Source organism: Alteribacter aurantiacus DSM 18675 (assembly GCF_000429705.1).
In the GTDB taxonomy this organism is placed as follows: Bacteria; Bacillota; Bacilli; order Bacillales; family Salisediminibacteriaceae; genus Alteribacter; species Alteribacter aurantiacus.
The window spans coordinates 200,744-258,414 of the sequence record NZ_KE386943.1 but is presented as its reverse complement, the minus strand read 5'-3'; the positions used below and the strand labels follow the sequence as shown (position 1 = coordinate 258,414).

The 57,671-nt window shown below is 45.0% G+C and carries 59 protein-coding genes and 1 pseudogene (1 of these 60 cut by a window edge); 55 read left to right on the top strand and 5 right to left on the bottom strand.

What is annotated here, in order from left to right:
• From prmC to G476_RS22640, 12 genes are all read left to right on the top strand, one after another.
• A protein-coding gene (prmC, locus tag G476_RS0119725; RefSeq protein WP_026691602.1) for a peptide chain release factor N(5)-glutamine methyltransferase crosses the window boundary here: on the top strand, positions 1–398 show its 3' portion. 481 nt of this gene lie to the left of the window's left edge; 398 of the gene's 879 nt are visible here — the last part of the coding sequence; its start codon lies off the left edge, out of view; the stop codon is at positions 396–398.
• A gap of 103 nt (positions 399–501) precedes the next feature.
• On the top strand, positions 502–1,116 hold the full coding sequence (spoIIR, locus tag G476_RS0119720) for a stage II sporulation protein R (RefSeq protein WP_026691601.1): 615 nt from the start codon (positions 502–504) through the stop codon (positions 1,114–1,116).
• 363 nt (positions 1,117–1,479) lie between these two features.
• The gene (locus G476_RS0119715; protein ID WP_156906647.1) at positions 1,480–1,965 is read left to right on the top strand and encodes a GNAT family N-acetyltransferase; all 486 of its coding nucleotides are present in this window, start codon (positions 1,480–1,482) and stop codon (positions 1,963–1,965) included.
• Between the two features lie 392 nt (positions 1,966–2,357).
• The gene (locus G476_RS0119710) at positions 2,358–3,419 is read left to right on the top strand and encodes an L-threonylcarbamoyladenylate synthase (protein ID WP_425387245.1); all 1,062 of its coding nucleotides are present in this window, start codon (positions 2,358–2,360) and stop codon (positions 3,417–3,419) included.
• Positions 3,420–3,509: 90 nt separating this feature from the next.
• On the top strand, positions 3,510–4,022 hold the full coding sequence (locus G476_RS0119705; protein WP_051314976.1) for a manganese efflux pump MntP: 513 nt from the start codon (positions 3,510–3,512) through the stop codon (positions 4,020–4,022).
• A 149-nt stretch (positions 4,023–4,171) separates the two neighbouring features.
• On the top strand, positions 4,172–4,861 hold the full coding sequence (locus G476_RS0119700; RefSeq protein ID WP_084405860.1) for a low molecular weight protein arginine phosphatase: 690 nt from the start codon (positions 4,172–4,174) through the stop codon (positions 4,859–4,861).
• A 52-nt stretch (positions 4,862–4,913) separates the two neighbouring features.
• Positions 4,914–6,209 (top strand): methyl-accepting chemotaxis protein, encoded by a 1,296-nt coding sequence (locus G476_RS0119695; protein WP_026691596.1) that lies wholly within the window; start codon positions 4,914–4,916, stop codon positions 6,207–6,209.
• Between the two features lie 87 nt (positions 6,210–6,296).
• Complete coding sequence (rpiB, locus tag G476_RS0119690; RefSeq protein ID WP_026691595.1) at positions 6,297–6,734, top strand: ribose 5-phosphate isomerase B; 438 nt, start codon at positions 6,297–6,299, stop codon at positions 6,732–6,734.
• A gap of 32 nt (positions 6,735–6,766) precedes the next feature.
• A complete protein-coding gene (locus G476_RS22645; RefSeq protein ID WP_035187586.1) occupies positions 6,767–7,339 on the top strand; it encodes a TIGR01440 family protein in 573 nt (190 codons plus the stop codon).
• A 537-nt stretch (positions 7,340–7,876) separates the two neighbouring features.
• Positions 7,877–9,136: a serine hydroxymethyltransferase gene (locus G476_RS0119675; RefSeq protein WP_425387244.1), complete on the top strand. Its 1,260-nt coding sequence runs from the start codon at positions 7,877–7,879 to the stop codon at positions 9,134–9,136.
• Between the two features lie 345 nt (positions 9,137–9,481).
• On the top strand, positions 9,482–10,111 hold the full coding sequence (gene upp, locus G476_RS0119670; RefSeq protein ID WP_026691593.1) for a uracil phosphoribosyltransferase: 630 nt from the start codon (positions 9,482–9,484) through the stop codon (positions 10,109–10,111).
• A gap of 191 nt (positions 10,112–10,302) precedes the next feature.
• Positions 10,303–12,585 (top strand): S8 family serine peptidase, encoded by a 2,283-nt coding sequence (locus tag G476_RS22640; protein ID WP_035187477.1) that lies wholly within the window; start codon positions 10,303–10,305, stop codon positions 12,583–12,585.
• An 84-nt stretch (positions 12,586–12,669) separates the two neighbouring features.
• Here the strand turns inward: G476_RS22640 and G476_RS0119660 are convergent, their stop codons facing one another.
• Complete coding sequence (locus G476_RS0119660; RefSeq protein WP_035187475.1) at positions 12,670–12,963, bottom strand: RNA polymerase alpha subunit C-terminal domain-containing protein; 294 nt, start codon at positions 12,961–12,963, stop codon at positions 12,670–12,672.
• 552 nt (positions 12,964–13,515) lie between these two features.
• On the opposite strand from G476_RS0119660, the gene G476_RS0119655 reads away from it, so the two are divergent.
• The 11 genes from G476_RS0119655 (at position 13,516) to G476_RS0119600 (ending at position 22,163) form a co-directional block, all read left to right on the top strand.
• A complete protein-coding gene (locus tag G476_RS0119655; RefSeq protein WP_026691591.1) occupies positions 13,516–13,746 on the top strand; it encodes an AtpZ/AtpI family protein in 231 nt (76 codons plus the stop codon).
• Positions 13,746–14,111 carry an ATP synthase subunit I gene (locus G476_RS0119650; protein ID WP_026691590.1) on the top strand — a complete coding sequence of 122 codons (366 nt, stop codon included), beginning with the start codon at positions 13,746–13,748 and terminating at the stop codon, positions 14,109–14,111. Before G476_RS0119655 ends, G476_RS0119650 begins: the two co-directional genes overlap by 1 nt.
• Before the next feature lie 66 nt (positions 14,112–14,177).
• Positions 14,178–14,903 carry a F0F1 ATP synthase subunit A gene (gene atpB / locus G476_RS0119645; RefSeq protein ID WP_026691589.1) on the top strand — a complete coding sequence of 242 codons (726 nt, stop codon included), beginning with the start codon at positions 14,178–14,180 and terminating at the stop codon, positions 14,901–14,903.
• A gap of 82 nt (positions 14,904–14,985) precedes the next feature.
• On the top strand, positions 14,986–15,207 hold the full coding sequence (gene atpE / locus G476_RS0119640) for a F0F1 ATP synthase subunit C (protein WP_026691588.1): 222 nt from the start codon (positions 14,986–14,988) through the stop codon (positions 15,205–15,207).
• Positions 15,208–15,324: 117 nt separating this feature from the next.
• Entirely contained in the window at positions 15,325–15,816 is a 492-nt protein-coding gene (gene atpF / locus G476_RS0119635; RefSeq protein WP_026691587.1) for a F0F1 ATP synthase subunit B, read from the top strand.
• Positions 15,813–16,367: a F0F1 ATP synthase subunit delta gene (locus G476_RS0119630; RefSeq protein ID WP_026691586.1), complete on the top strand. Its 555-nt coding sequence runs from the start codon at positions 15,813–15,815 to the stop codon at positions 16,365–16,367. Before atpF ends, G476_RS0119630 begins: the two co-directional genes overlap by 4 nt.
• 11 nt (positions 16,368–16,378) lie before the next feature.
• Positions 16,379–17,881 carry a F0F1 ATP synthase subunit alpha gene (atpA, locus tag G476_RS0119625; RefSeq protein ID WP_026691585.1) on the top strand — a complete coding sequence of 501 codons (1,503 nt, stop codon included), beginning with the start codon at positions 16,379–16,381 and terminating at the stop codon, positions 17,879–17,881.
• Between the two features lie 161 nt (positions 17,882–18,042).
• The gene (atpG, locus tag G476_RS0119620; protein ID WP_026691584.1) at positions 18,043–18,915 is read left to right on the top strand and encodes an ATP synthase F1 subunit gamma; all 873 of its coding nucleotides are present in this window, start codon (positions 18,043–18,045) and stop codon (positions 18,913–18,915) included.
• 38 nt (positions 18,916–18,953) lie between these two features.
• Positions 18,954–20,366 carry a F0F1 ATP synthase subunit beta gene (gene atpD / locus G476_RS0119615; RefSeq protein ID WP_026691583.1) on the top strand — a complete coding sequence of 471 codons (1,413 nt, stop codon included), beginning with the start codon at positions 18,954–18,956 and terminating at the stop codon, positions 20,364–20,366.
• Positions 20,367–20,511: 145 nt separating this feature from the next.
• Positions 20,512–20,913: a F0F1 ATP synthase subunit epsilon gene (locus tag G476_RS0119610; protein ID WP_026691582.1), complete on the top strand. Its 402-nt coding sequence runs from the start codon at positions 20,512–20,514 to the stop codon at positions 20,911–20,913.
• 266 nt (positions 20,914–21,179) lie between these two features.
• A complete protein-coding gene (locus G476_RS0119600; RefSeq protein WP_026691581.1) occupies positions 21,180–22,163 on the top strand; it encodes a nuclease-related domain-containing protein in 984 nt (327 codons plus the stop codon).
• Between the two features lie 155 nt (positions 22,164–22,318).
• Here the strand turns inward: G476_RS0119600 and G476_RS23740 are convergent, their stop codons facing one another.
• Positions 22,319–22,489 (bottom strand): hypothetical protein, encoded by a 171-nt coding sequence (locus G476_RS23740; RefSeq protein ID WP_156906646.1) that lies wholly within the window; start codon positions 22,487–22,489, stop codon positions 22,319–22,321.
• A gap of 11 nt (positions 22,490–22,500) precedes the next feature.
• Positions 22,501–23,493 (bottom strand): M15 family metallopeptidase, encoded by a 993-nt coding sequence (locus tag G476_RS23070; RefSeq protein WP_051314959.1) that lies wholly within the window; start codon positions 23,491–23,493, stop codon positions 22,501–22,503.
• A 381-nt stretch (positions 23,494–23,874) separates the two neighbouring features.
• Between G476_RS23070 and G476_RS0119585 the strand changes: the two genes are divergently transcribed.
• From G476_RS0119585 to G476_RS24120, 27 genes and pseudogenes are all read left to right on the top strand, one after another.
• A complete protein-coding gene (locus G476_RS0119585) occupies positions 23,875–24,270 on the top strand; it encodes an NADH-quinone oxidoreductase subunit A (RefSeq protein WP_425387243.1) in 396 nt (131 codons plus the stop codon).
• Positions 24,261–24,788, top strand: a complete 528-nt coding sequence (locus tag G476_RS0119580; RefSeq protein WP_026691579.1) for a NuoB/complex I 20 kDa subunit family protein — start codon at positions 24,261–24,263, stop codon at positions 24,786–24,788. The genes G476_RS0119585 and G476_RS0119580 overlap by 10 nt, the downstream gene beginning before the upstream one ends.
• On the top strand, positions 24,785–25,264 hold the full coding sequence (locus G476_RS0119575) for an NADH-quinone oxidoreductase subunit C (RefSeq protein WP_026691578.1): 480 nt from the start codon (positions 24,785–24,787) through the stop codon (positions 25,262–25,264). The genes G476_RS0119580 and G476_RS0119575 overlap by 4 nt, the downstream gene beginning before the upstream one ends.
• A gap of 12 nt (positions 25,265–25,276) precedes the next feature.
• The gene (locus G476_RS0119570; protein WP_026691577.1) at positions 25,277–26,386 is read left to right on the top strand and encodes an NADH-quinone oxidoreductase subunit D; all 1,110 of its coding nucleotides are present in this window, start codon (positions 25,277–25,279) and stop codon (positions 26,384–26,386) included.
• Positions 26,387–26,400: 14 nt separating this feature from the next.
• The gene (gene nuoH / locus G476_RS0119565; protein WP_051314975.1) at positions 26,401–27,345 is read left to right on the top strand and encodes an NADH-quinone oxidoreductase subunit NuoH; all 945 of its coding nucleotides are present in this window, start codon (positions 26,401–26,403) and stop codon (positions 27,343–27,345) included.
• 4 nt (positions 27,346–27,349) lie between these two features.
• Positions 27,350–27,736: pseudogene (locus G476_RS23975) on the top strand (NuoI/complex I 23 kDa subunit family protein); the annotation flags it as partial.
• A 293-nt stretch (positions 27,737–28,029) separates the two neighbouring features.
• Positions 28,030–28,527, top strand: coding sequence for an NADH-quinone oxidoreductase subunit J (locus G476_RS0119555; protein WP_026691575.1), 498 nt, complete (start codon positions 28,030–28,032; stop codon positions 28,525–28,527).
• Positions 28,524–28,838, top strand: a complete 315-nt coding sequence (nuoK, locus tag G476_RS0119550; RefSeq protein ID WP_026691574.1) for an NADH-quinone oxidoreductase subunit NuoK — start codon at positions 28,524–28,526, stop codon at positions 28,836–28,838. The genes G476_RS0119555 and nuoK overlap by 4 nt, the downstream gene beginning before the upstream one ends.
• 34 nt (positions 28,839–28,872) lie before the next feature.
• Entirely contained in the window at positions 28,873–30,738 is a 1,866-nt protein-coding gene (nuoL, locus tag G476_RS0119545; RefSeq protein ID WP_026691573.1) for an NADH-quinone oxidoreductase subunit L, read from the top strand.
• A complete protein-coding gene (locus G476_RS0119540) occupies positions 30,735–32,267 on the top strand; it encodes a complex I subunit 4 family protein (protein WP_026691572.1) in 1,533 nt (510 codons plus the stop codon). The genes nuoL and G476_RS0119540 overlap by 4 nt, the downstream gene beginning before the upstream one ends.
• Positions 32,268–32,272: 5 nt before the next feature.
• Complete coding sequence (locus G476_RS0119535; RefSeq protein WP_026691571.1) at positions 32,273–33,733, top strand: NADH-quinone oxidoreductase subunit N; 1,461 nt, start codon at positions 32,273–32,275, stop codon at positions 33,731–33,733.
• 644 nt (positions 33,734–34,377) lie between these two features.
• A complete protein-coding gene (locus G476_RS0119530) occupies positions 34,378–34,608 on the top strand; it encodes a DUF1146 family protein (protein WP_026691570.1) in 231 nt (76 codons plus the stop codon).
• Positions 34,609–34,768: 160 nt separating this feature from the next.
• Entirely contained in the window at positions 34,769–35,551 is a 783-nt protein-coding gene (locus G476_RS23065) for a YwmB family TATA-box binding protein (protein WP_026691569.1), read from the top strand.
• A 33-nt stretch (positions 35,552–35,584) separates the two neighbouring features.
• Complete coding sequence (gene murA, locus G476_RS0119520) at positions 35,585–36,910, top strand: UDP-N-acetylglucosamine 1-carboxyvinyltransferase (protein ID WP_026691568.1); 1,326 nt, start codon at positions 35,585–35,587, stop codon at positions 36,908–36,910.
• A 595-nt stretch (positions 36,911–37,505) separates the two neighbouring features.
• Positions 37,506–38,531 carry a stage II sporulation protein D gene (spoIID, locus tag G476_RS0119515; protein WP_026691567.1) on the top strand — a complete coding sequence of 342 codons (1,026 nt, stop codon included), beginning with the start codon at positions 37,506–37,508 and terminating at the stop codon, positions 38,529–38,531.
• 197 nt (positions 38,532–38,728) lie between these two features.
• Positions 38,729–39,550: a stage II sporulation protein SpoIIQ gene (spoIIQ, locus tag G476_RS22620; RefSeq protein WP_051314958.1), complete on the top strand. Its 822-nt coding sequence runs from the start codon at positions 38,729–38,731 to the stop codon at positions 39,548–39,550.
• 930 nt (positions 39,551–40,480) lie between these two features.
• Complete coding sequence (spoIIID, locus tag G476_RS0119505; protein WP_026691566.1) at positions 40,481–40,762, top strand: sporulation transcriptional regulator SpoIIID; 282 nt, start codon at positions 40,481–40,483, stop codon at positions 40,760–40,762.
• A gap of 325 nt (positions 40,763–41,087) precedes the next feature.
• Positions 41,088–42,092, top strand: a complete 1,005-nt coding sequence (gene mreB / locus G476_RS0119500) for a rod shape-determining protein (protein WP_026691565.1) — start codon at positions 41,088–41,090, stop codon at positions 42,090–42,092.
• A 42-nt stretch (positions 42,093–42,134) separates the two neighbouring features.
• Entirely contained in the window at positions 42,135–42,962 is an 828-nt protein-coding gene (locus G476_RS0119495) for a flagellar hook-basal body protein (RefSeq protein WP_026691564.1), read from the top strand.
• A 21-nt stretch (positions 42,963–42,983) separates the two neighbouring features.
• The gene (locus G476_RS0119490) at positions 42,984–43,817 is read left to right on the top strand and encodes a flagellar hook-basal body protein (protein WP_026691563.1); all 834 of its coding nucleotides are present in this window, start codon (positions 42,984–42,986) and stop codon (positions 43,815–43,817) included.
• 46 nt (positions 43,818–43,863) lie between these two features.
• Positions 43,864–44,166: a DNA-directed RNA polymerase subunit beta gene (locus G476_RS0119485; protein ID WP_026691562.1), complete on the top strand. Its 303-nt coding sequence runs from the start codon at positions 43,864–43,866 to the stop codon at positions 44,164–44,166.
• Between the two features lie 380 nt (positions 44,167–44,546).
• Complete coding sequence (gene fabZ, locus G476_RS0119480; protein WP_026691561.1) at positions 44,547–44,981, top strand: 3-hydroxyacyl-ACP dehydratase FabZ; 435 nt, start codon at positions 44,547–44,549, stop codon at positions 44,979–44,981.
• Between the two features lie 609 nt (positions 44,982–45,590).
• The gene (locus tag G476_RS0119475) at positions 45,591–45,851 is read left to right on the top strand and encodes a hypothetical protein (RefSeq protein WP_026691560.1); all 261 of its coding nucleotides are present in this window, start codon (positions 45,591–45,593) and stop codon (positions 45,849–45,851) included.
• A 107-nt stretch (positions 45,852–45,958) separates the two neighbouring features.
• On the top strand, positions 45,959–46,114 hold the full coding sequence (locus G476_RS23860; protein WP_169720903.1) for a hypothetical protein: 156 nt from the start codon (positions 45,959–45,961) through the stop codon (positions 46,112–46,114).
• Between the two features lie 95 nt (positions 46,115–46,209).
• A complete protein-coding gene (locus G476_RS23855) occupies positions 46,210–46,356 on the top strand; it encodes a hypothetical protein (RefSeq protein WP_169720902.1) in 147 nt (48 codons plus the stop codon).
• Between the two features lie 269 nt (positions 46,357–46,625).
• A complete protein-coding gene (locus G476_RS22615) occupies positions 46,626–46,901 on the top strand; it encodes a hypothetical protein (protein ID WP_051314957.1) in 276 nt (91 codons plus the stop codon).
• A gap of 726 nt (positions 46,902–47,627) precedes the next feature.
• Positions 47,628–49,154 carry a C40 family peptidase gene (locus G476_RS24120; protein WP_026691559.1) on the top strand — a complete coding sequence of 509 codons (1,527 nt, stop codon included), beginning with the start codon at positions 47,628–47,630 and terminating at the stop codon, positions 49,152–49,154.
• Positions 49,155–49,467: 313 nt separating this feature from the next.
• On the opposite strand, the gene G476_RS0119450 is transcribed toward G476_RS24120, so the two are convergent.
• Positions 49,468–50,451, bottom strand: a complete 984-nt coding sequence (locus G476_RS0119450; RefSeq protein WP_026691558.1) for a C40 family peptidase — start codon at positions 50,449–50,451, stop codon at positions 49,468–49,470.
• 377 nt (positions 50,452–50,828) lie between these two features.
• On the bottom strand, positions 50,829–51,791 hold the full coding sequence (locus G476_RS0119445; protein WP_026691557.1) for a C40 family peptidase: 963 nt from the start codon (positions 51,789–51,791) through the stop codon (positions 50,829–50,831).
• 438 nt (positions 51,792–52,229) lie between these two features.
• On the opposite strand from G476_RS0119445, the gene pgsB reads away from it, so the two are divergent.
• The 5 genes from pgsB to G476_RS0119420 are packed head-to-tail and all read left to right on the top strand — an operon-like array spanning position 52,230 to position 57,142.
• The gene (gene pgsB / locus G476_RS0119440; protein WP_026691556.1) at positions 52,230–53,405 is read left to right on the top strand and encodes a poly-gamma-glutamate synthase PgsB; all 1,176 of its coding nucleotides are present in this window, start codon (positions 52,230–52,232) and stop codon (positions 53,403–53,405) included.
• Between the two features lie 18 nt (positions 53,406–53,423).
• The gene (gene pgsC, locus G476_RS0119435; RefSeq protein ID WP_026691555.1) at positions 53,424–53,873 is read left to right on the top strand and encodes a poly-gamma-glutamate biosynthesis protein PgsC; all 450 of its coding nucleotides are present in this window, start codon (positions 53,424–53,426) and stop codon (positions 53,871–53,873) included.
• Between the two features lie 12 nt (positions 53,874–53,885).
• Positions 53,886–55,085 (top strand): CapA family protein, encoded by a 1,200-nt coding sequence (locus G476_RS0119430; protein WP_026691554.1) that lies wholly within the window; start codon positions 53,886–53,888, stop codon positions 55,083–55,085.
• A 19-nt stretch (positions 55,086–55,104) separates the two neighbouring features.
• Positions 55,105–56,940, top strand: a complete 1,836-nt coding sequence (locus G476_RS22610) for a gamma-glutamyltransferase family protein (RefSeq protein ID WP_051314956.1) — start codon at positions 55,105–55,107, stop codon at positions 56,938–56,940.
• Positions 56,933–57,142, top strand: a complete 210-nt coding sequence (locus G476_RS0119420) for a hypothetical protein (protein ID WP_026691553.1) — start codon at positions 56,933–56,935, stop codon at positions 57,140–57,142. Before G476_RS22610 ends, G476_RS0119420 begins: the two co-directional genes overlap by 8 nt.
• Positions 57,143–57,671 lie beyond the last annotated feature (529 nt).

Sequence of the window (57,671 nt, the reverse complement as noted above, 5' to 3'; positions counted from 1 at the left end):
TGGCCGAAGCCAATGCTAAACGTCTGGAAGCAGACGTGTCGTTTGTTCATGGTGATCTTCTCGAACCACTTGTGACAAATGGAACGAAAGTCGATGTAGTTGTCTCCAATCCTCCTTACATTCCCGAAGGAGAGCGGGTCAATTTGGCCAGAAATGTCCGTGATTTTGATCCGGAACTTGCTCTGTTTGGAGGAGAAGACGGCCTCGTATTGTACAGGGCTTTAGCCAATCAACTGCCTTTGGTACTAAACCAGCCGGCCATCGTTGCCTTTGAAATTGGATACGACCAAGGAAAAACCGTTCCAGCACTATTGGAGCAATCACAAGTGCAGTACGAGACAGTTGAGACCTTAAAAGACATTAACGGTAACGATCGAATCGTGCTTGCTAGAAAATAACCTAAAGCCAATCGCAAGGCATGTCAAAACATGTCGGGCGATTGGCTGTTTATTTTCTTTGACCCCTGCCAAGAATGATTGGTGAAGGGAAGGTGTCAGAAAAATGAAAAAACGAGCACTTATTTATACAATTATTTCTTTTATGGTTCTTATCATGAGTTGGGAAGGTCAACAAGTAAATCCAGCCTATGCAAACGATCCGGATGCGATTCCGGAAGAGTCCATTCGATTACGTATTCTTGCAAATAGCAATGCACCTCTTGATCAATTGGTTAAACGAAACATTCGTGATGCAATTAATCTTCAGATTACAGAATGGGTAGAGGAAATCGATAGCCTTGATGAAGCCCGTTCTACGATCGAATCAAGACTTTCACAGCTCGAAGAAATCGTGGCGAACGAACTACGTGCCGCAGGAAGCAACGAACACTTTAACGTAAGCTATGAAGACGTCCAGTTCCCTACAAAACTTTACGGTAACTTCTTGTATCCGGCAGGAGAATATGAAGCGGTTCTTGTATCGATCGGTGATGGTAAAGGGGATAACTGGTGGTGCGTATTGTTCCCACCACTCTGCTTCCTTGACTTCGCCAACGGAGACGCCGTTGCCCAAGCCGAAACCGTAGACGAAAATGAAGAACAAGAGGAAGAAGAAGTAGAAGTCACATTCTTCTTCGTAGAATTCTTCGGAGGATTAAAAGAGCGGATCTTTGGATAAAAACATATCGCTGTTTTCGGAAGTATTGTTGCTTTTATACAAGAAAAGTTGAAGCAGAAGGGCCCAAGACTCCTGTGGCCGTGGGGGCAATGCAAGACCCCACAGGGCTTAGCGCGAGGAGGCTTACTAGCACCGCCACGGAAAGCGAAGGGCCCGTATGCTTCAATAACAATTCTAAGTGATGAAGAAAATATAAAAAAGCAACAATCTATACGAAAATTGCCAAACATATAGAGTAAGTGGATGTAGTCTGGAACCGTCAAGTCAAAGAGAACTTGGCGGTTCTTTTTCTCCGACTACCCCCTGTATTCACTTAGCTTTATGTTCACATCACAATCATAATCCACAGGTTGTCCACATAGAGTGTACAAACGACAGGTGAAAGGGTGGACGATTGTGGGAATGATTGTGCGAAAAGCGGTGGAAGCAGATACATTACAACTTCAACGGTTGCTATCAAAAGCAGGCGTCATTGAACAAGTGTACGACCAAGAGCCGACCGAATTCCTTGTTGCTGAAAATGAACAGTCAGAGCTCGTTGCCACGGCCGGGCTCACAGAAATCGGGAAAAAAGACGTCATTTTACGCTCGCTCGTAATCGATTCAGAGAAAGTAGGGGCAGTCTTTTTACTCGAATTCCTAGAAACAGCCACAGCATTTGCGGAGAAAAAAGGATATAAAAGCTTGTATCTTCTTACCTCAGGTCAACAAGCCTTTCTTGAGCAAATGGGTTTTTCCCTTATCGAAGCGAATCAAGTTCCGAAGAAAGTAAAGCAATCCTATCATTATAAACAAAACGTCAGTCGAAGCCCGAAAGTGATGCACGCTCGCCTATCTGTGAGTAAATAACGAGCTTACCCACAAGTTATTCACAAAAACAAAGAGTTATCCACCGTCATGTGTGGATAACTCTTTGTTTTTTCGCTGTTTTAGGAGAGAGTATAGCTTTTATACATGAATAGTTGGAGGTTTGGTAGAGGTTATTCTTAACCCGTAAATAGGAGAGCGAAGCCGTTAATTGAAAGGAGTAACCTGTAAATGAGGAATCAGAAGTCGTAAATCCAAGTTACCAACACGTGAATCCTTTCCCAAAAGCCGTTAATCAGACATCGTTTCAAATGAACGCACATGACTACTCAAAGGCGCGGATGCGAACAGTCTGTCTTTATATGTACTTAGGAGCGCAATTGACAATCGTACGGAACATGGGCACAATAGACAACAGCAAGGAGGAACGCCTGATGAAAGAACAACAAATGACGAATTTTTGGTCTGTGGAAAACAATGTGGATAACCTTTTGGAATCCCCTGAGATACTAGAAGCAGCCCAACTTTTAAAACATAATGAAGTAGTGGCTTTCCCTACGGAGACCGTTTACGGTCTTGGAGGAAACGCCCAATCCGATATAGCTATAGAACGTATTTTTAATGCAAAAGGTCGACCGTCTGATAACCCGTTGATTGTTCATGTTTCAAAGCGTGAAGACGTCCTCGACTACGTAAATCAAACAACAGAAGTTAGTGAGCGGTTAATGGATGCCTTTTGGCCAGGGCCTCTCACCTTAATTTTTGAACATAACGAGACGCTTTCAAAAAAAGTAACGGCAGGGCTGAGTACGGTTGGGATTCGAGTACCTGACGACCCTGTGGCGTTGGCTGTCATTGAAGCGTCAGGATGTCCGATAGCTGCGCCTAGTGCCAATACGTCAGGGCGACCGAGCCCAACCACTGCAGCTCATGTAGAAGAAGACCTGTCTGGGAAAATTGCAGGGATTGTGGATGGAGGATCCACCGGAGTAGGACTTGAATCGACGGTCGTTGATTGTACCGGGGTAGTGCCGATGATCTTGAGACCGGGCGGCATTACGAAAGAACAGTTAGAAGAGGTCGTTGGAGAAGTGGCTGTGGATCCTTCTTTAATGGAGGAAAAAGAAGCGCCCCGCTCACCAGGGATGAAGTATACACACTACGCACCTAAAGCTGAGATGACGTTGGTCCACGGATCGGACGCTTTTTTTCAACAACAAATCGACCAAGCGGTGGAAGAGGGGCTTACTGTTGGCATTCTCGTTCCGAAAGAAAAGGATGAGAGGTTTACGGGGGCTGTTCGAACAGAAGTTTGTGGAGAAGCGGGTCAGATCGAGAGTGTAGCAAGGGAGCTGTACGGTGCCCTTCGAAGGTTCGATTCGGGCGAGTCAATCGACGTCATTTTTGCCCAAACGGTCGGAGAGGCGTCACTTGGACAAGCGGTTATGAATCGACTTCGGAAAGCGGCTGGAAATCGAGTGATTGTAGAGGAATAAGAAGATATAAAACCCCTTGGACGTGCATACGGTAGAGTAGCACGTCCAAGGGGTGATTTTGTGATTGGAGAAGCATTAACGATCGGAGTAATGGCTTTTGCTCTAAGTATGGATGCATTTTCGATCTCGGTGGGGATGGGGATGCTTGGTCTAAGACTTCGTCAAATCGGCTTTATCGGATCGACGGTAGGGCTGTTTCATGTGGCGATGCCCTTATTCGGGATGGTTTTGGGTAAGTTGGTTTCGCAGTACGTTGGCGTGTTTGCGTACTTGATCGGTGCCATCGTGCTGATTATATTGGGTCTTCAAATGATTTACTCCTCTTTCTCAAAGGATACAAAAAGCTTTTTGCAACCGGTTGGATGGGGATTGATCTTATTTGCAATCGGTGTGAGTATAGATAGCTTTTCGGTGGGGCTTAGTCTTGGTATGCTTGGTGCCAAAACGATGGTGACCCTTGTGTGCTTTGGGGTCATGAGTGCGGTTCTTACCTGGGGAGGGCTCTTGCTTGGTAAAAAAATTCAGGGGCTGGTCGGAGGATACAGCGAAATGCTGGGCGGTCTTATTTTAGTCGGCTTCGGGATTAAGATTATGTTTGCGTGAATGTGGCGAGAGAGGGTACTCTCTTGTCTTTTTTTGCTTCTAGGACTATTCTCTGAATTCGAGTGCATGTATCCGGTTACAAAGATCCGATGTGGTAAAATATAAGTGTGAAAACGAGACAAATCGGTAACCAATAGAAGTATGTATGAATGATTACTCATAAGGAGGAAGTGGCAGCAATGAAAAAAGTACTGTTTGTCTGTACAGGCAATACGTGCCGTAGCCCGCTGGCCGAAAAGGTGTTTTTAGAGAAAACAAAACCTCTTTCAACAGAATACGAAGCCCGCTCGGCAGGCATTCACGCCATGAACGGAATGCCGATTTCTGAAGGATCCCGCGCCGTCTTGGAAGATAGAGGATTTGATTACACTCATCAGTCCAGCAGTTTAGACGCTGAGCTTTTGGAATGGGCAGACGTGATTTTGACAATGACGCAAGAGCACAAGCGCAGAATTATGGAGCAGTTCCATAAGAGTCACAATCATATCTTTACCTTAAATGAATTCGCCCACGATTCAAAAGAACAGAGGGAAAAGAAAGAAAAGATCGATCATGAAGCGGCTCAGCTTGAGATTAAGAGAGCAGCGTTCATTTCAAAAAACAAAAGCAAAGTTGACGAGATGTTGGAAAGTCAAGATGTAACGAAACAACAAGAGCTTGAAGAAGAGCTACTAGCCGAGATTAAACCCCATCAAGAAGCGATCGATGAATTGTTACAAGGGTATCCTTCCATGGATATCGCCGACCCGTTCGGTGGAGATAAGGGAAATTATAAACAAACGTTGACTGAAATTGAAGCAGCAATCGATAAGCTCATTGAAAAGTTGGAACGCCAATAAAAAGAGAGAAAGTCGTTCTTTTATTTAGGGGGAGAAAAGGTTGTCAAAACGTATGCAGCAATCATCGTCGTACCGGTTTAGTATTCGAAAGAAAATGGTTCTTGGTATTTGTGCCGTCGCCCTTATTACGTATGTGACGAGTGGATTTTTTATTTTCGTTTTAAGTGATTATCTTAGTGGCCTAATCGGTGTTAACGAAAACGTCTTTACCATTTTGACGTTGCTCTTAGGGGTCATGTGGTGTGGGGTTCTTGGCTTTATCGGTGCAACATGGATCGTAAAGCCGTTGCACCGTCTTGAGAAGGCGGCGGGAAAAGTAGCCTCAGGTGATATTTCCGAACACGTGCCTGTACCAAAATCGAACGACGAGCTTAAAGGTCTTGCCATGGCGTATAATAATATGGTGGACAATCTGCGTACGATGATTCAAGATATCGACCGTAATTTTACAAGTACGAATGAAAAAGTAGCCGAAATAAACGGAGCGTCCATTTCAGCAGCGGAGCAAGCGGACAATATCAGTCGCACGGTCGATGAGATCTCTCTAGGGGCTGAAAGTTCAGCGGCTTCGATCCAAGAAACAGCGGAATCTGTTGAAGAAGTGATGCAAATTGCGACTCAAGTACAAAACCATGCCCAAACCTCCAACCGTTTGAGCGAAGATATGGTTGAGAGATTATCGGAGAGTAAGAATGTAATCACCTCTCTTGTAGAAGGCATTCAGCAACTGGCAAAAGACCATGAATCTTCTCTTACTGCGGTCCATCGACTAGAACAGAATGCAAAAAAAGTAGAAAACATTATTTCTCTTGTAGGCGATATCGCTGGGCAGACCAACCTTCTCGCTTTAAACGCATCCATTGAAGCAGCGCGTGCGGGAGAGCACGGTCGAGGGTTTGCGGTAGTTGCCGAGGAAGTACGAAAGCTCGCTGACGAGAGTGGGAAGGCCGTTCAAGGCATTTCTTCTCTCATTAAAAACATCCAAACGGAAGTCACGAACGTTGTTGGTCAAATCAAAGATCAAGTGCAAGTGGCAAAAACCGAGGCGGACAAAGGGACTGTGACTACAGAAGCGATCACGGATATGGGTGAATCGGTCACAGAGGTTGCAAAAGCGGTAGCGGAAATTTCGGAGCTGGTGGAACAACAAATGAGGTCTGTTGAAGCCTCTGCTAGCCAATCGGAAGAGGTAGCCGCCATTGCTCAACAAACGTCTGCCGGTGCTGTAGAAGTGAGCGGAGCCACGCAAGAACAAACGGCTGTGATGCAAGAAATCGCGGCCGCATCAGAAGTACTATCCACAGAAGCGGGCAATTTGAAAAAAATGATTGAAAAATTTCGTGTGTAGAGGTGTAACAAGCGCCTAAGAAAGCACTGGAAAAGTTCGATTATTAACTTTTCAATGCCTTCGCCTAAACCTAAGGAGGACAACAAGATGAAAGTAGCAATCGGGTCAGATCACGGAGGAAGAAACTTAAAAGAAGAAGTCAAATCATTAATGGACGAGCTTCAGATTTCCTATGAAGATGTAGGTTGTGAATGCAGTGATTCAGTGGATTATCCTGACTACGGTATCCCTGTAGCGGAAAAGGTAGCTAATAAGGAAGCCGATCGCGGCATTGTCATCTGTGGAACAGGGATTGGCATGTCGATCGCAGCGAACAAAGTAAAAGGAATTCGTTGCGCCTTGGTTCATGATTTGTTCAGTGCCAAAGCGACGCGTGAGCATAACGACTCCAATGTATTGGCTATGGGCGAGCGTGTGATTGGACCAGGTTTGGCACGTGAAATTGCGAAAGTTTGGCTTACAACGGAATATGAGGGTGGTCGTCACGCCCTTCGTCTCCAAAAAATTTCAGACTACGAAGGGTAGTCTATAAGGAGCTGATGAGTATGTCTGATCAATTGGCTCAATTATCAAAAGACCTTGAGACCGCATTGGACGATCTGCAAGCAGCTGCTTCCCTTCAAGAAGGGGACATAGTCGTTGTGGGAACGAGCACGAGTGAAGTGAAAGGGGAACACATCGGCAAGGCCGGATCGATGGAGGTCGCCGAACAACTGTGGTCTGCTTTGAACGCTTTTCGCTTAAAAACAGGTGTTCATCTCGCTTTTCAATGTTGTGAGCATCTAAATCGTGCCCTCGTTATAGAAGCGAATACGGCTCGGCACTGGCGATTGGAAGACACAGTTTCAGTCATTCCAATGCCCAAAGCGGGTGGATCGATGGCCTCTTTCGCCTATCGTCACATGGAATCGCCTGTTGTTTTAGAAACGATACGAGCCCATGCCGGTATTGATATCGGCGATACGTTGATTGGGATGCATTTGAAACAAGTAGCGGTACCTGTTCGAAGTAGCGTGAAATCAATTGGAAGTGCTCACCTTACGTTGGCGCGCACACGCCCAAAACTCATTGGCGGAGAGCGAGCCGTCTACACGATCGATACAACATCCACACCGGATACATGTGAATAACGAAGAGTGCCCCTTGCTGGAATGTTGGCAAGGGGTGTTTTTGTGTAGTAGAGAGGTGGTTTGTGTGGGGTGGTGGATATGGGGGATTTGGCCTAACTCGTAAATAGAGGGAGCGAAGCCGTTAATTGAGAGGGGGAAGCCGGGAATGTGGGAGATGAAGCCGTGAATTCGAGCGCCCAAGCCGGGAAAAGTCTGTTCCAAGCCGTTAAACAGAACATTTTTCCGAGAGAGAAAAATTCGCAGCTAATGGAGATAGGGGGATTTGGCCTAACCCGTAAATAGAGGAAGCGAAGCCGTTAATTGAGAGTGCGACGCCGGGAATGTATGAGATGAAGCCGTGAATCCGAGCTCCCACCCCGAGAATCTTTTGCTCCAAGCCGTGAAACGAACCTCCTCCTCGAGTGAGAAGCAATAGAATGTTCGCATGTCCACGATATTTTGTTATGTAAATTTGGGGTGAAATCTTCAACCTTTTTGCGTTATACTGATAATGTTATGAAAACAACAGGAACGGAAACACTTGAGGAGGCGAACGAAATGGAAACGTTGAACCAAGAACGATTGGCTCATGTAAAGAAGCAGGACAATGAAGTTTTTCAGGCAATGGACAATGAATTGAAACGCCAGCGTGACAATATTGAATTGATTGCATCAGAGAACTTTGTGTCTGAAGCAGTGATGGAAGCACAAGGCTCTGTGTTGACAAATAAATATGCAGAAGGCTATCCGTCCAAGCGTTACTATGGTGGTTGTGAGCATGTAGACGTTGTTGAAGATATTGCCCGCGAGCGTGCGAAGCGATTATTCGGTGCAGATCACGTAAACGTTCAGCCTCACTCAGGTGCACAAGCGAACATGGCTGTGTATTATACCGTACTCGATCACGGTGACACGGTCCTCGGAATGAACTTAAGCCACGGCGGTCACTTGACTCACGGAAGTCCCGTGAACTTCAGTGGTAAACAGTACAACTTCGTCGAATACGGAGTGGATAAAGAAAAGCAAGTCATCGATTATGATGATGTTCGTGCAAAAGCACAAGAACACCGTCCAAAATTGATTGTTGCAGGGGCAAGCGCATACCCTCGAAAAATCGATTTTGCCAAGTTCCGTGAAATTGCGGATGAAGTGGATGCCTTACTTATGGTTGACATGGCTCATATCGCCGGTCTAGTAGCAGCAGGACTTCACCAAAACCCGGTTCCTCACGCGGACTTTGTGACGACGACAACGCACAAAACCCTTCGTGGCCCACGTGGTGGAATGATTCTATGTAAAGAGGAATTCGGTAAGAAAATTGATAAAGCGATTTTCCCTGGACTTCAAGGCGGACCGCTTATGCACGTGATTGCAGCGAAAGCTGTCGCACTTGGCGAAGCGCTTGGTGACGAGTTTACAGGCTATGCTAAACAAGTCGTCGATAACGCTGATGCTCTTGCAGAGTCATTAAAGGAAAACGGGATCGACCTTGTATCCAACGGAACGGACAATCACCTTGTCCTTCTCGATCTTCGTAACTTAGGTATCACAGGTAAAGTAGCTGAAGAAGCATTGGATGAGGTTCGAATTACTACGAACAAGAACACGATTCCATTCGACCCTGAAAGCCCGTTTGTTACAAGTGGTCTTCGAATTGGAACGGCCGCTGCTACTTCTCGAGGCTTCGGTGTTGCGGAAATGAAAGAAATCGGACAGATTATGGCGTCCGTGTTAAAAGCGCATGATAAAGCAGACGTTCTTGATGAAGCTCGCAATCGAGTAGCTGAGCTCACAAAACGTTTCCCAATGTATCAATAAAGAGATTGCTAAAAAGGCCCGGGTGGATGTCCGGGTCTTTTTGTGGAAAAGAATGAGGCAAGTTGGGGAAAACAATAGAACAATTGTGAATAACTTGCGATCAACTGTGTGTAGTTATCTACAAATGTGTATAACTAAACCTTTTTCTGTGGATAAACACTAACGCCTGTGCATAACTTAGGTCTTTCTGTGAACAAAAATGAGGTTGCCTTTGTTTTCCACAATGAATAACTTTGTGAATTCACTTGAATCACGTATCTATTTTATGTAGAATCTTCAAAGGGTATAGATTCGAATGAAAGTAAAGTCCCGAACTATGATAAAACAAAAGGAGCGATATAAACCATGAGTAAGGTGTATGTTTTTGATCATCCGTTAATTCAGCACAAGCTGACGTATATTCGCGATAAAAATACAGGAACGAAAGAGTTTCGTGAGCTTGTGGATGAAGTTGCGAGCTTAATGGCTTTTGAAATCACGCGAGAACTACCACTTCAAGAAGTGGATATTGAAACACCTGTTGGACCTGCAACAAGTAAAACCATTGCAGGTAAAAAACTTGGACTCGTTCCGATCCTACGTGCTGGCCTTGGAATGGTAGACGGCATTCTTAAGCTCATTCCAGCCGCAAAAGTTGGACATGTTGGTTTATACCGTGACCCTGAAACGTTACAGCCGGTCGAGTACTATGTGAAGTTACCAAACGACGTAGAGGAAAGAGAGTTTATCGTCATCGACCCGATGCTAGCAACTGGTGGATCAGCTGTTGAAGCGATTAACTCCTTGAAAAAGCGTGGCGCAAACAACATCAAACTGATGTGCCTTGTCGCTGCTCCGGAAGGTGTAGAAATTCTCCAAGAAGCACACCCAGATGTGGACATCTACCTTGCAGCAATGGACGAAAAGCTAAATGACAAAGGTTATATCGTACCAGGTCTTGGTGACGCGGGAGACCGTTTGTTCGGGACGAAATAAAAAAATAGAAAGATAAAAAGGAAGAGGGGAGATCCCTCTTCCTTTTTGTTATGGTTCCTTCCTCAGATCACACATTTACACAATTGTTCGGGGGTCAGACCCCGTTCGGTTTTCGTTCGATTTGAATACATGAAATCGGCCTCTTTCACGCATGCTATTAAATACTATTAAGCTCGGGAGGTCTGCGTGTTATGAAGAGGATCATATGGCGAACGCTGGTGGTTACCATCATGATGATGACAATGGTGTCACCGTATCAAAGTTTTGCAGAGGAAATTGGCGAGCTCTACCCTGAGCGCCCACCAATGCCTCAAGTCGATCCGGAAGAAATTCAAATCGTGATTGTGGAAGCGGATGAAGCGTGGAAAGCTTCCGATGCCATGGCAAACGTGCAGGAGCTTTTCCCAGATGCTCAAATTAGACGTACGTATGAAACGCTTTTTAATGGTTTTTCACTTGAAATAAAGCAAAAAGATTTAAAAGAACTGGAAGCTGTAGAAGGAATCAAGCGAATTGATCCTATAGCCATGTACGAACCATCCATGGATGAAAGCATACCGTTTATCGGAGGAAACGACATTCGTCAGATGCTCGATGAGGATGGTGACCACCTCACAGGAGAAGGGGTGAAAATCGGTGTGATTGATACAGGCATCGATTACCGTCACCCGGATCTTAAGCGAAATTACCGAGGCGGTTATGATGTGGTGGATGAAGATGATGATCCGATGGAAACAACAAAAGAAGAAGGCATCCCCACCCTTCACGGAACCCATGTAGCCGGGATTATCGGTGCGAACGGTCGTATGCAAGGAGTGGCGCCTGATGCTGAGATTTATGGATATCGAGCTCTGGGACCATCAGGGATGGGGACGACGGAACAAGTAATTGCTGCTATTGAAAAAGCGGTAGAAGACGGTGTGGACGTGATCAACCTGTCTCTTGGTAACACCGTTAACGGACCCGACTGGCCAACAAGTATTGCATTGGATAAAGCGGTGGAAGCAGGTGTTGTAGCTGTTACCTCTAACGGAAACAGTGGTCCAAACCTTTGGACCGTAGGCTCACCTGGTACCTCTTCAAAAGCAATCTCTGTAGGGGCATCCACACCGCCCCTTCGAATTCCTTACCTTACTCTTGGGCGACACGCGGAACAAGAGTGGGCGATCACGCCTATGATGCGAGCGCAGCCGTGGAACCAAAAGCGTGAAGATGAAATCGTATATGCTGGACTTGGACGTAAAGAAGATTTTCAGTCAATGGACGTGAACGGGAAGATTGCCATTGTAGAACGAGGGTTTGTCACGTTTACGGTCAAAGCGAAAGAAGCGAAAAAGGCAGGAGCAAAAGGGCTGATCGTATACAACAATCATGACGGTGAGTTTGCCGGAACGTTGGAAGAAGTAGTGGATCTACCCGTTGTGAGTATGTCAAAAGAAGATGGTGAAACTCTTTTGAGTGAACTGGCGAAAACGAGCCACCCTCGTATACGAACGGTGTATCATGAAGAAGAGGACCTGATCGCACCATTCAGTTCAAGAGGACCGGTTACTTATTCATGGGACGTGAAACCGGATCTCGTGGCTCCAGGTGTTGCCATTGACAGCACAGTTCCAAAAGGATATCTCGACATGAACGGAACGAGTATGGCAGCCCCTCATATCGCAGGCGCTGCAGCTCTTGTTCTTCAAAAACATCCTGACTGGACACCGGACCAAGTAAAGGCTGCTCTCATGAACTCGGCCAAGCTTATTTCTGATAAAGAAGGGAATATTTATCCTCCGCACGTTCAAGGGACGGGACGAGTGGATTTAAAGAAAGCGTTGAACACTGAAACGCTCGTCTACCCCGGAGCCGTCAGTTTTGGGAAGTGGCTCAGGACCGATAGAAGAATTGAGAAGCAAGTCAAAGTGACCGTTGACAACCAATCGGATGAGCGAAAGCGATATACAGTCGATCCGCCATTTGAAGTTCCGGACGGTATTCAATGGAAAGTACCGTTTTCTTTTTATCTCAACCCTGGTGAAAAAAGAGAAGTGTCGATCATCATGGACGTTCTTCCTTCTGTTTTTGAAGGAGGGATGTACAACGGCATCATTGAAGTGAAAAGCAAAGACGAAACGATCAACGTGCCGTACCTCTTTTTTGTAGAAGAGCCTGATTATCCGAGAGTGATGGCCTTTATGCTCGAACACACATCCGATGAAGATGTGTACCAGTATGAGGTGTACTTACCTGGTGGAGCCGAAGAGTTCGGTATCGTTTTATACGAGCCGGATACGTTCCAATTCATTCGCTACATTGAAGCAAAGCAGGACATCGACCGAGGAATGCTTGAAGAGAAGCTTGAAATCAAAGGGCTCGAACCAGGCGTTTACAAAGCACTGATTTTTGCCAAGCAAGACGGAAAAGAGGACACGATCGAGCGTGATATTGTGATCGGAGAGTATTTGCCACCACAAGCAGGACATTAACAACAATATTAACAAACCCGGTACCTTCAAAAGGTACCGGGTTGTTTGTGGGGTCTATTAACTTAAGAACAACAAAAGTCATTTTTATTTTCTAAATGATAAACCTTCTTCTTCCAATGAAGCTCGTAAAGTAGGTAAGGAATCGGGTCCTATTCCATGAATGTTTAGTATTTCTTTTTCGGTAAACGTCGATAGTGCTTGCAACGTATCCAACCCTTCGTGAACCAAAGCGTTTCTTGCAGGTGAACTAAGTTTTGAAAGGAAACCTTCATTCGGTTTGCTATCTTTTTCACAAGTAGGGCAGCTTGGACACTCACTACTTTTGTAATACTTATGTCCTTTATTGCAAACCCTTACCGTTTTTTCTACTCTCAACATAATCACTCCTAACCATTTTTATATAAAATTTTAGCATTGATATCCAACCTTTCACTAGGGAAAAACTAATCAAGTGAAGATGCAGGTTAAAGAAGGATTATATGTTTCGGCTTACTTGATATTCATCTTAAAACTTGAGATATATCTTAAATCAGAAATCTAGTGAATATCCATAAGAAACGACGCTGAATCACTACAAAGTTTACTGAAAATTAAAACATTTATTTTCTTTGTGAATAGCCACTCAAAGAAAACAAAATTATGTATAATAAGACATGTGTTGTTTTTTTAATTCCTATCAACTTCATATGATATTGTGAAAGCGCTTTTTCTCGTGCGAAAAACTTCCATTTCTTTTTCCTCGGATTCGATTGACACAAGCATGGCTCTATTATACGATACAGAGGGGATTCTCCCACGTTTGTACATAATTGTGTGATCGTTTTCAGTCTGTTCATTCGACTCGTAGAATGAAAGAAGGATTCTAAAAAGTGCGACATTTCGACATGCGTTAAACAACCGTTTAAGGCAAGCACGGATTGGGGGAGAAGGATGGCTGAAAATTCGGAGTTTCGATCTTTGATTCGAAAAATGGCGATCGTCGGATCCATCTCATCTTACCTTTTAGTAACGATTCTAATTGGAGTGTTCGGTGGACTTTGGCTTGATGGCCATTTTGGAACAAACGGACTCTATTTGATCCTCGGATTTATCTTAGGATTAGGTGCAGGTGCGTACGGGGTTTTCTCACTAGTTAAGAGATTTATGGGAGACGATAAGTAATGGAGTTTCGCAGCACAGCACGACGAATCACAATGTATGCATTCGTTCTCATCATCGTATATGCGTTGTTGGCCCTCGTCACCCCTTATGAAACCCTGTTTATGGGCTTGATTTTGGGTACCGCATTTAGCATTCTAAATCTCTATGTTACTTATACGCAAGTAAAACGCGTAAGCAACTCGGCATTGCAGGGAACCAAGTTTGCGTTTGGTACTGCAACGAGAATTGTCATTGCGGTGATCTGTATCCTGACTGCCGTAAGCTTTCCGGATTTATTTAATCTTGCTGGTGCGCTTATAGGCCTAATGAGTACCTATGCCATCATCATGATAGAACCTGTTTTTCATATTAAGCGTTTACAGTGACGACGGTATTTGTACTTTGTTGAACAAAGTGTGCCGTTGCAGAAGCGAGAAAAGAGGTGAAAGTAATTGGAACATCAAGAATTAGTGATTGACCTGTTTGGCATTTCCTGGCTCAAGATGAATGTGACGAACATGATTACAGTCACAGCAACACTTCTTATCATTTTCCTAGTCTGTTTCTTTATGTCCAGAACGGTGAAAATGTACCCGAAAGGTGCACAAAATGCGCTAGAATTCCTCGTCCAGTTTGTGCGAAACATTATTAGCTCAAACATGGCTTGGGAAAAAGGGAAGAACTTCATCATGCTTGGGATTACAATTTTACTTTACGTATTTGTAGCCAACATGCTTGGTCTTCCGTTTGAGATTGTAACGGAACCGGGACATTATGTGTGGTGGAAATCACCAACTTCGAATGTCTACCTGACTTTGACATTGGCAGCTATGGTTGTGTTACTCACACACTACTATGGTGTTAAGATGAAAGGTCCTAAGGAATACGCGAAGGATTATTTCCGTCCTGTACCATTCTTACTTCCGTTCAAAATCATTGAGGAGTTTGCCAACACACTCACACTTGGAATGCGTTTATTCGGTAACGTATTTGCAAAAGAGGTCCTAATGATCATGTTAGTTGGTTTGGGAACTTCAGGGGTCCTGTGGGGTATTCTCTCATTCGCACCACTCGTAGTCTGGCAGGCATTTGGATTGTTTATTGGTTCTCTCCAGGCATTTATTTTCTGTATGTTAACGATGGTGTATATGAGTCACAAGGTTAACGAAGAACATTAATTTTAGGTACCACTTGCTCTAACAATTTCATGGTAGAGCGTAATATAAAACTTTTTTTCAGAATTCAAAGGAGGATTTTTTAATGGGTACTATCGCTATTGGAGTAGGTATTGTTGCAGGTCTAGCAGCACTTGCCGGTGCATTTGGAGTTGCAATTGTTGTAAAAGCAACGTTGGAAGGAATCACTCGTCAACCGGAACTAAAAGGACAATTACAAACGATTATGTTTATCGGTATTCCGCTTGTTGAGGCCGTGCCAATCATCTCGATCGTTATTTCAATTCTACTATACCTACAGATGTAATGACGGCGCCATCCGACTAGGATTAGCCGGGTAGTTGCTTTAGAACTAATTATGGCGGAGAACGTTTATACCTCTTCGCCTTTCCTTATGTATGATTGAAGTAAAGGGGGCAGAACTGTGTTAGGACCATTTACAATCGTTGATGTTCTCTTCCAACTCGCAGGTTTCGCCGTTCTCTTGCTCATCTTGAAGAAGTATGCTTTCGGTCCAATTATGGACATGATGGAAAAGCGAGAGAATCATATTGCAGAGCAGATTTCCACTGCAGAGAAAAACCGCCAAGAGTCGGAGAAGTATATCGAAGAACAGCGTGAAGCGATCAAAGCAGCTAGAGCAGAAGCGAAAGAAATCGTGGAGAACGCTCGTAAGCAAGCGGAACGCACAGAAAAAGACATTATGGCCAATGCTGAAAAGCAAGCTGAACGTAAATTGCAAGAAGCTCTTGCTACAATCAAGCAAGAGGAAGAACAAGCGATCTCTGCACTTCGTGAGCAAGTTTCGTCCTTGTCTGTCCTAGTGGCAACAAAGGTTATCGAAAAAGAGCTGGATGATAAAGAACAAGAAAAGCTTATTCAAGAAACTCTTAAAGAAGTAGGTCAAACGGTATGAAACGGGACCCGTTAGCATTTCGTTACGCCAACGCTCTTTTTAACCTTGCCAAAGAGCGCGACCAGCTTAAGCTTGTCGGCGAGGAGTTGCAGGCAGTAAAGGATGTTTTTGAAAAGACGAACCTTCTTGACGAAGTGTTCAGACACCCAAGCATCACGAATGAAGAAAAGAAAGAACTTTTAAACAAGAACTTCGGAACGCAAGTATCAGGAGCGGTAATGAACCTGCTCATGCTCCTTGTAGACCGTAAACGAATTAGCAAAATTCTTGCTGTTGCAGACGAATACAAAAGGCTTTCTTATCAATCTCAAGGGGTGGCTGAAGCGACGATCTATACAGCAAAGGCCCTTACTGGAGATGAAAAAATAGCCATTAAAGAGACGTTCGAGAAGAAAACGAATCAAGATGAGATTTTGCTTGAGGAAGTTGTTGATCCGGACGTTATTGGTGGATTTAAGATCCGAATTGGTGACACCGTATATGACGCAAGTGTCGCCAGTAAGCTTAAACGCATTCATAATCGAATGATTTCTGGGAACGCAAGTAGATAGGGGTGAAGCAAATGAGCATCAGAGCCGATGAAATCAGCTCTCTGATTAAACAACAGATTGAAGGATATCAGTCTGAGATTCAAGTAAATGAAGTCGGCACCGTAATCCGAGTTGGTGACGGGATCGCCGTTGCTCACGGACTTGAGAATGTCATGGCCGGTGAGCTTCTTGAATTCGCAAATGGAACAATGGGTATGGCCCAAAACCTTGAAGAAGATACAGTAGGTATCATCATCCTCGGACCTTACACGGACATCCACGAAGGCGATGAGGTAAAACGTACTGGACGTATCATGGAGGTTCCTGTAGGGGAAGCCCTTCTAGGACGTGTAGTAGACCCACTTGGTAACCCACTTGATGGGCAAGGGGATATTGAATCAGACAAGCGTCGTCCGATTGAAAGCCCAGCACCTGGCGTTATGGACCGTAAATCTGTTCACGAACCGCTTCAAACAGGAATTAAAGCAATCGACTCCTTGATCCCAATCGGTCGAGGACAGCGTGAGCTTGTAATCGGTGACCGTCAAACGGGTAAAACGGCGATCGCTATTGATACAATCATTAACCAAGCAGACCAAGACATGATCTGTATTTACGTTGCGATTGGTCAAAAGGAGTCCACAGTTGCAGGGGTAGTTGAAACACTACGTCAGCACGGTGCCCTTGACTACACAATCGTTGTAAGTGCGAGTGCGTCTAAGCCTGCACCACTTCTTTACCTTGCTCCATACACCGGGGTAACAATGGGTGAGGAGTTCATGTACAACGGAAAGCATGTATTGGTTATCTACGATGACCTTTCAAAACAAGCGGCTGCATACCGTGAGCTTTCCTTATTGCTTCGTCGTCCTCCAGGTCGTGAAGCATTCCCAGGGGATGTATTCTACTTGCACAGTCGTTTACTCGAACGTGCAGCGAAGCTTTCCGATGCTAAAGGCGGCGGTTCTTTAACAGCTCTTCCTTTCATCGAAACGCAGGCCGGAGATATCTCTGCCTACATTCCAACAAACGTAATCTCGATTACGGACGGACAGATCTTCTTGCAGTCCAACCTCTTCTTCTCCGGCGTACGTCCGGCGATTGATGCCGGTTTGTCTGTATCCCGAGTAGGGGGATCTGCACAGATCAAAGCGATGAAGAAAGTTGCCGGTACGCTTCGTCTTGACTTAGCATCTTACCGTGAGCTTGAAGCATTTGCTCAGTTCGGTTCCGACTTGGATAAATCAACTCAAGCGAAACTGAACCGTGGTGCCCGTACTGTAGAGGTTCTTAAGCAAGGCCTTCACCAGCCACTTGCTGTTGAAAAGCAAGTTGTAATTCTCTTTGCCCTTACAAAAGGTTTCCTTGACGATGTTGCTGTTGAAGATGTACAACGCTTTGAAGCGGACATGTACAGCTACCTTGAGCACAACAATAAGGATCTCTTGGATCACATCCGCACAACAGGTAACCTTCCTGAAGATGCTGATCTAAGAAAAGCGATCGAAGACTTTAAAAAGACATTCAGCGCTTAAGGAATAGAGTGGGGCGGCTGTCTCCATTTCAGCCGCCACCCCCCTGAGAGGGGAAATCTACCGTAAAGCGAGCCAGGCTTGAAACACAGCCTTTGTCATTTAGTAAATGAGACGCCCTTTTGCATAAGACAGTGAGTTTTGAAAAAAGGTGGTGAAGTACGATGGCCTCTCTTAGAGATATAAAGTCTAAAATTACGTCTACAAAAAAGACGAAACAGATTACAAAAGCGATGCAGATGGTTTCTGCTGCCAAGTTGAATAAGGCGCAGAACAAAGCGCAATCCTTTTGGCCTTATACACAAAAGATTCGTGATGTGGTTATGAGTATCGCTACGGGCACGGAAGCGACGCACCCGATGCTTGAGACTCGTAAGGAGATCAAGAAGACGGCATACCTTGTGATCACGTCTGATCGTGGGTTATGTGGCGCTTATAACAGCGGTCTCTTAAGACACACGATGAATACGATTAACGAGAGGCATAACTCCCAGGACGAGTATGGGATTATTGTGATTGGGAAAGTCGGTCGTGACTTTTTCAAGAAGCGTAATATGCCAATCTATCAGGAAATCGTTGGGGTTTCCGATCAGCCAAGCTATGCAGACATTAAAAATATCGCTGCCACCACTGTTGATATGTTCACAGATGAAGTATTTGATGAGGTCTACCTTCATTACAACCACTTCGTAAGTGCCATTTCACAGGAAATCACTGAAACAAAGCTCCTTCCTCTTACGGACTTTGATGGAAGTGAAAAGGAAGCGATTGGTGATACGCCAACGTATGAATATGAGCCGAACGAGGAAGTCATTCTTGAACAGCTTCTTCCACACTATGCGGAAAGCTTAGTGTACGGCGCATTATTAGATGGTAAAGCCAGTGAGTTCGGAGCGCGTATGACGGCGATGAGCGCAGCCACTGACAATGCTTCTGACATGATCGATCAGTTAAACTTGCGCTATAACCGTGCAAGACAAGCGGCGATTACACAGGAGATCAACGAAATTGTAGGTGGAGCATCCGCTCTCGATTAACGTTCATTCGTGTTCATAGGAAGTGAGGAGGAAAGATGATGAATAAAGGACGCGTCACTCAAGTAACAGGACCGGTTGTAGACGTAAAGTTCAACCGCGGAGAATTACCTGAGATCTATAACGCGATTAAAATCCAACACAAAGCTCAATCCTCTGGTGAAGTGGACGTGGACGTAACGTTAGAAGTTGCCCTTCACCTTGGTGACGACTCCGTGCGTACAATTGCCATGGGATCCACTGACGGATTGACTCGTGGGTTGGAAGTAGTCGATACAGGTAAGCCAATCGCAGTACCAGTAGGGGACGCTACTCTTGGACGTGTATTCAACGTTCTTGGAGAAGCGATCGACCTAGGAGAAGAAGTAGCTGAAAGTGTTCAACGTGACCCAATTCACCGCGAAGCACCGAAGTATGAAGAGCTCTCCACTGAAACAGAAATCCTTGAAACAGGAATTAAAGTAGTTGACCTCTTGGCCCCTTACATCAAGGGTGGTAAGATCGGTCTCTTCGGAGGTGCCGGTGTAGGTAAGACGGTACTTATCCAGGAGCTTATCAACAACATCGCACAAGAGCACGGTGGTATTTCCGTATTCGCAGGTGTTGGTGAGCGTACTCGTGAAGGAAACGACTTGTACCACGAAATGACGGATTCCGGCGTTATCAAGAAAACATCCATGGTATTCGGTCAGATGAACGAGCCGCCTGGTGCACGTATGCGTGTTGCCTTGTCCGGTCTTACAATGGCTGAGCACTTCCGTGATGAAAAAGGCGCCGACGTACTTCTTTTCGTTGATAACATCTTCCGATTCACGCAAGCCGGTGGTGAGGTATCCGCCCTTCTTGGACGTATGCCATCTGCCGTAGGTTACCAGCCTACACTTGCAACGGAGATGGGTATGCTTCAAGAGCGTATCACGTCTACGAAAAAAGGTTCCGTAACATCCATCCAAGCGATCTACGTACCTGCCGATGACTATACTGACCCGGCACCGGCTACGACGTTCGCCCACTTGGACGCAACAACTAACCTTGAGCGTAAACTTTCCGAGATGGGTATCTATCCAGCGGTAGACCCATTGGCGTCAACGTCTCGCGCGTTGTCTCCTGAAATTGTTGGGGAAGAGCACTACAACGTTTCTCGTGAAGTTCAACAGACGCTTCAAAAATACAAAGAGCTTCAGGACATCATCGCCATTCTTGGTATGGATGAGCTCTCTGAAGAAGACAAGCTTATCGTACACCGAGCTCGTCGTATTCAGTTCTTCCTATCCCAGAACTTCCACGTTGCCGAGCAGTTCACAGGCCAAAAAGGGTCTTACGTACCGGTTAAAGAAACGATCCGCGGATTCCGTGAAATCCTTGACGGCAAATATGACGACCTTCCTGAAGATGCTTTCCGTCTTGTCGGACGCATTGAAGAAGTCGTTGAAAAAGCGAAGGAAATGGAATAACAAGCCGACATTACGAGTGACGTCGGTGGTAAGGACGATTCGCATTGCGGTAAAGGTGCAACGTCACTACGCTGGGGGTCTGACCCCATCCCGCCTTTTATGAGGCGGGGGAGTCATTCGTGAAAACGGTGAAGGAGGATAAACCATGAAGACGATGCAGGTCAATGTCGTCACTCCCGATGGCAGTGTCTTCGAAGCAGAGGCCAATATGGTTAGTGTAAGAGCAGCTGAAGGTGAACTTGGTGTTTTACCAGGGCACATTCCTCTCGTTACACCTCTACGCATCGGCCCTGTCCGAATCAAGCAAGACAACCTAGTCCATCTGGTGGCGGTAAACGGCGGCTTCATGGAAGTTCGCCGAGATGAAGTCAACATTCTGGCTGAATCAGCCGAGTTGCCAACGAACATCGACGTGGCTCGTGCCCGCGCTGCAAAAGAGCGTGCACAGCGTCGCCTGGACGTTGCGAAACAAGACAACATCGACTTCCGCCGTGCGGAGCTCGCACTGAAGCGTGCGATCAACCGCTTGGAAGTGTCAGGAAAGTAATCGTATATAGAGCACCCCTGGTTAACGCAGAAGTGAAGGATTTTTTGCGCTGTCTAGGGGTGTTTTTTATAGGTTAGGGGAGGGGTGGGGCTTGCGTCGAATTTTGTCGGTAGGTGTCGTTTGGTCGATAAATTCGGATTAGAGCTCGATAAAACATTGTTAAAGGTCGATAACATCTCAGTAAGGCTCGATAAAAACCAAATAAAGGTCGATAAACTACAATTAGAGGTCGATAAATGACCTCAAACTAGGAGCTGATACACTAAATGTTCATCAAACCAATAGTAAAACCGAACATTCTCTTTCAATATGAAGCACTTCTACCACGACTACGTGAGTCATACCCCAACAAACCTGCTATTCTTTCAGACTACAAACGTATTTTAGCCGGATATTATGGAGAAAAGTCCCTTCAATACTATCTATCAAGAAGCCCTTCAGCTAACTATCAAAAATTCCACAGCATAAGACTCTCTATTAACGGTAACTACTTTCAAATGGACTTCCTTCTCATAGCACCCGAGAAAATCTTTATTTTAGAAGTAAAGAACATAGCCGGGACCCTCAAAATACAACCTTCCCTTCAACAAGTAGAATGGACAAATACCCAAGGCATCACAAAAATATTACCTGATTTTGTCATCCAAGCAGAATCTCAAAAAACACAACTGAATGAGTGGCTCAACAAACATTGCCCAAGTAACAAACCTATAGAAACATTGGTCATCATAGCCAATCAGTCGTGTCAACTAGTGATACCTAAAGAAGAACAAGGACATCCTTCGTTAGATTCCATTATCCGTAGCCCCTATCTCCCTGCTAAACTCGACTCTCTGAGTAAGACAAACACGAATGTAAAGCCCCATCAAAACCCTAAGTTACAACAGCAAATCTTAACTCAAGATTGTCCACAAACACTAAATATCTTAAAGAATTATGATCTAAGCGATTCGGATCTAATTAGTGGATTCAGATGTACCTGTTGTTCAGAAGGTTTTTTTGTAAGGTGGAACCGAAAATGGAAGTGTTACTCCTGTGAAGTTGTCAAGAAGACGAGTGAAATCGTTCACCCATTATTAATGGACTTTAGACATCTGCATGGTCCTTTAATTACAAATTATCAATTCAGGAGATTTGCTTCAGTAACATCTAGTTCTCAAGCTTACAAAACTCTCCGATCACTCAACCTCCCTACGATTGGTACAAAAAAGTCCACTACCTATAATTTAGAGATGCTGGCTAAGCTCTAAATAATCATGTGTGTTAATCGAGATATTGTTGGAGTTGTGTCGATCGGTGTCGTTTGACCGATATATTTAGAGTAGAGGATGATAAATCAGTATTAGTGATCGATAAAATATGTTTAATGGTCGATATCACTTCATTAAGGCTCGATAAAATCCAATTAAAGGACGATAAACAGAACCTCCACTACACCCTCAAAAAAAAACACCCCCATGCTCAACATGGAAGTGCTTCTACCCGTCGTCTCCGACACACTACTGATGCCTACACCTACATTTCTTCCAAACCTTGCTCCAAACCAAACAGCAGCAACACTACAAGAGACCACCATCGCCAATCCACCTATCCCACTACATCCTCAAGAATCCATCCATTTTCATACAACAATGTTGCCGTATCGACCCCAACATAACGAAGGTGCCAAGGCTCAAACGTGTATCCAGTCCGCTGTTCTTCACCCTCTGTATAGCGAATGATAAAGCCGTACTTGTGGGCATGTTCACCTAACCACGCACCGGCCTCCGTATTAGCGAAGTCCTGCGTAAGTGAATAGCGAACCACTTCATTTGTCACATCCATGGCAAGTCCGGTTTGGTGTTCACTTTCTCCGGGGACAGCGCTTGTGCGATTGGCTTCACTGAACCCTTGAATGTCAACGTTATTTGAAAAGATCCGTTGTTGGGATTCATAGCTACGATAGCCGGAAACCCCAAACAAGGAGAGCCCGTTCCCAAGGGCGTCAGCGAACAGCTCTTCGATAGCGTGGGCTGCTTGTTCTCTCATAAACATTCGTTCATCCTGCTCTGAAATTGTGAAAGGAATGTCTGGAATAACCAAGTCATCTGGACGGTAATCGTGAGGGAGGCGGTACTCCTTGTTTACCAACACATCGACAGCATCAGCATCCTCAATCATTGTTTTTTTGTTAAACGCATACGGCACTTCCGATATATCTGTACTCTTAACCCATGCTTGCCCCATAGCGGGTTTATCTATAAGTGACCACTCACCTTGCTCGTCCAACACAGAAAAGATGGAACCCCGGGGGAGATCAAGAGCAGCACCTTCGTTTTCACTTTCGTTAATCTCCGAGAAACCAAAAATCACATCGGGGGTTAAGTTCATCCCCGCGTAAAGGTGTTCAACCTTTTCATCAAGGTCACCTTCTTCATCCTCATCTACGACAGACGGGGTTTCGGTGGAGAGAAGAAGGCGGTCTTCTCCGTTTCTAGATTGAAGGTCGTTAGACTGCGAGCTAAAAAACAATTCAAAATTCCACACGGCAAACCCGACCGTTATTAAAATGATGGTTAGTATTCCTATCGTTTTTTTCATAAGATACTCCTTCGAAATAACCTGTGTAAATAATATCCTCTATTACCATAACAGAAGTCAGACCTTTTTCAGTTCCCAACAAAGGTTGAGTTTCGGCACGATCGTCACTACATCCAAGAATCTACCTCGCTACAAGAAAAATTCTACTGATATTCCCGTCCACACCTTCATACAAATTAGTGAGGGAATCTAAAAGTCAGGCTGTTTTATCAATCATTATTCCCAGATTTCACTGGATATTCACCGAAAAAAGGAGGGCCGTTTTGCCAAAAAAAGTTGCATATAAACGCAGAACATGACGAAGTTTGACTAAAGTTCAGATAATTCGGAATACTATAGACGGTTAATTCCAAGCTTTGGTATACTTTGGGAGAGAAAGACATGACGAATGGAGGGAGTGACGGTATGGATTTAGCGCTTTACTACGAAAATTACACTTATGTGGTGATCTTTTTGCTGCTTGGTGTGGCGCTACCGGTTGTAGCTTTATGGTTTGGAAGGCTTGTAAGACCGAAGAATCCTTATGAAGAAAAGCTCGTTACCTATGAAAGTGGGATTAAACCAACAGGTGACGCGCAAGTTCGCTTTCACGTCGCTTATTATATTGTCGCACTCGAATTCATCATCTTTGATGTTGAAACCGTTTTCTTATATCCGTGGGCGGTTACCCTCGATCAGCTCGGGTGGGCAGGGCTTAATGCCATGTTGATTTTCATCTTTGTTTTAGGGTTAGGACTCGCCTATTCTTGGAAAAAGAAGGTGCTGGAATGGAACTAAAAGGATTTCAAGACTTGGAAAAATACGACCCGAGACTCGCAGAAGACCTGAAGCGCAACGTTTTTTTTACAAAAGTCGAGCAAGTAAAGGCTTGGGCTCGAACGAGATCCCTTTGGCCACTTACGTTTGGACTTGCCTGTTGTGCCATTGAAATGATGGGAACAGGAGCAGCTCGTTATGATTTCGACCGCTTTGGTGTTATTTTCCGTGCTTCCCCAAGACACGCGGATTTGATGATTGTAGCGGGGACTGTGACAGCGAAAATGGCACCCGTATTAAGGCAACTCTATGATCAGATGCCTGAGCCGAAATGGGTCATTGCCATGGGCTCTTGTGCCACGTGCGGTGGACCTTATAAGGACGCGTACAGTGTTCTTAATGGAGTGGATAAAATTGTACCGGTTGACGTGTATGTACCAGGTTGCCCGCCGACACCTCCCGCGCTGCTAGACGGTGTAGAACTGCTCAGGAAGAAAATCCGCCAAGAAGCAGCTGGAGAGCAGGTGGTGAAAAAATGAGCCAAGAACTTCTCGAAAGAATCGTATCGCGAATTGAAAACATTCAAGGAGAAGGAGCAGTCCTTGAAGCATCACTGAATTTTTCAAAACCAATGATTACGCTCGATACCTCAAATTGGACACCGCAAATTGCACAGCTACTTCACGACGACCCAGAACTGAAGTTTAACTTTCTCAGCTGCCTCACAGGAATGGACTACGAAGAGCATATGGAAGTGATCTACAATTTTCACTCCATCCCGCATAACTACTACCTTTACGTAAAAGTGAAAACCGCACGAGAGAAGCCGACTGTACATTCTGTTCAGCCAATCTGGAAAACGGCAGACTGGCTTGAGCGTGAGACGTATGACTTGTTAGGCATTGAATTCCCCGGTCATTACAACTTGAAACGCATTCTCCTGCCGGACGACTGGGAAGGACACCCGCTCAGAAAGGACTATGTTACAGATAAAAAAGCATTGGGACTGGATTAAGGGGGCATCAGGATGTCAATTCGCACGGAACAGATGACATTGAACATGGGGCCGCAGCACCCGAGTACGCACGGGGTATTCAGGCTCGTCCTCACGATCGAAGGAGAGACCATCAAGCACGCCGAACCGGTCATTGGCTACTTGCATCGGGGCTCAGAAAAGTTGGCCGAGGGGCTCTTGTACACGCAATTCATTCCATATACCGACCGGCTTGATTACTTAAATGCCATGACGAACAACTATATTTACTGCGCGGGAGTCGAGGAGCTTCTTGAATGGGAGATTCCTGAGCGTGCGGAGTATTTGCGCGTTCTCGTAATGGAACTAAACCGTATTGCAAGCCACCTTGTTTGGTGGGGTACATTCATGCTTGATCTTGGCGCACTCAGCCCGTTTTTATACGCGTTTCGCGACCGGGACCTCATTCTCGATCGACTAAATGAAATTAGCGGGGCGAGGATGACGTTTAACTACGTCCGCATCGGCGGGGTGAAATGGGACGCGCCAGACGGATGGATTGAGCGGGTAAAAGAAACCGTGAAAGAGGTCCGAGAAAACATAAAAGAATACGACACCCTTGTGACAGGAAATGAAATTTTCCAAGCACGAACGATCGGGGTAGGGAAGATCAGTCAAAAAGAAGCGATCAACTGGGGTCTATCAGGACCGATTGCAAGAGGAAGCGGGATCCGGTTTGACCTTCGAAAAGAAGAGCCGTACTCCATTTATGATCGTTTCGATTTCGACATACCGACGTTTCAAGAAGGGGATGTGTATGCACGCTACAAAACCCGTATTGCCGAGATGCACGAGTCACTAAAAATCATCGAGCAAGCGTGCGAGCAAATTCCTGAAGGAGAGATCATCCATAAAAAAGGCAAGCGGATCATGATGATCAAACCGCCGGCAGGAGAGGTTTACAAACGGTGTGAAGCGTCTAAGGGCGAGATCGGTGTTTACATTGTAAGTAATGGAAAGACCCAGCCGTACCGGGTCAAACTTCGGCGTCCGTCCTTTGTGAACGTACAGATCCTTCAAGAGTTGCTCATCGATGAGCCGATCGCAAATTTGGTTGCGATTTTTGGAAGCCTTGACGTCGTTTTAGGGGAGGTGGATGCGTAGTGGATCTCGTGTTTATGATCATCTACGCTGTCTGTCTCATGTTGCTTCTCTTGGGCGCTGTTACGTACGCCATTCTTTTTGAACGAAAAGTAATTGGCTACATGCAGATTCGTATCGGACCGAACCGTCACGGCCCGTGGGGAATGTTGCAAACCATCGCCGACGTTTCAAAGCTTCTCATGAAGGAGGACGTAATTCCAAAGGCTGCGGATCGACCGATTTTTATCCTTGCGCCGGTGATCGCATTTGTCCCGTCGTTTGCCATCTACGCGACGATTTCGTGGAGCGAGAACATTTACGCGGCTGATCTAAACATTGGTGTTTTATATTTTATCGGTATTTCGTCAATCACCACGTTGGGTGTGGTGATGGGGGGCTGGGCATCGAACAACAAGTACTCCTTGATGGGGGCGATGCGAAGTGTCGCGCAAGTCATCAGCTACGAAATCCCTCTTGTACTTTCGATTGTAGGGGTGGTTATCTTAGCTGGCTCTCTCAATTTTAGAGAGATTGTTTTTTACCAAGAGTCAATTGGACTATGGCTCATTATCCCGCAGTTTCTTGGCTTCATTGTTTATATGATTGCGGCGATTGCAGAGCTGAACCGATCTCCTTTTGACTTGCCTGAAGCGGAATCGGAGCTCGTATCCGGTTATCATACGGAATACTCCGGATTTCGTTATGCGTTCTTTATGCTCGCTGAATATACGTATGCCATTGCGATCTCCGCCCTGGCGACAACGCTGTTCCTTGGTGGGTGGCTCGGACCGGCCTTTTTACCCGGCGTGGTCTGGTTTTTACTCAAAATGTGTGTGTTCATGTTTATCTGGTTCTGGCTCCGCGCCACATTGCCACGCGCTAGGGTCGACCACTTAATGGGCTTTGGGTGGAAAGTGCTTATTCCTCTTGCCCTCCTGAACATCGTGATTACGTCGATCATTAAAGTGTGGATGGGGTGATAACATGTTTCGACTACTCAAAGGATTCGGCGTCACACTGAACTATTTTCGAAAGAAGAAGTTTACCATTCAATATCCCGAAGAGAAAGTGGAAATGCCCGCGAGATTCAGAGGCGTTCACCGTTTCTTTCCGGAAAAATGCATCGTCTGTGACATGTGCGTGAAAGTGTGTCCGACAGATGTGATTACCTTGACGGGGAAAAAAAGCGAGGCGAATCCGAAGAAAAAAGTCATCGATACGTACAACATCGATTTTCAGGGGTGTATCCTCTGTGATTTTTGCACGGAAGTGTGCCCTACAAACGCCATCGTCATGACGGCGAAGTACGATAATTTATCCTCTTATACACGAGACGAACACTTTAAAGATATGGGGTGGCTCACCGAAAACAAAGTGTTCGGCAACTACACCGAGCCCGACCCGAATGCAGAAGAAGAAAAACCAAAAAGACCGGCTCGAACCAAAACCCCGGCAAAAAAAGAAGCGGGGTCAGACCCTGTGAGCACTACTTCACAAACAAAGCCACTGACTGAGGAGAAGAAAGAAGCACCTCCAAAGGCGGCGAGTGAAGAGAAGCCTATACCAAAAACAAAAAAGGAAACACCACCGGCACCTGAGGCGCAAGATCAGACCGGCAAAGCAGAACCCGCACCAACAACAGAAGAGAAACGAGGTGGGGGCGAATGAGTCCGCAGACGGTCTTCTTCATCATTTTCTCCGTTGTGATTCTTGTATGCGCGGTTCTTGTGCTGGCACTCAACCGGATCTCACACCGGTTAGTCGCGATGGCGTTCTGTTTCTTTGCCATTGCGGGGATGTACTTTTTACTCGGGGCCGAATTTATCGGGATCATTCAGATCATGGTTTATGTAGGCGCTATCTCGATCTTGTTTATTTTCGGAATGATGCTTACCGATCATAGAGCGGTCGGATTTGGACCTGAGCGGAGCCAGCTTCATAAAGTGTTCAGTTTTCTTGGTGTATCGACCCTCCTTGGCATGATGCTGTATGGCATTTTGACCGCTGACCTTGCCAGTAGCTCTGAGCCGTTTGTCGGTTCGGTAGAGGCAATTGGTCTTGAGTTGTACGGAAACTACGTGATTGCGTTTCAAGGGGTTGCTGTGTTACTTCTTGCCGCTCTTGTTGGAGCGATTGTGATCGCCAGGAAGGAGGCGGAGTGACGATGGTATCCATCCAATTCTTTTTGGCCCTGGCTGCAATCTTATTTTGTATCGGGCTGTACGGTGTGCTCACAAGGCGCCATTTAGTCGTTGTGCTCATCTGCATTGAACTGATGCTCAACGCCGTGAATATTAACCTAGTGGCCTTTTCGAGTATCGGTCCCTTCGCCAATATTACAGGCCAAGTATTCACATTGTTTGTAATTACAGTGGCGGCAGCTGAGGCGGCTGTTGGCTTGGCGATTCTCATCGCTCTCTACCGAAACCGAGCATCCATTGACGCGATAAAACAAGACTTGCTTCGCTGGTAAAAAAACAAAGCATTTATGAGGAAAAGGTGATGGTATGTTACAGAACGCTTGGATCATCCCGTTTTTTCCGTTGATCGCCTTTATCGTTCTCCTTCTTTTCGGGAAGGTGTTAAAACCATACGCTCCTTACGTAGGCATGGTCGCCCTGGGCTTTTCTTTTGTCGCTTCGGTGGTTGTCCTCGTTGAGCGAATGGGCACCGAGACGTTTGGAGCGGCTGTCGAGTGGATAACCATTGGCGAAAGCACGGTAACGATGGGATTTGAAGTAACACCTTTAAATGCAATGATGCTGTTTGTCGTCACATCCGTCAGTTTTCTCGTTCACGTCTTCTCAAAGCAATACATGAGAGAAGACGATCGCATTCATGTGTTTTACGCCTATCTAGGCTTGTTCTCGTTTTCCATGCTCGGACTCGTTTTGGCTCCGAACATTCTGCAGCTGTTTATTTTTTGGGAGCTAGTTGGATTATGCTCGTTCCTTCTCGTAGGGTTTTGGTATTTTAAACCGGAAGCTGCGGCTGCGGCGAAAAAAGCATTTCTTGTCACACGGATCGGAGATGTTGGATTATTAATTGGTCTCATCCTGCTCTTTAACGCTACCGGTAGCTTTGAGTATGGAGCCGCTTTTGAAGCGATCAACAATGGGCAGGTGTCTAGTGGACTCGTGACAGCAATTGCTCTCTGTATATTCCTAGGAGCAGTGGGGAAATCGGCTCAATTTCCGTTACACGTATGGCTTCCGGATGCCATGGAAGGTCCAACTCCCGTTAGTGCGTTGATTCACGCGGCGACCATGGTTGCGGCAGGGGTATACCTTGTTGCAGTCATGTATCCCGTATTCCAAAGCTCTGGAACGGCACTCACTGTCGTCGCTTATACAGGGGCGGTGACGGCGATCTTTGCCGCATCGATTGCACTTGTGAACACGGACATTAAACGGATTCTCGCCTATTCAACGGTCAGTCAGCTCGGGCTCATGATGCTTGCTCTAGGAACGGCGGGTTACGTGGCAGGGTTATTCCATCTCATGACCCACGCCTTCTTCAAAGGACTGCTTTTTTTAGCCGCGGGATCGGTCATTTACGCCCTTCATCATAGGCAAAACATTAATGAAATGGGCGGGATATGGAGAAACATGAAGGTCACATCGGTGACATTCTTAATCGGGGCATTGGCGTTGGCTGGGGTGTTCCCCCTAGCGGGGTTTTGGAGTAAGGAAGGGGTTCTGGCTGCCGTTTGGTCACACGGGGATCCGGTTCTTCTTTCCATCATGATTATTACTTCTTTTTTAACCGCTTTTTATATGTTCCGTCTGTTTTTCAAAGTGTTTCTTGGACAATTTCGAGGAGATCCGGAAGTCTCTCATCCTCGTGAAAATACGAAGTGGATGACCGTACCACTCGTCACGTTAGCTGCGCTCGCAGTGGTGGCGGGGGTTGTAAATAGTCCGTTGAGCGGGTACGCCCTTGAAGGATTTCTCGTTGAAGGCCTCACGCTCGGGGATCAAGCGCACGGGGGGATTGGTTTGGCTGCCTTATCGTTATTCCTTTCCGGCGCAGGGATTCTCCTTGCTTGGGTAAAATACGGACGATCTCAGGCAGTAGGGACGGAGCATTCCAAAGGCTTTATCAAGACCCTTCTTGTAAACAAATATTATATGGATGAGCTTTACGAAGCTGTGGTTGTCACACCGGTTTTAGCTTTGAGTCGCGTTCTCCAACGCTTTGATCGCTTTGCGGTTGACGGCACAGTGAACGTGGTGGCAAGGTCGCTTAGATCAGTCGGAAAAGCGGCGGGGAAACAACATAACGGTCAGATGCAAACATATGGACTTGTGACCATTGTGGGGAGTATTGCAATCCTTGTTGTGGCGTTTATGGTTAGGGGGTATTTCGGATGATCCCGAACATTTTATCGTTACTCGTTTTTTTACCGCTCGCAGGAGCGATCGTCCTTCTCTTGATTCCGCGGGAAAATAAAAACGTCATTCGCTCAATGGCAGTGGGAACATCCTTACTCGCTTTGGTGTTGTCGGTCGCCGTTTGGTCTGCTTTTGACAGAACAGTTAGTGGGATGCAGATGGGGGAGAGCTACCCGTGGATCGATTTTGGGATCGTACAGATCGATTATGCCCTTGGTATTGATGGCTTATCATTACCTCTTTTACTCCTTACGACAATTATTTCAACCGTAGCGATTGTCGCATCTTTCACCATTCGTGAACGAGTGAAAGAGTATTACGTTTGGACACTCGTTTTAATCACAGGGATGCTTGGGGTGTTTGCGGCTCTAGATTTATTCTTGTTTTTCTTATTCTTTGAGCTCACGCTGATTCCAATGTTCTTTATTATCGGGATATGGGGAGGGAAAAAGCGTTCATACGCTTCGTTTAAGTTTCTTCTCTACACGGGACTAGGGAGTGCGGTCATGTTTATGGCTTTCATCGCCCTTGCTTTCAAAGGGGCAGATGCTATGAATCTGGCTTCAGCCACCTTTAACATGGTCGGTTTGGCAGAAGCGTTCTCAAACCCTTCGAATTCTGAAGCAATCAGCAGTACGTTTAAAGCGGGATTGTTTCTTGCACTGCTTGTTGGTTTTGCGGTGAAACTTCCGATCTTTCCCCTTCATACGTGGCTACCGGATGCTTACGCTGAGGCTCCGATCCCTGCAACGATGATCCTGGCAGGTGTTCTTTCAAAGCTTGGAGCATACGGAATTTTAAGAGTCGGATACGGAATTTTACCCGATCAAGCGGTTTCTTTTGCCACACTGATTGCTATTTTAGGTGTCATCAACATCATTTACGGAGCAAGTCTCGCTCTTGTGCAAACGGATTTGAGGAAACTCATTGCCTACGCGAGCATCAGCCATATGGGAATCATACTCCTCGGAGCGGCTTCGTTTACCCAAGCGGGGGTGCAAGGAGCGATTTTTCAAATGGTATCCCACGGCTTGATTACGGCACTCTTGTTCTTTATGGCCGGAGCCCTTTATGTTCGAACGAAAACGTACACCTTGTCAGAGCTTGGAGGGTTGGCCAAATCAGTACCGGTTCTCACAGGCTTTATGCTCGCTGCGGCTCTCGCCTCATTAGGACTTCCGGGTATGTCCGGCTTTGTGAGTGAACTTCTCGCCTTTATGGGCATATTCGGGGCTTCACCTGACGTCATTCCTCAAGCGACCGTCATTGCCGTGATTGGAGCCTTAGGCATCATTTTGACAGCTGCTTACCTTTTGTGGGCGGTCCAGCGAACAGCCTTTGGTCAAATGGATGACAAATATAGAGGGCTACACGATGCGAGGCCTCTCGAATACGTTCCCATGATTGGCCTTCTCGGGGCAAGCATCCTGATTGGGGTATTCCCTCATCTGTTAAGTGACGTCATTAATAGCACTGTTATTGAATTCGTATCAAGGATAGGGGGTTAAAGGCAATGCTTTTATTTGATGCTAATTGGTCTTTAATGACCCCGGAGATCGTGTTGGCTGCATTTGCTTTACTTATTTTTACGATCGACTTTATGACTGGAGTGAAGGGGAAAAAGCCGTTCATCGGAAGGTTGAGTATCGTTGCTCTTTTAACAACAGCGGCCCTTGTGGTTGGCTGGAATGGGGCGCAAACGGCTAGCATCGGTCATATGTTCGTGGTCGATCCTTTTTCGACAGCATTTAAGGTCGTCATTCTAGTAGGCGTCGCCCTCGTCATCGGAATCAGTATGTATTATGTTGATCGCCACCCCGATATGTATCAAGGAGAGTTCTATTCGCTTTTGCTTTTCGCTACTCTCGGTGCGATGTTGATGGTTTCTTCTCTGGATTTAATTACCCTGTTTATCGGGTTGGAAATCCTAAGTATTTCCGCCTACTGTTTAGCCGGGTTTAGGAAGTACCATAAAAAATCAACAGAGTCGGCCGTTAAGTATGTAGTCCTTGGAGGAACGGCGTCTGCCTTTATTTTATACGGTATGTCGTTTATCTATGGTTTGACGGGAACAACAAGCCTTGTGGACATTGGCGGGCAAATTGGGACCTTGTTTGAGGCATACCCGTACTTGGTCATGATGAGCCTCTTGTTTATGATTGCAGGATTCGGGTTTAAAATCTCCGTTGTTCCGTTTCACATGTGGGCTCCTGACGTTTACGAGGGAGCGCCTACACCGGTCACGGCTTTCCTGGCTGCCATTTCAAAGGTAGCTGCTTTCGCCATTGTCATCCGGGTGTTTTTCATAGGTTTTGAAGGGATCTATGAAGAGTGGGGCTTTCTCATCGCCATTGTTGCAGCAGTGACCATGGTTGTTGGTAACCTCATAGCCCTAAACCAGCATAATATCAAACGCCTTATGGCTTATTCGGGGATTGCCCAGGCCGGATACCTTCTTGTGCCAGTGGCCGCCTTTGTGACACTAGACATGACGGTGAGTGTGGTGCTCTTTTATGCTATTGCCTATGTGATGATGACGCTTGGAGCTTTTGCGGTCATCACGTTCGTGACGGAGAAGACCGGTTCAGAAGACATTCTCAGTTTCAGAGGGTTGTATCATCGGTCTCCCTTCTTAGCCATTGCCATGAGCGCCTTTCTGATCTCCTTGGCAGGCCTACCGGCTACGGCAGGGTTCACCGGAAAAGCGTGGATTTTCTTTCAAGCCATATCAGCAGGCCTTCTCTGGCTAGCAGTGGTGATGATCGTCATGAGCGTCGTCTCCTTCTTTTATTACTTTGGGATCATTAGCCAAATGTTTATGAAAGAGCCCGATGAAGACGTGGTAACTAGAATGAGTATTCCGGTAAGTACGGCCAGTGTCGTATCAGTGAGTCTCGTCGTTACAATTGGTCTAGGGTTCCTTCCGTTTCTTTTGATCAACTTGTTTACATCCATGAATTGGATGGCGTTTTAAAAGTTAAAGAAAAATCGAAGCAGCATTGCCCAAGACTCCGGTGGCAGTCACGAGTATTGGCAACTTGCGCGAGGAGCAGGTAGGCTTTGATAGCCACCCAGTATTGAAGAGAACGATCAAAAGATCACCTTTCTCAACGAAAATAGGCAAAAAAATAACCATTTTCTGTCGAACGGACAGAAAAGGAGCCCTCTCTACGGACAATGTTTTATGGGCCTTGTAGAGAGGGCTTTTTTTGTGGGTCGTTGACACATGTAAGTTAAGGGATGTGTGTAAGGAAATGTAAATGCGGTTTTTGAGGAAAAAAAGGATGTTTTTTGCGAAAAAACCAGATATTTTCATTTTAGAAGTTTACAATCCTGTTACAAGTGTAATGTAGTATACTACAAGCTATTTATTCACTCATTTCACAATCCAATTATGAACAAACCATGACAACCGCAATTTTAGCGAAAAAAAGTGTAATTTAGGTAAAACAATCCATAGCATTTACACCGAATTTTCGTTAAGATAGTCCTTGTGAAGTTTTGTATAGACGAGTTGGTAACGTTAAAAGGTACCACGTTTATGTGAATTCTTCAAGTATGGAATCTTTCGTAGCGAAATGTAAAGCTATGGGCGATAGCGATGGAGGTCGTTTTGTTTTGGAACAGTTTGGTCAGCAAGCGTTGGTCAGCCTTTTTGTGAATATTGTAGTGCTCGTAACGGTTTGGTGGGCATTACAAACGTTTAAATGGGACTTGTTTGTATCGGACCCAGATGGACCCAAAGCAAAAGCGTTAGTGATTTTGGTTGCAATCGCCATTACACATTTGGTCAGCAGTTTTTTATTGAACTATCTCAACTGGTCTACGATGTTACAGCACTTGTTTTAACATCAGGATTACGTTAAGATTCATCACTGAAAACCAAATCAAGAAGTACTCGAAAATTGTCGTGTATTAGCTTTAAATTCCATGTATGTCCCCCTTCTTAGAGGTAACAATGCTAATAAGAAGTAACGTGCAGAACGTACGTCCGGGGGGAGAGATCACTATGGAGAGATACACGGTCGTCTTGGGGAGTCTTGTTTTGATTTTTCTGTTGTGGGTCGGAGTAGCTCAAGGAAATGACAATTCGGACAGAGACTTAAAAGCACAATCACCATTGCAAACAATACAGCAAATGAACGATAAAATGACGGATCATGCCATTCGTACAAGTCGTTGGCATATTTATGCAAGAGACAATGACCCGCATACGATGACTAAGAGATCGTTAGCAGAATTTGTTCAGCAGTATCAAGAGCAGCTGAGTATGTTCGATTGGGCAAAGGTCGAGGAAGAAAGTGAAAATGAAGTTTGGGAAGGTGTAAGAACGGATATTAACCAAACTGTAACGGAAAAAGTCACTTTGACGACTATACGAGTTGCAGAAGATGATTACCGGACTTATCTTACTTATAATGCATCGATGCTCCCCGTCTATCACAAAGACAATCAAGGGTTTTCCATGCTTTTTGAAAACGTGCAATCACCGGAATGGCTAAGCCATGCAGAATTTTTTGTTCGTGCAGAAGGCGTATTACCCTCGAGTGACACAACCGATGTTGAACAATGGGGACTAGATATTACAGAATCATTTTCCGCAAATGTCGTTGAATCTTTAGAAGAACCATCTTTCGTTTCAATTTCCGCATATGCCCCTTTTTTAGGGTCAAACCTTGAAACGAAAGGCGAACCGATGAACTTACAGATCGCGCTAAGGAAGAATGAACAAGGATTGGGCGGTGAAACAACCGTCACAATTGGCACGCCAATAATTACGGCTGAATATTAATAACTATAGAAACTGGACGCGGAGGGGAATACGTTGGAAAAAATTATCGTCCGCGGTGGTAGGCAGTTAAGCGGTACAGTTCGCATTGAAGGTGCGAAAAACGCCGTGTTGCCAGTCATCGCAGCATCTATACTCGCTAGTAAAGGGAAGAGCAAGATTTATGATGTTCCAGCTTTAGCTGATGTATACACAATCAACGAAGTTTTACGAAACCTTAACATTGATGTTGATTACGAAAACGGCGCCATTGACGTGGACGCTACAAGAGCACTAAAAACGGAAGCACCGTTTGAATACGTACGAAAAATGAGAGCATCTTTCTTGGTTATGGGGCCACTTCTTGCAAGAATTGGTCATGCTCGTATTGCACTTCCAGGTGGATGTGCGATCGGATCTCGCCCAATTGACCAGCACTTAAAAGGCTTTGAAGCCATGGGTGCAAAAGTTGAAATCGGAAACGGCTTTATCGAAGCGAAAGTCGAAGATAAGCTCATCGGAAACAAGATTTATCTGGACTTCCCAAGTGTTGGCGCTACAGAAAACATCATGATGGCTGCTACAATGGCTGAAGGTACAACGATCATTGAAAACGCAGCAGAAGAGCCGGAAATTGTTTGTCTTGCAACGTACTTAAACTCCATGGGAGCAAAAGTTCGCGGAGCAGGAACGGGCACGATCCGTATTGAAGGTGTAAAAGAGCTTACAGGCGCTGAGCACACGATCATTCCTGACCGTATCGAAGCGGGTACGTTCATGGTCGCTGCTGCCATTTCAAAAGGGAACGTCCTTCTTGAAAATGTTGAGCCTGAGCACTTGCGCCCACTAATTTCCAAGTTAAATGAAATGGGTGTTATCATCATCGAAGAGAGTGACGGGATCCGTGTGATTGGACCTGAAACGCTCAAGAGTTGTGACCTAAAAACGATGCCTCACCCTGGCTTCCCAACGGACATGCAAGCCCAAATGATGGCTTTGTTGCTCCGTGCTGAAGGAACCAGCGTGATTACGGAAACGGTATTTGAAAACCGCTTCATGCACGTTGAGGAGTTCCGTCGTATGAACGGTAACATCAAAATTGAAGGTCGCGCAGCTATCGTATCTGGACCTAACGAACTTCAGGGAGCAGAAGTATCTGCAACTGACCTACGTGCAGGTGCTGCCTTAGTTGTTGCTGGTCTTGTAGCAGATGGTTACACAAGAGTAACTGAGCTCAAGCACATCGACAGAGGATATGTGGACTTTGCCGGTAAACTAAAAGCTCTTGGCGCTGACGTAGAACGTATTTACGAAGCACAAGAAAACGAACTGGAAAACCTTGAAGCACCGGCTCCATTAAAAATGGATCCGAACTTTGCATAAGAAATTATTATTTATATTGAATGACCCCGAGCACTGTGAGGTGCTGGGGTCTTTTTTTGCGTCTTTTTTGGGGGGCGAGGGGCGAAGCAGGTAGAAGGTGCTGACAGGGGCTAACCTGTTTAAAAGGAGCGCGAACCTGTTTAAATAGAACATGAACCTGTTAAAAGGGGTCCCAACCTGTTTAAATGGCACACGAATCTGGTCAAATGAGCCCCCTCACCATGGTTTACGCGCCACTAAACGTCGTGAAGAACTCTTTATTTGCTGAGTTTCTCGCGCCTTGAATCGACATCATTTTTAGAAGGGATGAACGGACAATTACATACTGTGTCATTGTAAAAGAGTTGAGGCCAAAAAAGCCGTACATCACCATTTGCTAGTGTTAGTCTCATGAAAGAAACGGTGCCCTATACACCTTTAAACAAATCTAGCTAATCTATTAAATTCAAATACTCTAGTATAAAATTCTGACTCTCTGTTCTAACTAGTACTAAGAAAACATAGGTATTTATCAGAAGCCAGAAAGAGGTAGACAGCATGATTCTACAACTTTCTCGGTTTAGGATAGGGTCAGAATGGACGGGGAGTGTGGAGAATGAAGCACGTAGTCATAGTGGGGATAATCCTAATGGGAATCATTTTGGTGATTCCTTCCTTGCTTGTTGTTTGGCATTCAGGAGGTCAGAATGAACAAGCAACAGAAGAAGTCATGACTTCAATGGATCAAGTTTCCCTTGAGGAAACAGTTGAGGATTTGGAAGGGGAACTGACGGTTTCGGTTTTTCGCTCTCAAACGGAAACCATTGAAGAAGTGGATTTTGAACGATATGTAGCTGGAGTGGTTGCGTCGGAAATGCCGGCGTCGTATGAAGAGGAGGCTTTAAAAGCACAAGCCTTGACCGCGAGAACCTATATTATCAGACATTTAACGAATCCGGGAGATGCGAGTTTGCCTGATGGTGCCGATGTAACCGATACGGTGATGCACCAAGTGTACCAAGATGAAGAGCAGCTTAAAGAACGACACGGTGATTACTACGAAGAGATGATGGAAAAAATTAAAGCGGCAGTGGCAGCGACCAAAGGTGAAGTGATTACGTATCAAGGGAATCCAATCACAGCCACCTTCTTTTCCACTAGTAACGGGTATACGGAGAACTCAGAAGAGTATTGGGAAAATGAGATTCCATATTTACGGAGTGTTGAAAGCCCATGGGATAAAGAGTCCCCGAGGTTTAATGGGGAGCAGACCTTCACTGTGTCTGAATTCGAAGCAGCTCTCGGGGTAAGTGTGAGTGGCGACCAAGTAGGCTCTATTGTTGAAAGAACCACAGGCGGAAGAGTGGGCAAGGTTCGTGTGGGTAGCTCAGAGTTCACTGGACGAGAAATCCGGGATGCCCTAGGATTAGATTCGAGCGACTTTTCAATCCAGCGACAAGGAAATGACATTCACGTGACCACAAAAGGGTGGGGACACGGGGTAGGGATGAGCCAATTTGGTGCTGATGGGATGGCCAAAGAAGGGAAAACCTACAAAGACATCATCCACCACTACTATAAAGACGTAGAAATTACCAACGCCGACACGATCTTAGGCGGCTACGTCGCAAGTAACCAATAATTGTCGGGGGTCTGACCCCCGACAATTTTTTGTATTAAAGGGCCTTGTGTAAGTCCGATTACAATTATCAGAGGGGCTAATAAATGGCTGTTTTACCCTACAAATCCCGAATTTCACAAAAAGTTTAGAAAATTTTTTTTGTGAAATGTATAAACGATTCGCAATTTGATCAGAATGGTTGCTGAGGTGATGATCAAATGAATCATGAAGAAAAACAAGGTTCCAAAGTGGAACAACTCAAGGCGAATATTAAACGCCTAATGAAAAAACGCTATACCATGCCGGCTCTTTACTTAACGCTTGCTGCAGTCGTAATTACAGGTTTTATCTGGCTAACATCTACAAGTGAAGATCTGTCTCAAGATCCAACCCAAGACTCCGAGTTTGACATTGTACAACCTGGAGACGATGAGGAAGCTACACCTGTATCCGTTCAGAACGAAGTGTTCGAAATGCCGGTCCTTGATGAAAATGAAGTCAGTGTTGTCGGAAGTTTTTATGATTACGAGTCTTCAGTCGATGAGCAAGTAGATGCCTTAATTCAGTACAATAATTACTACTACCAAAATAAAGGTGTCGACTTTGCCTCTGAAAACGGAGAAAGCTTTGATGTAACTGCTGCTATGAGTGGTACAGTTGTAAAAGCGGAAGAAGATGCGTTGTTCGGTCACGTGGTTCATGTAGAGCATGATGATGACATCCTTTCCATCTACCAAAGCCTTGAAGGTGTACTGGTAGAAGCAGGACAAACAGTGAAACAAGGTGACGTAATGGCAAGAGCCGGCCGTAACCTTTACAACAGTGACGCTGGTGTTCATCTACACTTTGAAATCCGCAAAGACGGTGTTCCAGTTAACCCACTTGAGTATATGGAACAGCCAATTGCTTCTCTTCCTGAAGTGAACGAAGAGCAAGCATCACAAGAGCCAGGTAGTGAAGAGATTCCTGAACTTGATGTAGAAGTCGAAGTAGACGATGAAGATGATTCTTCCTCAGACACTCAAAAGCTTCAACCATAACATTGGTACACAGGTAAAAACGAATCAAACTGTAATAAGCAAATGAAGCACCAAGAAATAATGAAAAATACAAAGCTTTCCATAGTGCCAACACAGTAAGTAACGTTTAATTCCAACTAAACCTATCAAAGAATACACAAATGAGTACCTTCAATACTCATTAAAAAGTCACAAATCCCATGTGACACCCAACCAACAGCTCCCACCGCGTCCGGGAGCTGTTGGTTTTTTCTTGTAGGCCAAGCAAACGCTCGTTGCTTACGTCGATGGCTTTCGCTCCTATATGGGGACATCATAGCCATCAACTTATGGAATTGCGTAAAGTAAATCAGTTAAAGAAAGGTGTAGCCGGAATGTTCTTCGCTTTCCGCGGCGGTGCCGGCGAGCCTCCTCGGGCAAAGCCCTTGCGGGGTCTCTCCTGGCTCCTACTGCCGCAGGAGTCTTCAAACATTCCGGCTACACCTAATCACATGGTCAAAGTCAGATTGTCTGTGACAGTTACATAGATTATAGGGATTCACTAACACCAACTAAGCGAAAGGTAGCTTCTTTGTCATGTGAAAAGATATGAGTGAATGGCCAACAAGAGAGAAAACCGAAAGAAGCCGCCACGTTTGCTTAACTTGACGGCTATGGGGTCTGACCCCCGAACAATTACCCCCGAACAATTGTGTAAATCGTGAAAAGTGGGTTGATTGAACAAGGATTTTGCCTCTTCTGTGATTTTTGTGCATATCTAAGCAAGCTCGTTAATAAAATTTAACAAACCTTACCACATTGACAAGGTCGTTCAGAGAGATAGCGAGTGCTGACAGGCAACCTGTTTGGAACTTGGGAACGCAACCACCATCAGCAGAGAAATTCACATCTAAGGGTGGCTGTCTTTTTCTCCGTCTTTTTGGACCTAGAAACATTAGGGAGGCGAGAGGTGTGCACGATTACATCAAAGAGAGGACAATCAAGATCGGTAGGTACATCGTCGAGACGAGAAAGACAGTACGAACCATTGCAAAGGAATTCGGCGTTTCCAAAAGCACGGTTCATAAAGATCTGACCGAGCGTTTGCCTGAAATCAACCAAGAATTGGCGAATGAAGTGAAAGAAATTCTCGAGTACCATAAATCCATTCGTCACCTTCGCGGAGGAGAAGCAACAAAAGTGAAGTACAAGAAGACTCAAACAGGAAAGAAAATGGCTGAAACAAAAGCGTAAACTCCTCACCCCCCTTAAACATTCAAAGGGTTGAGAGCCTCGGAACCCGCTCATGAGAAACAGGGGAGGAAGAGGCGAAGAAACCGCGACTAATCCGCTATCCCTATCGTAACGGCGTAACAAAAGCTGCATCCATATAAAAAGGCCTCTCGTGAGACTAGGACTTCGTTTCACAATACTCCTTTTTGAGGGTTTTTGTACATTTTTTTCATATGCTCCCACTATATTCTGACAGATTGTGATAAAATTAAACATTGGATACTTTATCTACAATGAACGGAATATAAAGAGGCAAGATTTACTAGCTTTAGGGAGGAAAAATGAAATGTTTGGTAGGGATATCGGAATAGATCTCGGTACAGCAAATGTACTTATTCACGTAAAAGGCCGTGGGATTGTTCTTAATGAACCATCCGTGGTGGCCATTGATACAAACACAAAGAGAGTGTTGGCAGTAGGTGATGAAGCTTTCCGAATGGTCGGACGTACGCCAGGGAATATCGTGGCGCTCCGCCCTATGAAGGATGGCGTTATCGCTGATTTTGACATGACTGAATCCATGCTGAAGCACTTCTTGGACAAAATAAAGGTTCGTAATTTTTTCTCAAAACCAAGAATCTTGATTTGCTGTCCAACTAACATTACATCAGTTGAGCAAAAAGCGATTCGCGAAGCCGCTGAAAAAAGCGGAGGAAAATCCATCTTTATCGAAGAAGAGCCAAAGGTAGCTGCAATCGGCGCCGGTATGGATATTTATCAGCCTTACGGAAACATGGTTGTTGATATTGGTGGAGGGACAACAGACGTTGCTGTTCTTTCCATGGGTGACATTGTTACCGCTTCTTCTATTAAAGTTGCAGGAGACAAATTTGATCATGACATATTAAATTATATAAAAAAGAAGTACAAGCTTCTCATTGGAGAACGTACCGCTGAGAGAATCAAGTTTGAAGTGGGAACCGTATCACCTGGTGGTCGAGATGCTGAGATCGACATTCGCGGACGTGACATGGTGAGCGGACTGCCGCGGACGATCACGGTTACATCAAAAGAAGTAAGCGAATCTCTTGAAGAATCTATATATCATATCGTTCAAGCGTCGAAAACAGTACTTGAGCAAACACCACCTGAACTTTCAGCAGATATTATTGATCGAGGGGTTATTCTCACCGGAGGAGGAGCCTACCTTCACGGGTTGGACGAGCTTTTGGCAGATGAGCTGAAGGTGCCTGTATTTGTGGCTGAGGAACCAATGAACTGTGTAGTTAACGGAACAGGAAAGCTGTTGGAAAACTTGGACCGCCTTGCCAAACGAGGGATTAAAGCATAGAACGGATCAGAGACGAGATTTTAATAAATAGAGGTGTAAAAGATGCTAAGAGGACTTTACACGACGGCATCAGCCATGATTGCACAACAGCGCCGTCAAGAAATGTTAACGGACAATTTAGCCAATGCCAACACACCAGGGTATAAAGCGGACCAAGGGTCATTGCGGACGTTCCCGAAGATGCTCATCCAAGCCACAGGCACCGACCATGCAAAGCGATACGGGTCCAATCATGTGGGGGAGCTTGCAACAGGTGTTTATATGCAGGAGCGTACGCAGAATTTTACCCAAGGGGATGTGCAAGAGACCGGGAACGCAACGGATTTGGCTCTTCTTCAAGGGAGGGTTCCTGTTGATGAAGAAACAGGACAAGCGGCTACTCTATTTTTCACGGTAGAATCCGATGAAGGAGCAGTCCGGTATACACGAAATGGCAACCTCACCGTCGACGGAGAAGGATTTTTAACCACTTCACAAGGAAACTACCTTCTTGATGGGGCTGGAAATCGAATCAACGTAGGGAACGAGACGTTCTCGGTGAATGGCGAAGGACAAATCTTCGTTCAACCAGACCAGGATCCTCTTGCCCAACTAAACATAGCAGTCGTTCCTGATTCCGCTCAGCTCGTGAAAGAAGGAAACGGACTTCTCCGTTATGACGGGGAACAAGGCGTGGTGACAGCTCTTGGCAATGAAGACGCCGATTATCAGATTCAGCAAGGGTTTGTTGAACGATCAAACGTAGATGCAGCCCAAACCATGACGGATATGATGGCGACGCTTCGTTCGTTTGAAGCTAATCAACGAATGCTCCAATCCTATGATAAAAGCATGGAACGAGCGGTTAATGATATCGGGAGAATTGGATAATAAAAGTGAGGTGACCACACGGTGAATCAGGCATTAATCACGTCAGCGGTAACGCTAGGACAACTTCAACACAAGATGGACACTACGGGAAACAATTTGGCTAACATGAACACAACCGGTTATAAAAGAAGAGACGTAAGCTTTTCCGACCTTTTATTTCAGCAAGTGAACAATCAATCCTCTCTCCAACACGAAACAGGGAGACAAACGCACAATGGCCTTCGAGTTGGGACAGGAGGAGCTGTTGCACAAACAGCAGTTCGATTTGAACAAGGATCCCTTTCCCAAACGGGGCGTGATCTGGACATAGCTATGACTGAGCCTGGCTTTTTCTTTGAGTTGATAGGCGAAGACGGGCAACGACAATTCACCCGTGATGGCGCATTTTACTTGTCACCTAACCCGAACAATGCTTTGGAGAATTACCTCGTAAATCGATCGGGAGAGTATGTACGATCTGTTGACGGACAACCCATAGCTATACCGAGCAACTTCAATGACTTGAATATTAGCGAGTCAGGCAACATTAACGTCACATTAAACGATGGGCAAAATACAGTCGTTAACGCAGGACAACTTCAGATCGTCAACATAACTAAGCCGCAACTCCTCGAAAGCACAGGTGGAAACACCCTTGTGTTCCCAAACATGGAGGAACTTGAGCTTACGATAGATGATGTACTGGAAGAGGCGGCAGGTAGTCAGGTTCTGATGCAAAGGGCGTTGGAAATGTCCAATGTCGATATGGCAAAAGAGATGAATGACATGCTTCAAATCCAGCGTGGGTATCAGTTCAATACAAGAGCCATCTCCATTACTGATGAAATGATGGGGCTTGTAAACAACATCCGTTAAAGCTACAATGACTAGAGAAGAACCATTGTAAACAAGGAGTTTATTCATGACCAAAGAGAACGAAACACAACCAACTACTCGTGAAGAAATAAGAAAGCAAAAACACGAGGCCGAAGAACAGGAAAAAGCCCGGAAACAGGAAGAAAAATATTCCAAGAAGAAACCCGGCCGGATCCGGTTAATCCCTATCTGGCTTCGTATCATCCTAGTGGTTCTCTTCTTGTTCATTAGCCTGGTAGCAGGTGCAATGATTGGCTATGGTGTTGTAGGCGACGGTAACCCGGTGGACGTCTTTGAAAGAGATACGTGGTATCATATTGTTGATATTATATACGGCACAGAAGAATAACCTTCCCCCTCTATGCGAACGCATGTGAGGGGATTTTTTTATTGAGGCTTTTCGGGGCAGGGGGAGTAGAATACATCTAAGCCGTTAAAAAGTCGGCGGAAACGGTAAATACGAACTGCCTAGCCGTTAAATAAGCCACCCTTCATGTAAATCCATCCCCTAAAGCCGCTAAAACTCTAATCCAAACCGTTAATCCAAACACCTTTCAGCCTAAAAAGGAATAGAAATACTGACAATGAACGGAAACGATAACGTTCTAAGAGAAGGTGTGTCGATGACTCAAAGTTAAAGGAATACAAAGCCACTTTTACAAACTACTCGAAAAAAGATAAACTGTACATATCAAATTAAAACCAACACCTATGAGGAGGTACTAATTTATGCTTAATACAGAACAAATTAAAGAAATCATCCCCCATCGTTATCCATTCTTACTCGTTGATCGCATTCTTGAAGTAGAAGAAGGAAAGCGGGCCATTGGAATTAAAAATGTAACCGCGAATGAAGAATTTTTTAACGGCCACTTCCCGCAATATCCCGTGATGCCCGGTGTTCTAATCGTTGAAGCACTCGCGCAAGTAGGTGCTGTAGCCATCTTGAAAAAAGAAGAAAACAAAGGACGCCTCGCCTTTTTTGCAGGCATCGACAAATGCCGATTTAAAGGACAAGTGACGCCTGGTGACCAGCTTCGTTTGGAAGTTGAAATGACACGCTTAAGAGGAAGCATCGGGAAAGGCAAAGCCGTTGCCACTGTTGACGGCGAGACGGTTGCAGAAATGGAAATGATGTTTGCCCTTGGGGACAAACAAGAATAAAGCTACCTCCAATAGAGGATGGGGCAAAGGTGAATAAACACACCTTTTGCTTCATCCTCTTTTTCTTTGTCACATCTCCCCACATTAATCAAACGTTTAATTAACACAAGCCCATTCGTTAAAGTTCGGGGGTCTGTCCCCGTAACATTTCATAAACCTTATTGACACAACACAAAACGACGACTAGATACTACAAACCAAGCTCTGGTTGGTGAAATCCTATAACATCCCATAAAATTGTGCGGGGACAGACCCCTCACTGAATCATGGGATCCTGCTAATAAAATGTGTGAATATGTGTGAAAAGTGCCTTTTTACGTTTCGGAAAGGACGAACGGTGATATATCTCGAGTAGAATCACTGAAACGCAACTAACAAAATAGTTGCCGTCACATTCTATAATCACCTTTAAATATAGGAGGATGATTAGCCGAGAAAAAGCCATTTGAACATCAGCACTTAAGTGTTGAATAGCTGACAGTCAGATCCAGTGAAAAGAAGCAAAAAAATGGTCTTAAAAGAAGTAGATAAGATGGTCAGCTAAATGACTCATACATCAGGACATACACAGAAAAAATCATGTTTTAAAAATTTGAGGAGGAATTCATAATGAAGAAGAAATTAATGTTATCAGTACTTTCAGGAGTTTTAGCAGTAGGAGTTTTAGGAGCATGTGGAGATGACACGGACGATACGGATATGAATGATGATCCAGGCATGGAAGATGACGGAATGGACGATGACATGGAAGACGATGGCATGGAAGATGACGGAATGGACGACGATTTAGAAGACGATGGTATGGAAGATGACGGTATGGATGACGACATGGACGATGATATGGATGAAGATGACGAGATGGATGAATAATCAACTTTTAGTTTAAACTATAGACTGAAGAACTACCTGAAATGATCAGGTTGAAATAAATGAAGCAACGTTAACGTTCATTTAATTCTTCGAGGAGGTATATCGTGATGAAAAAGAAACTGTTTCTATCCGTGTTGGCAGGGGCAATGTCCTTAAGCGTACTCGCAGCATGCGGAGACGATGTGGACGACCCTGGAATGGAAGACGATACAAACATGGAGATGGAAGATGACATGAATGACGATATGGATGGCGACGCCTAACCTCAAACATGCTATACCGGGGAAAGTAACCCCATAACCCAAATTCGTATAGACCTACTACATGACCACTACAACATAAGAAGGAGGGACGAATCATGAAAAAGAAGGTATTACTTTCTCTTTTAGCCGGTGTACTATCAATCGGGGTCCTTGCAGCATGCGGAGACGTGGAAGATGATCCGATGCAAGATGACCCAGGCATGGAAGACGACGGCGGTATGGATGATGAAGGTGATTATTAAGCCTTTGTAGCAGTATTTCCAAGGTGTGGGGGAATTCCCCCTGCATCTTTTAACGAGAAAAAGCATTTTGGTAAAATCTCAAAATGTGCAAAAAACTTGCAAGATCTCTTGCGACTGTTTTTTTCTCGCGTTATGATGATGTCGACGTTGAAACACAGCGTCACCTGGCGTCAAGAAACACGACGTCAATTTCAATAGGGATCTCGCTAACATCCCACTAACTAAAACAATAACCATCATAGCATGGTACAACTAGGAGGATTTCAATCATGAAGAAAAAGCTAATGCTTTCAGTATTATCAGGAGTACTAACTGTAGGAGTTCTCGCAGCATGTGGAGACGCTGAGCAAGACCCAGGTATGGAAGACGACATGGGCGACGACACTGGAATCGAAGAAGATGCTGACATGGAAGACGACGGCATGGAAGATGACGGTATGGAAGATGACTATGAAGAAGATGCTGACATGGAAGATGACGGCATGGAAGACGATGAGTTTGACATGGAAGATGACATGGAAGAAGATCAAGACGAAGACATGTAATCTGGGCTTAACCCACCTAGCATTACACTAACCCTTAAAAACAACACAACCCTAACTCTCTATAATATAAGTCCCTGAGTGTCCTGAGGCCTAACCCTCCTCGCTCACTCGGGGCAAGATAACAAACCCTTACTGTGAATAACACTTGTAACTCACGTTCACCCTATATTCTCTCCCAATTCCCCCTTAATTGAAGATAAATATATGGAACGTGAAAAAGGCCAGGGCCTCAACCACCCTGGTCTTTTTTGTTGTGTAGAAATTAGATTTTTTCGTCTAGCTCCAGCACCTGCGAGTACGGGGTCATCTTATTCCATCATGATAAAGCAAAAAGCAGCTCCTCAATCTGGGTCAGCTACCTCAAATGCCTCGAAGGCTTGGCACTCGTGAATGACCAAGACGATTGCGCCTTTGTTTGTTTATATAATGGAAAAGTCCTAAATTTGAAAGCAAAAAAACGAACAAAAATACGAACGAAAATGCGAACGTCAAGCCTCATAAAACCCCTTAACCATAGGACTTGTCTAATAAACCTCTCTTTTCACATTTTCTATAAGAAGCAAAAAAGACCCATCTATTGTTGGACCTAAATTCGGTTGTTTTCTATTGTTCACAATACTTATTGAATCTCCTGTTTGTTAGGAGTAAAATTAAATATTATAAATTAATCCAAAATTAGCCAAATTTTATACTTTAAACGATCTTAAAAGAGGGAGCGGTGTCATAATGTCAGTGTTGTCGTCGAGAAAAACAATGGTTACTGCGTCAATGGCTGTAGCGGGAATGATCTTTGCAGCCCCATCAGCTACTGAAGCATCTTTTGGAGAACGAACCCTTCACTTTGGTATGAATAACAGTGACGTAAAAGTATTACAGGAGACCCTTAAAGAAAAGGGATTCTTCACCTATCATACGGCGACAGGCTTTTACGGTGAAGTAACCCGACAAGCCGTTAGAGAATTTCAACTAGCCAATGGACTTAAAGTAGATGGCGTCGCGGGTCCACAAACATTCGGAGCACTAGGGAACACATCCAGCTCGGGACAAGCGATTGAAAAACCAAGAGCCACTGCCATCCCCGATAACCATTTGCTTCGGCAAGGGTCGTCCGGCGACGCTGTAAAGCTGCTTCAGGAAAAACTGAAGGACCTTGGTTATTTTACAGCATCGGCGAACGGGAGCTTTCAAGCAAGTACAAGGGACGCTGTGCGAAAATATCAAGAAGCAAATCGCTTACTGGTAGATGGCATCGCCGGTCCGCAAACAATCAGACATTTAAACAGCGGTAACGGTAAAAGCTATAGCCCAGAACAACCCCCGGCAAAAGAAACGAGTTCATCAAATAATAACATCCCGCAAAACACGATCTTAAGGTTGAACGACACGGGTGCAAACGTAAGCCGCTTGCAAGAACAACTAAAAGCAAAAGGATTCTATACCTATTCCATTACGACAACATACGGTCCCATTACGCGCCAAGCAGTCCTGGATTTTCAAAGAGCTGCCGGCATTTCCGCAGACGGGATCGCCGGTCCTCAAACGTTTAGGGCTCTTGAAAATTGGACGGGTTCTTCTCAAAACACGGGAAGCTCAAGTGGAAGTACACCCTCAAACGGGAATACATCCTCAACCAGTGGTACTTTAATCGTGGGATCTGAAGGGGCGGCCGTTACAGAACTACAAAATCAGCTGAGAACATTAGGTTTATTCAATGTTCAACCAACAGGATATTTTGGATCAATTACAAAAGAGTCCGTTCGGAAGTTCCAACAGCAATGGAATCTAACTGCAGATGGCATCGCGACGAAAGCTACAATTCAAAAGTTGAATGAAGTAGCCGAAATACATAGGAAAAGTGCGCAAAATAGCTCACCTCAACCATCAAGAGGAAGCTTTAATGTGATGAACCTTGTTGCTGACGCATCAAACTTCCTAGGCACCCCTTACGTATGGGGCGGGGCTTCACCTACAGGGTTTGACTGTAGTGGGTTCATCCAATATGTGTTTAAACAAAATGGGGTCACGGTTCCTCGTACCGCAGCTCAACAATACAATTTTGGAAAAAGTGTTGCAAAACCTCAAGTGGGAGACATCGTCTTTTTTGAAACCTACACAAAAGGACCTTCTCACAACGGCATTTATATTGGAAACAATCAATTCATCCACAGTGGGTCTTCTACAGGAATCACGATTACAAGCTTAAGCAACAGTTATTGGAGCCAGCGTTACCTAGGAGCGAAACGATTAAACTAATAGGGTAGCTAACAAAAATGAGAGCCATCATGCGGCTCTCATTTTTGTTTGTCCGCGTGGAGAAAACAAATGTGTATTTAATTTAAAGTAAAGTGAAACCTTTTTACCAATTGAATCGTCTATTATAGTAGCAAGAAATGAGAAGGTCTAACCTGCCTTTTTCTTTTCTTCTCCCATAATTAAAGGCGCCCGTCTCATTCACGGGCGCCAATAAAAAAGTAATGATTATATGTTTAAAGCAATAGTGTTAGGGTAGATTAATTAGAAGAGTAGGTTTGTGTAAGTAAGCTGCAACAGTTATTTAGAGTTAGATTTAGAAGCGTCCTGCACCTAAGTAGCGTTGGCTCCAGTAAGAATTGCTCATGCTTGCTACGGCAACACCAGTAGAAGATCCAGAGTGGATAAACTGCCCGTTACCTAAGTAAATTCCTGCGTGAGAAGGACCTGTGCGTGTTTCAAAGAAGACAATGTCTCCAGCCTGTGGATTGGATACGCGAGTGCTAGAGCTCCACATTTGGGAAACCGTTCTAGGTACACTTTTACCATTTTGAGAGAAGCTATATTGAATGAATCCGCTGCAATCAAAACCAGATGGGCTTGTCCCACCCCATACATATGGAGCACCTTGTACGCTTCTTGCTGTAGAGATTACGCTTTGAGCAGTGCTGCTGCTATTTGAAGATGTAGCAGTTGAGTTGCTTGAGCGGCTTGTGCTTGCTGATTTAACAACCGTATTTCCATTAAGGGCACGATACGTTTGTGGCCCAGCAATTCCATCAGCAGCAATTCCAGCTGAACGTTGGAAGCTTCTTACGGCATTTGCTGTTTGAGGTCCGAATACGCCATCAGCAGATCCTGCACTATGACCAACAGAGTTTAAGGCATCTTGTAGGTTACGTACACTAGCGCCTCTTGAACCTTGGCGAAGAGTTCCGTTAAAGGATACCCAATCACCGGATGAAGATGATACTGAAGCTGATCCAGAGTTGGAAGAAGAACTGTTGGTGCTACCATTCACGTTCATAGCGTTGAACGTCTGTGGTCCTGCGATACCATCAGCAGCAATTCCTGCGTCTCTTTGGAAAGAACGTACTGCGTCTCTTGTAATTGATCCGAAGTAACCTGTTGAAGTGTGGAAATTGAAGTGCCCTTCAGAACGTAAGAAGTCCTGTAATTCTGTTACATCCCCGTGACTCATTCCTGCTCTTAATGTCTGATCCCCTAATGCTGCGTCTGCTGCTTGCGGAGCCAAGAAAACGCCGCCGGCTACTGCTACACTTAATACAACCTTCTTCATCTTTTAATCTCCCCTTAATTCTTTATGTTTAATTTATTGGTTTAATCTCCCTGTGTTGCACAATAGTAACTATACAAGACCTTTTCACATCCGACAATAGTATCCCATCATTCGATATATAATGTTAATTAGTCTGTAAAATTTGTAACATTAGCAAATATTTTGGCGCATGTCCGTAATTTGTTCTAGGACGAACGTATGACTAGTGGCCACGCACCTGAAAGAATTGTTAAATCTCACCTCTGAAACCAAAAAATGACAACTCTTGATTAAATAAAGAGACGCCTGTCTCATTCACAGGCGTCTATACTAAATCGTGTTTACGTATCAACTGTTTTGGGTAAAGAGTTATCATATGCGCTTAAAAATTGCTTGGCTTACAGACGTCCTGCTCCCAAGTAGCGAGGACCCCAGTAAGAGCTGTCTACATCTGCAATGGTTACTCCAGTAGATGAACCAGCGTGGATGAACTTGCCGTTTCCAAGGTAAATTCCTGCGTGAGATGGACCTGACGTATACGTTTCAAAGAATACGATGTCCCCGCGCTGTGGATTAGATACGGAAGTAGCAGCATCATGGATGGAAGCTACTGTACGAGGAATGCTCTTTCCATGTTGAGCGAATGAATATTGTAAGAAACCACTGCAGTCAAAACCGGACGGGCTTGTGCCACCCCATACATAAGGTGTACCTTCCAAACTTTTAGCAGTTGAAATAATGTTTTCTACCGTGCTTGACCCTGTTGTAGCAGATCCACTTGAAGAATTACCAGTACTTCCGGATTTTACGACAGTCTCATTATTTAAGGCACTGTAGGTTTGTGGTCCAGCAATTCCGTCAACGCCAATTCCTGAGTCACGCTGGAAGCTGCGAACAGCCGACTCTGTCGCCGGGCCGAAAATACCTTGGTTACCAGCACTGTATCCAAGAGAATTCAGTGCGTCTTGAAGAGCGGAAACACTTGCTCCACGTGAACCAGAGCGAAGAGTACCGTTAAATGTAATCCAATCTCCAGAACCTGAGCTTACAGTGGAACCTGAAGAACTGCTTCCCCCATTTACACCCATCGCGTTGAATGTTTGTGGCCCTGCAATCCCATCAGCAGAAATCCCTGCGTCACGCTGGAAGTCGCGAACCGCTTGACGAGTGATAGAGCCGAAATATCCTGTAGATGTGTGGAATGTGAAGTGTCCCTCTGAACGTAACCAATCTTGCAATTCTGTTACATCCCCGTGATTCATACCTTCTCGTAATGTTTGATCTCCTAGAGCGGCGTCAGCCACCTGTGGTGCTAAAAATACCCCACCTGCTAACGCTACACTTAATACAACCTTTTTCATTCTTTTCCTCTCCCTTAACTCTCTTTGATATGTATTTTTCTATAATGTTTTTTCTCCCTGTCTTGCACATGTGTAACTATACAAAAGCTTTTATCGTCCTACAATAGTTTTTGATTATTCGATATAGAACGTTAAACCATCTGTAAAGTTTGTAATATTAACAAAGAAAACCGCGGAAATATAGGACGGATTGTCACAGAAAACAGGTCCTATGACCCTTTCAACCCTCCTTATTTATTTAAAAAACCTCCATTATTCTTTTCCATAAATAGTATTAAGAAATAATTGTTAATACGTAATACGCATAAAAAAGAGTGAACGAATAAGAAAAATCCATACTAGATAGAGAGAAAACATTCCAATCTTCAAATGGGAACGTTATTTTCGGGACATACTACTCAAAAATCGATTGGAATCATGAAGCGGGAGGACAAAACCATGTTATTAATTCCACTATCATGTGTACTCTTGTTCGTCTTTGGCGTATGGGAACGAAAGCGCCACCAACGTAATGTGGATAGCATACCGGTCCGGATTAATATAAACGGCGTTCGTGGAAAATCAACGGTCACACGCCTCATAACCGGAATCATGATGGAGGCAGGCTACAAGACGATCGGGAAAACCACGGGAACGCAAGCACGTATGATTTACAACGATAGGGAAGATCCCATCGTCAGAGATCCAGAAGGGCCAAACATTCGTGAACAATTGAAAGTAATGAAAAGTGTATCTGAGCAAAAAACAGAAGTGCTCGTCAGTGAGTGCATGGCTGTAAATCCGGACTACCAGAAAGTTTTTCAAAATATTATGTTACAAGGCAACATAGGCGTGATCGTAAATGTATTGGAAGACCATATGGATGTGCTAGGTCCGACCATCGATGACGTCGCTCAATCTTTTACTGCAACGATTCCTTTCGATGGACACCTCATTGTTAATGACGGGCCTTATCAAGACTTCTTTAAGGAGATTGCCGCAAAGCGAAATACGAAAGTGATTGTGGCGGATACGTCAACGGTTTCAGAAGATTACTTGAGAAAATTTGATTATATGATGTTTCCGGATAACGCCGCTCTTCCATTGGCTGTGGCAGAAGCGATGGATATCGACCGAGAAACAGCTCTTAAAGGCATGCTTAACGCCCCTCCAGACCCGGGTGCTATGAGAATCTTAAAAACGGGAGACCCGGAAAAACCCTCTTATTTTTTCAACGGATTCGCGGCAAACGATGCTTCTTCTACATTAAACATATGGAAGCGTGTTAAAGAGCTTGGATTTCCCTCTGAGCATCCGATTGTGATCATGAACTGCCGTAAAGACCGTGTGGACCGTACTGAGCAATTTGCAAGGGACGTGTTACCGAACCTCGATATTGGAACACTCGTCGTCATTGGAGATCTGACGTCACCAATCGAACAAGCTTACCGTGACGGCACCATTGAAGCGGAGCATTTTATCAGTTTGGAAGGGGCTTCAACAGACGAGATTTATAACGAGCTACAAAAGATTACACAACGCACGTCCATCTTCGGCGTAGGGAACATCCATGGTGCTGCCGAGCCTCTTGTTGAACGAATTCAATCCGAGCACCACGAAGAGCACGCATCTTAAGTAAGGAGGTGGCATCCTATGTTTGGTGCCGATTTATACATCACATTAGTTGTAGGGATTGTACTTAGTTTGATTTATGCGGAAAAAGCAGGGGCCTTGCCGGCGGGAATTATCGTTCCCGGGTACTTGGCGTTGATTTACGATCAACCCTTTTTCCTTATGTCCATCTTCTTCATTAGCTGTGCGATTTATTTCCTCGTGGTCCATGTGTTTTCAAGGTTCACGATTTTGTATGGCAGGCGAAAGTTCGCGGCCATGCTCTTAACCGGAGTTGTCATGAAGCTCGCGTTTGATTTCTTTTATCCGGTTTTTCCATTCGAAATCTATGAACTCCGAGGGATCGGGGTTATTGTACCAGGATTAATTGCCAACTCATTTGAAAAGCAAGGAGTCTACATAACTGTCACAAGTACGATGGTTCTTAGTGGACTAACATTTTTGGTAATGACCATCTACTACATGTTTTAAGGCGGTTAAGCGATGCAAACGAAACGATATTTAACAAAAAAAGAAAAGCTTCTTGCACTAACAAAAAAGCATAAAGAAAAAGCGGACAAACATGCACTGGTCTTTCTCATCGCTTTGGTTCTTTTAATTGGGCTCGGTCAAGTCGTGAGTTTTGCTAAAGTTCCTGAAGTACAGAGTGAGGAAGACGCCCTCGTCACTGGAACCGTAGTGGGGGATGTGATGCTTGGGCGATACGTGGAAGACGTAATCAAGCATAAGGGCTTTGATGGATTGTTTACTTTTGCCAAGCCTTACTTTGACGCCTCCGATTATGTGAGCGGCAACTTCAAGCAAACCATTATCGACATGCCTGCAAGCGCCATGGAAAACAAGAACCAAGACACCCTTGATAACATTACGGAAAATGAAAACAAGCCTGTAACGTTTCGCACAACATATGAAAGTGTGGAATCGCTTATCAATCATGGGTTTACGAATGTCTCTTTGGCCAATAACAATCAGTTTGACTATCGTTATCTCGGCTTTCGAAACACCCTCAACGTTTTTGATTTGTACGAAAATGAAATCAGCTACGTAGGTGCAGGTGTAAACACCGAGCAAGCGATTACGCCGGACATTCAAGAAATCAACGGCTACACCATCGCCACGGTGGGATTCACAGATGTGTATGCACCAAACCATGCGGTGGACCAAGACCGCTCAGGTGTTTTAACGACTCGTCGCTTAGCGGATGTGTACGAAGCCGTTCGTCAGGCCGAAGAGCAAGCTGACTTTGTCATTGTTCACGCTCACTGGGGAGAAAACTTCAACAACCGCGTGTTTTCAAGACAACGAGACTTGGGGCATTACTTGGTGGATTTAGGAGCTGATCTCATCGTAGGTCACTATTCGCACGTAATTAGCCCAATGGAAATCTATGAAGACAGTCTCATTTTGTACAGTGTCGGTAATTTCATTTCCGATCAAGGGTGGTCACGAACTTCCGATGCGCTCATTACACAATTTCATCTTTTTGAAGACGGGCGAAAGCAATTCGTCTTTTCACCGATGATGATTCGTGAAGCAACCCCCCTTCCTGCAACAGAGCCATTTGGAACGATCCAGCAGCAACGCATTTTCCGTACGCTCACAAAAGAGTTGGATACTAACGCAAATACGTGGCGTGAAGACGGCAAGCTGTACCTTGAGATCGGTGGAAGCGACGAAGCGTAAAAGAAAGGAGTGAACAAGGATGCGGCTACGCCTTGCCACAAACATCATCGGAACAATTTTGATTGTCATTTTTTTGATAACCGGATTTAATGAAATCGAATTTACGCAAGACCAAGGCCTGCAAGAAGATGAAGGCATTCCGGAAGAAGACATTGCAGAAGGGACCGAGTCTTACGGGGTAAGTGCGGCCCACCCCTTTGCGGTTGACGCTGGAATGAAGATTCTTCAAGAAGGAGGAAATGCAGCCGACGCCTTTATTGCCGTTTCTTTTATGCTCAACGTCGTTGAACCGTACGGATCGGGTATCGGGGGAGGCGGATCCCTTCTATATTACGACCCGCAACTCGGTGGTACTCCTCAATACTTGGATTACAGGGAAACAGCTCCGTACAATGTGCCGACCGCTGAACAGTATGGAAGCAATTTCGGAGTGCCAGGCTTCTTGATCGGGATGAGCACAATGTATGACAATTACGCGTCGGGCAACTTAAGCTTTGCTGAATTGATCGAACCCGCTGTTGAAGTGGCGCAAAACGGGTTTGAAGTGGACCGGTATTTATCAGGCCGTCTTCATCACGCCCAGTACCGAATGGATCCATCTGAGATCCCGCATTTTTATGAAGGGGCCGAGACCATCCCAAGCGGAGAATTGCTCGTACAAGAAGAACTGGCCGAAACCCTTCGATCCATTCAAGACATGGGTCCTCGCCAGTACTTTTTAGACGTTCTCGCACCTGCTATGGAACAGCGATATCCGGGACTTACGGTTGCCGATTTTCAGCAGTATCAAGTCAAACAACCGGAGGCTGCAACAGGAACATTTCAAGGGTACAGCGTGTATAGCGCTCCTGCCCCTCTCGCAGGTCCAACGCTCATTCAGATTCTTCAAGCGGCTGAGTACTTGGATTTGGAAGAGGTTAAAGAACAAGAAGATGACGACGAATTGTGGTACCTCACGTATACGGAGCTTTTGTCTCGCATTCAAATTGAAGCCTACAACGATCGCTTACAGTTCATTGCCGATCCAGACTTCAATCAAGGGAACCAGTGGGAAAACCCATTTATGGAGAACTTGAACCGACTCACATCTGATGAATACGCCCAAGAACTTGCGGCTGATGCCCTTGATGAATCGGCAGTTTCTGATCAAATGGAAGACGACTCACCGGCCATGACGAACAATCACAACAACACCAGTCACTTCGTTATTGTGGATAAAGAAGGCCGGATGATTTCCGTTACACATACGCTCAGCAACTTCTTTGGATCTGGTCAGTATTATGGAGGATTCTTCTTAAATGATCAGCTGAGCAACTTTAACCAGGCACCAGAATCGATCAACCGATACGAGCCAGGTAAACGTCCGCGAAGCTTCATGGCACCAACCATTCTCGTAAGTGAAGAAAAAGGCATCTTGGGAATTGGATCCCCAGGGGGAGCCCGAATTCCGAACATGCTCGCTCAGACGCTTATTCATAAAGAAATTTTCGATTACGGATTGAAGGCCGCCGTCGAACAACCACGCTTCCACTTCGACGATCGTATTGATCGAACCGGTGAAATCGGCATCTTTGTGGATTACAAATTCCCTGAAGAGTGGCAGCTCGACTTGGAAGAGCGTCTCAACGAACGAGAGGACATTGACGGCTGGATCGTTCAGCAAGACGACAGCGACATGTTCTTCGGCGGAATTCAAGCCATGCTTCTGGATAGACAAAATCAACTCTTGTACGGCACGTCTGACCCTCGTCGTGGAGGTAACTGGAAGGCGAGCGATCCGGAAAAAGATGAAGAGGATCAAACGTATTTTGACATGGACGAAATCGAAGACGAGGAGGGACAGTTCGATGAATAGCAAGTGGCTGCAAAAATACGGTTCATTACTGTTCCTCGCGGTGGTCTTCTCTTTCATGGCCTTCTTTCGCCACGACATTGAAATAACAGACAACGAACAGCGAATGACCGAAAACTACTTCGAACGTCACGTCGGTGACAACAGCATAACAGATGACGACCGTGCAACAAACCCGGAAGAAGATGCCGGAACAGAAAGTTAAAAATGATAGCCCCCGCTTTGTGCGGGGGTTATTTATTTTTGGTGCGGAGAAGGACAGATGGGCGGGAAAACAAACAAGCCAGTATTTTTCTTAAGGTAGAAAAAATCGGATTATCGGTAGGATTATTGCTTTTTGTGGTAGGAATATCTCTCTTTGCGGTAGAAATAAGCGGCGTTTGGGTAGGATTCTGCTTCTGATCATGGGCTCTCTATCTTCTTAAGGTAGAAAAAATCGGATTAGCGGTAGAATTATTGCTCTTTGTGGTAGGAATATCTCTCTATACGGTAGAAATATGCGGCGTTTAGGTAGAATTCAGCTTCTGATCATAGGCTCTTTTTTCTTAAGGTAGAAAAAATCGGATTATCGGTAGAATTATTGCTCTTTGTGGTAGGAATATCTCTCTTTGCGGTAGAAATAAGCGGCGTTTGGGTAGGATTCTGCTTCTGATCATGGGCTCTCTATCTTCTTAAGGTAGAAAAAATCGGATTAGCGGTAGAATTATTGCTCTTTGTGGTAGGAATATCTCTCT

Coding starts and splice junctions, on each gene's coding strand:
- spoIIR (WP_026691601.1), top strand. CDS start 502: ATGAAAAAACGAGCACTTATTTATACAATTATTTCTTTTATGGTTCTT.
- G476_RS0119710 (WP_425387245.1), top strand. CDS start 2,358: ATGAAAGAACAACAAATGACGAATTTTTGGTCTGTGGAAAACAATGTG.
- G476_RS0119705 (WP_051314976.1), top strand. CDS start 3,510: ATGGCTTTTGCTCTAAGTATGGATGCATTTTCGATCTCGGTGGGGATG.
- G476_RS0119700 (WP_084405860.1), top strand. CDS start 4,172: ATGATTACTCATAAGGAGGAAGTGGCAGCAATGAAAAAAGTACTGTTT.
- G476_RS0119695 (WP_026691596.1), top strand. CDS start 4,914: ATGCAGCAATCATCGTCGTACCGGTTTAGTATTCGAAAGAAAATGGTT.
- rpiB (WP_026691595.1), top strand. CDS start 6,297: ATGAAAGTAGCAATCGGGTCAGATCACGGAGGAAGAAACTTAAAAGAA.
- G476_RS0119675 (WP_425387244.1), top strand. CDS start 7,877: ATGGAAACGTTGAACCAAGAACGATTGGCTCATGTAAAGAAGCAGGAC.
- upp (WP_026691593.1), top strand. CDS start 9,482: ATGAGTAAGGTGTATGTTTTTGATCATCCGTTAATTCAGCACAAGCTG.
- G476_RS22640 (WP_035187477.1), top strand. CDS start 10,303: ATGAAGAGGATCATATGGCGAACGCTGGTGGTTACCATCATGATGATG.
- G476_RS0119660 (WP_035187475.1), bottom strand. CDS start 12,963: ATGTTGAGAGTAGAAAAAACGGTAAGGGTTTGCAATAAAGGACATAAG.
- G476_RS0119655 (WP_026691591.1), top strand. CDS start 13,516: ATGGCTGAAAATTCGGAGTTTCGATCTTTGATTCGAAAAATGGCGATC.
- G476_RS0119650 (WP_026691590.1), top strand. CDS start 13,746: ATGGAGTTTCGCAGCACAGCACGACGAATCACAATGTATGCATTCGTT.
- atpE (WP_026691588.1), top strand. CDS start 14,986: ATGGGTACTATCGCTATTGGAGTAGGTATTGTTGCAGGTCTAGCAGCA.
- G476_RS0119630 (WP_026691586.1), top strand. CDS start 15,813: ATGAAACGGGACCCGTTAGCATTTCGTTACGCCAACGCTCTTTTTAAC.
- atpA (WP_026691585.1), top strand. CDS start 16,379: ATGAGCATCAGAGCCGATGAAATCAGCTCTCTGATTAAACAACAGATT.
- atpG (WP_026691584.1), top strand. CDS start 18,043: ATGGCCTCTCTTAGAGATATAAAGTCTAAAATTACGTCTACAAAAAAG.
- atpD (WP_026691583.1), top strand. CDS start 18,954: ATGAATAAAGGACGCGTCACTCAAGTAACAGGACCGGTTGTAGACGTA.
- G476_RS0119610 (WP_026691582.1), top strand. CDS start 20,512: ATGAAGACGATGCAGGTCAATGTCGTCACTCCCGATGGCAGTGTCTTC.
- G476_RS0119600 (WP_026691581.1), top strand. CDS start 21,180: ATGTTCATCAAACCAATAGTAAAACCGAACATTCTCTTTCAATATGAA.
- G476_RS23740 (WP_156906646.1), bottom strand. CDS start 22,489: ATGGTGGTCTCTTGTAGTGTTGCTGCTGTTTGGTTTGGAGCAAGGTTT.
- G476_RS23070 (WP_051314959.1), bottom strand. CDS start 23,493: ATGAAAAAAACGATAGGAATACTAACCATCATTTTAATAACGGTCGGG.
- G476_RS0119585 (WP_425387243.1), top strand. CDS start 23,875: ATGACGAATGGAGGGAGTGACGGTATGGATTTAGCGCTTTACTACGAA.
- G476_RS0119580 (WP_026691579.1), top strand. CDS start 24,261: ATGGAACTAAAAGGATTTCAAGACTTGGAAAAATACGACCCGAGACTC.
- G476_RS0119575 (WP_026691578.1), top strand. CDS start 24,785: ATGAGCCAAGAACTTCTCGAAAGAATCGTATCGCGAATTGAAAACATT.
- G476_RS0119570 (WP_026691577.1), top strand. CDS start 25,277: ATGTCAATTCGCACGGAACAGATGACATTGAACATGGGGCCGCAGCAC.
- nuoH (WP_051314975.1), top strand. CDS start 26,401: ATGATCATCTACGCTGTCTGTCTCATGTTGCTTCTCTTGGGCGCTGTT.
- G476_RS0119555 (WP_026691575.1), top strand. CDS start 28,030: ATGAGTCCGCAGACGGTCTTCTTCATCATTTTCTCCGTTGTGATTCTT.
- nuoL (WP_026691573.1), top strand. CDS start 28,873: ATGTTACAGAACGCTTGGATCATCCCGTTTTTTCCGTTGATCGCCTTT.
- G476_RS0119540 (WP_026691572.1), top strand. CDS start 30,735: ATGATCCCGAACATTTTATCGTTACTCGTTTTTTTACCGCTCGCAGGA.
- G476_RS0119535 (WP_026691571.1), top strand. CDS start 32,273: ATGCTTTTATTTGATGCTAATTGGTCTTTAATGACCCCGGAGATCGTG.
- G476_RS23065 (WP_026691569.1), top strand. CDS start 34,769: ATGGAGAGATACACGGTCGTCTTGGGGAGTCTTGTTTTGATTTTTCTG.
- spoIID (WP_026691567.1), top strand. CDS start 37,506: ATGAAGCACGTAGTCATAGTGGGGATAATCCTAATGGGAATCATTTTG.
- spoIIQ (WP_051314958.1), top strand. CDS start 38,729: ATGAATCATGAAGAAAAACAAGGTTCCAAAGTGGAACAACTCAAGGCG.
- mreB (WP_026691565.1), top strand. CDS start 41,088: ATGTTTGGTAGGGATATCGGAATAGATCTCGGTACAGCAAATGTACTT.
- G476_RS0119495 (WP_026691564.1), top strand. CDS start 42,135: ATGCTAAGAGGACTTTACACGACGGCATCAGCCATGATTGCACAACAG.
- G476_RS0119485 (WP_026691562.1), top strand. CDS start 43,864: ATGACCAAAGAGAACGAAACACAACCAACTACTCGTGAAGAAATAAGA.
- fabZ (WP_026691561.1), top strand. CDS start 44,547: ATGCTTAATACAGAACAAATTAAAGAAATCATCCCCCATCGTTATCCA.
- G476_RS0119475 (WP_026691560.1), top strand. CDS start 45,591: ATGAAGAAGAAATTAATGTTATCAGTACTTTCAGGAGTTTTAGCAGTA.
- G476_RS23860 (WP_169720903.1), top strand. CDS start 45,959: ATGAAAAAGAAACTGTTTCTATCCGTGTTGGCAGGGGCAATGTCCTTA.
- G476_RS23855 (WP_169720902.1), top strand. CDS start 46,210: ATGAAAAAGAAGGTATTACTTTCTCTTTTAGCCGGTGTACTATCAATC.
- G476_RS22615 (WP_051314957.1), top strand. CDS start 46,626: ATGAAGAAAAAGCTAATGCTTTCAGTATTATCAGGAGTACTAACTGTA.
- G476_RS24120 (WP_026691559.1), top strand. CDS start 47,628: ATGTCAGTGTTGTCGTCGAGAAAAACAATGGTTACTGCGTCAATGGCT.
- G476_RS0119450 (WP_026691558.1), bottom strand. CDS start 50,451: ATGAAGAAGGTTGTATTAAGTGTAGCAGTAGCCGGCGGCGTTTTCTTG.
- G476_RS0119445 (WP_026691557.1), bottom strand. CDS start 51,791: ATGAAAAAGGTTGTATTAAGTGTAGCGTTAGCAGGTGGGGTATTTTTA.
- pgsB (WP_026691556.1), top strand. CDS start 52,230: ATGTTATTAATTCCACTATCATGTGTACTCTTGTTCGTCTTTGGCGTA.
- pgsC (WP_026691555.1), top strand. CDS start 53,424: ATGTTTGGTGCCGATTTATACATCACATTAGTTGTAGGGATTGTACTT.
- G476_RS0119430 (WP_026691554.1), top strand. CDS start 53,886: ATGCAAACGAAACGATATTTAACAAAAAAAGAAAAGCTTCTTGCACTA.
- G476_RS22610 (WP_051314956.1), top strand. CDS start 55,105: ATGCGGCTACGCCTTGCCACAAACATCATCGGAACAATTTTGATTGTC.
- G476_RS0119420 (WP_026691553.1), top strand. CDS start 56,933: ATGAATAGCAAGTGGCTGCAAAAATACGGTTCATTACTGTTCCTCGCG.